Annotated in this window: 57 protein-coding genes and 1 tRNA gene (2 of these 58 running past the window's edge); 29 read left to right on the plus strand and 29 right to left on the minus strand. The window is 64.6% G+C overall.

Features of this window, described 5'->3' with window-relative positions:
• Window positions 1-358: the 5' portion of a glycosyl transferase gene (locus JQ507_06480; GenBank protein QRI71146.1), read on the minus strand. Its footprint begins 212 nt before the window's first position; 358 of the gene's 570 nt are visible here — the first part of the coding sequence; the start codon lies at window positions 356-358; its stop codon lies off the left edge, out of view.
• A 164-nt stretch (window positions 359-522) separates the two neighbouring features.
• Between JQ507_06480 and JQ507_06485 the strand changes: the two genes are divergently transcribed.
• The 4 genes from JQ507_06485 to JQ507_06500 all read left to right on the plus strand — a co-directional run bounded on the left by JQ507_06485 (window position 523) and on the right by JQ507_06500 (window position 4857).
• The gene (locus JQ507_06485) at window positions 523-1689 is read left to right on the plus strand and encodes a PA0069 family radical SAM protein (protein ID QRI71147.1); all 1167 of its coding nucleotides are present in this window, start codon (window positions 523-525) and stop codon (window positions 1687-1689) included.
• A gap of 88 nt (window positions 1690-1777) precedes the next feature.
• Window positions 1778-2224 (plus strand): VOC family protein, encoded by a 447-nt coding sequence (locus JQ507_06490; GenBank protein QRI71148.1) that lies wholly within the window; start codon window positions 1778-1780, stop codon window positions 2222-2224.
• A gap of 82 nt (window positions 2225-2306) precedes the next feature.
• Window positions 2307-3077, plus strand: coding sequence for a ribonuclease HII (locus JQ507_06495; protein QRI71149.1), 771 nt, complete (start codon window positions 2307-2309; stop codon window positions 3075-3077).
• Window positions 3078-3351: 274 nt separating this feature from the next.
• Window positions 3352-4857 (plus strand): glycosyltransferase family 39 protein, encoded by a 1506-nt coding sequence (locus tag JQ507_06500; GenBank protein QRI71150.1) that lies wholly within the window; start codon window positions 3352-3354, stop codon window positions 4855-4857.
• Between the two features lie 93 nt (window positions 4858-4950).
• On the opposite strand, the gene JQ507_06505 is transcribed toward JQ507_06500, so the two are convergent.
• The gene (locus tag JQ507_06505; protein ID QRI73216.1) at window positions 4951-5760 is read right to left on the minus strand and encodes a uracil-DNA glycosylase; all 810 of its coding nucleotides are present in this window, start codon (window positions 5758-5760) and stop codon (window positions 4951-4953) included.
• Between the two features lie 192 nt (window positions 5761-5952).
• Here JQ507_06505 and JQ507_06510 point away from each other — a divergent pair, with 192 nt between their 5' ends.
• From JQ507_06510 to JQ507_06535, 6 genes are all read left to right on the plus strand, one after another.
• A complete protein-coding gene (locus tag JQ507_06510) occupies window positions 5953-7611 on the plus strand; it encodes an electron transfer flavoprotein-ubiquinone oxidoreductase (protein ID QRI71151.1) in 1659 nt (552 codons plus the stop codon).
• A 424-nt stretch (window positions 7612-8035) separates the two neighbouring features.
• The gene (locus JQ507_06515) at window positions 8036-9823 is read left to right on the plus strand and encodes a tetratricopeptide repeat protein (GenBank protein ID QRI73217.1); all 1788 of its coding nucleotides are present in this window, start codon (window positions 8036-8038) and stop codon (window positions 9821-9823) included.
• A gap of 238 nt (window positions 9824-10061) precedes the next feature.
• Entirely contained in the window at window positions 10062-10949 is an 888-nt protein-coding gene (locus JQ507_06520) for a 4-(cytidine 5'-diphospho)-2-C-methyl-D-erythritol kinase (GenBank protein ID QRI71152.1), read from the plus strand.
• Window positions 10950-11468: 519 nt separating this feature from the next.
• Window positions 11469-12395, plus strand: coding sequence for an SMP-30/gluconolactonase/LRE family protein (locus JQ507_06525; GenBank protein ID QRI71153.1), 927 nt, complete (start codon window positions 11469-11471; stop codon window positions 12393-12395).
• A gap of 200 nt (window positions 12396-12595) precedes the next feature.
• Window positions 12596-13189, plus strand: coding sequence for a GNAT family N-acetyltransferase (locus JQ507_06530; protein QRI71154.1), 594 nt, complete (start codon window positions 12596-12598; stop codon window positions 13187-13189).
• A gap of 29 nt (window positions 13190-13218) precedes the next feature.
• The gene (locus JQ507_06535; GenBank protein QRI71155.1) at window positions 13219-14862 is read left to right on the plus strand and encodes a GMC family oxidoreductase N-terminal domain-containing protein; all 1644 of its coding nucleotides are present in this window, start codon (window positions 13219-13221) and stop codon (window positions 14860-14862) included.
• Window positions 14863-15055: 193 nt separating this feature from the next.
• Here JQ507_06535 and JQ507_06540 read toward each other — a convergent pair whose 3' ends face one another.
• The 3 genes from JQ507_06540 to JQ507_06550 all read right to left on the minus strand — a co-directional run bounded on the left by JQ507_06540 (window position 15056) and on the right by JQ507_06550 (window position 17829).
• Window positions 15056-16558 carry an NAD(P)/FAD-dependent oxidoreductase gene (locus JQ507_06540; GenBank protein QRI71156.1) on the minus strand — a complete coding sequence of 501 codons (1503 nt, stop codon included), beginning with the start codon at window positions 16556-16558 and terminating at the stop codon, window positions 15056-15058.
• Between the two features lie 90 nt (window positions 16559-16648).
• Window positions 16649-17491 (minus strand): MoxR family ATPase, encoded by an 843-nt coding sequence (locus JQ507_06545; protein QRI71157.1) that lies wholly within the window; start codon window positions 17489-17491, stop codon window positions 16649-16651.
• Between the two features lie 92 nt (window positions 17492-17583).
• Window positions 17584-17829 carry a GlsB/YeaQ/YmgE family stress response membrane protein gene (locus JQ507_06550; protein QRI71158.1) on the minus strand — a complete coding sequence of 82 codons (246 nt, stop codon included), beginning with the start codon at window positions 17827-17829 and terminating at the stop codon, window positions 17584-17586.
• Window positions 17830-18138: 309 nt separating this feature from the next.
• Here JQ507_06550 and JQ507_06555 point away from each other — a divergent pair, with 309 nt between their 5' ends.
• Genes JQ507_06555 through sseA form a run of 3 tightly spaced genes read left to right on the plus strand, consistent with a single transcriptional unit; the run spans window position 18139 to window position 20670 of the window.
• Window positions 18139-19314 carry a VWA domain-containing protein gene (locus tag JQ507_06555; GenBank protein QRI71159.1) on the plus strand — a complete coding sequence of 392 codons (1176 nt, stop codon included), beginning with the start codon at window positions 18139-18141 and terminating at the stop codon, window positions 19312-19314.
• 55 nt (window positions 19315-19369) lie between these two features.
• Complete coding sequence (locus JQ507_06560; GenBank protein QRI71160.1) at window positions 19370-19783, plus strand: rhodanese-like domain-containing protein; 414 nt, start codon at window positions 19370-19372, stop codon at window positions 19781-19783.
• Window positions 19784-19812: 29 nt separating this feature from the next.
• Window positions 19813-20670: a 3-mercaptopyruvate sulfurtransferase gene (gene sseA, locus JQ507_06565; GenBank protein ID QRI71161.1), complete on the plus strand. Its 858-nt coding sequence runs from the start codon at window positions 19813-19815 to the stop codon at window positions 20668-20670.
• A gap of 111 nt (window positions 20671-20781) precedes the next feature.
• Here the strand turns inward: sseA and JQ507_06570 are convergent, their stop codons facing one another.
• Window positions 20782-21603 (minus strand): hypothetical protein, encoded by an 822-nt coding sequence (locus JQ507_06570; GenBank protein QRI71162.1) that lies wholly within the window; start codon window positions 21601-21603, stop codon window positions 20782-20784.
• A gap of 331 nt (window positions 21604-21934) precedes the next feature.
• Here JQ507_06570 and JQ507_06575 point away from each other — a divergent pair, with 331 nt between their 5' ends.
• The gene (locus tag JQ507_06575; protein QRI71163.1) at window positions 21935-23179 is read left to right on the plus strand and encodes a L,D-transpeptidase family protein; all 1245 of its coding nucleotides are present in this window, start codon (window positions 21935-21937) and stop codon (window positions 23177-23179) included.
• 72 nt (window positions 23180-23251) lie between these two features.
• Here the strand turns inward: JQ507_06575 and JQ507_06580 are convergent, their stop codons facing one another.
• The gene (locus JQ507_06580) at window positions 23252-24214 is read right to left on the minus strand and encodes a D-2-hydroxyacid dehydrogenase family protein (protein QRI71164.1); all 963 of its coding nucleotides are present in this window, start codon (window positions 24212-24214) and stop codon (window positions 23252-23254) included.
• 123 nt (window positions 24215-24337) lie between these two features.
• The gene (locus JQ507_06585) at window positions 24338-24577 is read right to left on the minus strand and encodes a hypothetical protein (GenBank protein ID QRI71165.1); all 240 of its coding nucleotides are present in this window, start codon (window positions 24575-24577) and stop codon (window positions 24338-24340) included.
• Between the two features lie 272 nt (window positions 24578-24849).
• On the opposite strand from JQ507_06585, the gene ettA reads away from it, so the two are divergent.
• Window positions 24850-26499, plus strand: coding sequence for an energy-dependent translational throttle protein EttA (ettA, locus tag JQ507_06590; GenBank protein QRI71166.1), 1650 nt, complete (start codon window positions 24850-24852; stop codon window positions 26497-26499).
• Between the two features lie 169 nt (window positions 26500-26668).
• A complete protein-coding gene (locus JQ507_06595) occupies window positions 26669-27253 on the plus strand; it encodes a TIGR00645 family protein (protein ID QRI71167.1) in 585 nt (194 codons plus the stop codon).
• A 234-nt stretch (window positions 27254-27487) separates the two neighbouring features.
• On the opposite strand, the gene JQ507_06600 is transcribed toward JQ507_06595, so the two are convergent.
• Window positions 27488-28579, minus strand: a complete 1092-nt coding sequence (locus JQ507_06600; GenBank protein QRI71168.1) for a toll/interleukin-1 receptor domain-containing protein — start codon at window positions 28577-28579, stop codon at window positions 27488-27490.
• Window positions 28580-28662: 83 nt separating this feature from the next.
• Here JQ507_06600 and JQ507_06605 point away from each other — a divergent pair, with 83 nt between their 5' ends.
• Entirely contained in the window at window positions 28663-29895 is a 1233-nt protein-coding gene (locus tag JQ507_06605; GenBank protein ID QRI71169.1) for a lytic murein transglycosylase, read from the plus strand.
• A gap of 399 nt (window positions 29896-30294) precedes the next feature.
• Here the strand turns inward: JQ507_06605 and JQ507_06610 are convergent, their stop codons facing one another.
• Window positions 30295-30579 carry a hypothetical protein gene (locus JQ507_06610; GenBank protein ID QRI71170.1) on the minus strand — a complete coding sequence of 95 codons (285 nt, stop codon included), beginning with the start codon at window positions 30577-30579 and terminating at the stop codon, window positions 30295-30297.
• A 237-nt stretch (window positions 30580-30816) separates the two neighbouring features.
• Complete coding sequence (locus JQ507_06615) at window positions 30817-31122, minus strand: hypothetical protein (GenBank protein QRI71171.1); 306 nt, start codon at window positions 31120-31122, stop codon at window positions 30817-30819.
• A gap of 387 nt (window positions 31123-31509) precedes the next feature.
• Between JQ507_06615 and JQ507_06620 the strand changes: the two genes are divergently transcribed.
• Window positions 31510-31782, plus strand: a complete 273-nt coding sequence (locus JQ507_06620) for a (2Fe-2S)-binding protein (protein ID QRI71172.1) — start codon at window positions 31510-31512, stop codon at window positions 31780-31782.
• 213 nt (window positions 31783-31995) lie between these two features.
• Window positions 31996-32484: a bacterioferritin gene (bfr, locus tag JQ507_06625; GenBank protein ID QRI71173.1), complete on the plus strand. Its 489-nt coding sequence runs from the start codon at window positions 31996-31998 to the stop codon at window positions 32482-32484.
• A gap of 81 nt (window positions 32485-32565) precedes the next feature.
• Here the strand turns inward: bfr and JQ507_06630 are convergent, their stop codons facing one another.
• The 6 genes from JQ507_06630 to JQ507_06655 form a co-directional block, all read right to left on the minus strand.
• Window positions 32566-32985, minus strand: coding sequence for a hypothetical protein (locus tag JQ507_06630; GenBank protein QRI71174.1), 420 nt, complete (start codon window positions 32983-32985; stop codon window positions 32566-32568).
• A 170-nt stretch (window positions 32986-33155) separates the two neighbouring features.
• Window positions 33156-33509 (minus strand): hypothetical protein, encoded by a 354-nt coding sequence (locus JQ507_06635; protein QRI71175.1) that lies wholly within the window; start codon window positions 33507-33509, stop codon window positions 33156-33158.
• A gap of 221 nt (window positions 33510-33730) precedes the next feature.
• Window positions 33731-34264 carry a hypothetical protein gene (locus tag JQ507_06640; GenBank protein QRI71176.1) on the minus strand — a complete coding sequence of 178 codons (534 nt, stop codon included), beginning with the start codon at window positions 34262-34264 and terminating at the stop codon, window positions 33731-33733.
• Between the two features lie 24 nt (window positions 34265-34288).
• Complete coding sequence (locus JQ507_06645) at window positions 34289-34801, minus strand: hypothetical protein (GenBank protein ID QRI71177.1); 513 nt, start codon at window positions 34799-34801, stop codon at window positions 34289-34291.
• Between the two features lie 189 nt (window positions 34802-34990).
• The gene (locus JQ507_06650; protein ID QRI71178.1) at window positions 34991-36052 is read right to left on the minus strand and encodes an alpha/beta fold hydrolase; all 1062 of its coding nucleotides are present in this window, start codon (window positions 36050-36052) and stop codon (window positions 34991-34993) included.
• A 324-nt stretch (window positions 36053-36376) separates the two neighbouring features.
• Window positions 36377-36622, minus strand: a complete 246-nt coding sequence (locus tag JQ507_06655; GenBank protein ID QRI71179.1) for a DUF2188 domain-containing protein — start codon at window positions 36620-36622, stop codon at window positions 36377-36379.
• Window positions 36623-36741: 119 nt separating this feature from the next.
• Between JQ507_06655 and JQ507_06660 the strand changes: the two genes are divergently transcribed.
• Window positions 36742-37008, plus strand: coding sequence for a DUF2277 domain-containing protein (locus tag JQ507_06660; GenBank protein QRI71180.1), 267 nt, complete (start codon window positions 36742-36744; stop codon window positions 37006-37008).
• Window positions 37009-37096: 88 nt separating this feature from the next.
• Window positions 37097-37315 carry a hypothetical protein gene (locus JQ507_06665; protein QRI71181.1) on the plus strand — a complete coding sequence of 73 codons (219 nt, stop codon included), beginning with the start codon at window positions 37097-37099 and terminating at the stop codon, window positions 37313-37315.
• Window positions 37316-37371: 56 nt separating this feature from the next.
• Here the strand turns inward: JQ507_06665 and JQ507_06670 are convergent, their stop codons facing one another.
• A complete protein-coding gene (locus JQ507_06670) occupies window positions 37372-37899 on the minus strand; it encodes a collagen-like protein (protein QRI71182.1) in 528 nt (175 codons plus the stop codon).
• Window positions 37900-38011: 112 nt separating this feature from the next.
• Here JQ507_06670 and JQ507_06675 point away from each other — a divergent pair, with 112 nt between their 5' ends.
• Window positions 38012-39004, plus strand: a complete 993-nt coding sequence (locus JQ507_06675; protein ID QRI73218.1) for a hypothetical protein — start codon at window positions 38012-38014, stop codon at window positions 39002-39004.
• Between the two features lie 240 nt (window positions 39005-39244).
• Here JQ507_06675 and JQ507_06680 read toward each other — a convergent pair whose 3' ends face one another.
• Both JQ507_06680 and fabG read right to left on the minus strand, forming a co-directional pair.
• A complete protein-coding gene (locus JQ507_06680) occupies window positions 39245-39505 on the minus strand; it encodes a helix-turn-helix domain-containing protein (protein ID QRI71183.1) in 261 nt (86 codons plus the stop codon).
• A 169-nt stretch (window positions 39506-39674) separates the two neighbouring features.
• Window positions 39675-40442, minus strand: coding sequence for a 3-oxoacyl-ACP reductase FabG (gene fabG / locus JQ507_06685; GenBank protein ID QRI71184.1), 768 nt, complete (start codon window positions 40440-40442; stop codon window positions 39675-39677).
• 124 nt (window positions 40443-40566) lie between these two features.
• Here fabG and JQ507_06690 point away from each other — a divergent pair, with 124 nt between their 5' ends.
• Window positions 40567-41040 (plus strand): hypothetical protein, encoded by a 474-nt coding sequence (locus JQ507_06690; protein ID QRI71185.1) that lies wholly within the window; start codon window positions 40567-40569, stop codon window positions 41038-41040.
• Between the two features lie 120 nt (window positions 41041-41160).
• Here the strand turns inward: JQ507_06690 and JQ507_06695 are convergent, their stop codons facing one another.
• Window positions 41161-41415 (minus strand): hypothetical protein, encoded by a 255-nt coding sequence (locus JQ507_06695; GenBank protein QRI71186.1) that lies wholly within the window; start codon window positions 41413-41415, stop codon window positions 41161-41163.
• Window positions 41416-41642: 227 nt separating this feature from the next.
• On the opposite strand from JQ507_06695, the gene JQ507_06700 reads away from it, so the two are divergent.
• On the plus strand, window positions 41643-42083 hold the full coding sequence (locus JQ507_06700; GenBank protein QRI71187.1) for a hypothetical protein: 441 nt from the start codon (window positions 41643-41645) through the stop codon (window positions 42081-42083).
• 1018 nt (window positions 42084-43101) lie between these two features.
• On the opposite strand, the gene JQ507_06705 is transcribed toward JQ507_06700, so the two are convergent.
• Window positions 43102-43650: a fasciclin domain-containing protein gene (locus JQ507_06705; GenBank protein QRI71188.1), complete on the minus strand. Its 549-nt coding sequence runs from the start codon at window positions 43648-43650 to the stop codon at window positions 43102-43104.
• Window positions 43651-43925: 275 nt separating this feature from the next.
• Here JQ507_06705 and JQ507_06710 point away from each other — a divergent pair, with 275 nt between their 5' ends.
• Complete coding sequence (locus JQ507_06710) at window positions 43926-44372, plus strand: tryptophan-rich sensory protein (protein ID QRI71189.1); 447 nt, start codon at window positions 43926-43928, stop codon at window positions 44370-44372.
• A gap of 6 nt (window positions 44373-44378) precedes the next feature.
• On the opposite strand, the gene JQ507_06715 is transcribed toward JQ507_06710, so the two are convergent.
• The 5 genes from JQ507_06715 to JQ507_06735 all read right to left on the minus strand — a co-directional run bounded on the left by JQ507_06715 (window position 44379) and on the right by JQ507_06735 (window position 48734).
• A complete protein-coding gene (locus JQ507_06715; GenBank protein QRI73219.1) occupies window positions 44379-44714 on the minus strand; it encodes a hypothetical protein in 336 nt (111 codons plus the stop codon).
• A gap of 460 nt (window positions 44715-45174) precedes the next feature.
• Window positions 45175-45756, minus strand: a complete 582-nt coding sequence (locus tag JQ507_06720; protein ID QRI71190.1) for a GDP-mannose pyrophosphatase — start codon at window positions 45754-45756, stop codon at window positions 45175-45177.
• Between the two features lie 19 nt (window positions 45757-45775).
• On the minus strand, window positions 45776-46219 hold the full coding sequence (locus tag JQ507_06725) for a GNAT family acetyltransferase (GenBank protein QRI71191.1): 444 nt from the start codon (window positions 46217-46219) through the stop codon (window positions 45776-45778).
• Window positions 46220-46233: 14 nt separating this feature from the next.
• On the minus strand, window positions 46234-47661 hold the full coding sequence (locus tag JQ507_06730) for an FAD-binding oxidoreductase (protein QRI71192.1): 1428 nt from the start codon (window positions 47659-47661) through the stop codon (window positions 46234-46236).
• Between the two features lie 86 nt (window positions 47662-47747).
• Window positions 47748-48734: a threonylcarbamoyl-AMP synthase gene (locus tag JQ507_06735; protein QRI71193.1), complete on the minus strand. Its 987-nt coding sequence runs from the start codon at window positions 48732-48734 to the stop codon at window positions 47748-47750.
• Between the two features lie 70 nt (window positions 48735-48804).
• Here JQ507_06735 and JQ507_06740 point away from each other — a divergent pair.
• Window positions 48805-48881, plus strand: a tRNA-Pro gene (locus JQ507_06740).
• 290 nt (window positions 48882-49171) lie between these two features.
• Here the strand turns inward: JQ507_06740 and JQ507_06745 are convergent.
• Entirely contained in the window at window positions 49172-51004 is a 1833-nt protein-coding gene (locus JQ507_06745; GenBank protein QRI71194.1) for a PQQ-binding-like beta-propeller repeat protein, read from the minus strand.
• Between the two features lie 294 nt (window positions 51005-51298).
• Here JQ507_06745 and JQ507_06750 point away from each other — a divergent pair, with 294 nt between their 5' ends.
• From JQ507_06750 to JQ507_06760, 3 genes are all read left to right on the plus strand, one after another.
• Complete coding sequence (locus tag JQ507_06750; GenBank protein QRI71195.1) at window positions 51299-52879, plus strand: sugar ABC transporter ATP-binding protein; 1581 nt, start codon at window positions 51299-51301, stop codon at window positions 52877-52879.
• Window positions 52876-53868 carry an ABC transporter permease gene (locus JQ507_06755; protein QRI71196.1) on the plus strand — a complete coding sequence of 331 codons (993 nt, stop codon included), beginning with the start codon at window positions 52876-52878 and terminating at the stop codon, window positions 53866-53868. The genes JQ507_06750 and JQ507_06755 overlap by 4 nt, the downstream gene beginning before the upstream one ends.
• Before the next feature lie 98 nt (window positions 53869-53966).
• Window positions 53967-55118 (plus strand): substrate-binding domain-containing protein, encoded by a 1152-nt coding sequence (locus JQ507_06760; protein QRI71197.1) that lies wholly within the window; start codon window positions 53967-53969, stop codon window positions 55116-55118.
• 80 nt (window positions 55119-55198) lie between these two features.
• Here the strand turns inward: JQ507_06760 and JQ507_06765 are convergent, their stop codons facing one another.
• A protein-coding gene (locus JQ507_06765) for a DeoR/GlpR transcriptional regulator (GenBank protein QRI71198.1) crosses the window boundary here: on the minus strand, window positions 55199-55304 show its 3' portion. It continues 689 nt past the right edge of the window; 106 of the gene's 795 nt are visible here — the last part of the coding sequence; its start codon lies off the right edge, out of view; its stop codon occupies window positions 55199-55201.

Here is a 55304-nt window from a genome sequence, read left to right on the forward strand (position 1 = left end):
GCGCGCGGGCATAGCGGAAGATGCCGGCGCGGTCCTTGCCGCTCGCCGCCACCATCTGGATGAACTGGGTGGTCTCCTCGATCCAGCCCGCATCGAGCACCGCGCCCGGATGCAGGAACATCAACCAGGGCGAACGCGCCTGGCGTGCGCCGGCCGCGAGCGCCGCGGCGCGGGTGCCCTCGAAGCGCAGGAAGCGGCAGCCGGCGACGTCGGCAACGCGCTCCATGATGTCGGTATTGGTGCGGTCGACCAGCAGCACTTCGCGGATCACGCCGGCGGCCGCGCCCGGCACCAGCGCCGCCAAGGTTGCGACCGCGGTGCGCTCGATCCCGTCGGTTGGAATGATCACGCTCAGCATGATTTGAGGCTTCGCTGGCTGAAATGGTTCCGGAAACTCCGGTCGTGTTATCACCTTGTCATATTCAAAGCAGCCTGTGCGGCTGCAGAATTTTGTAGCAAGGTTCTGTGGAATTTCTCCGCTCTCGTTCTTGATTTGTTCTCGCGCTGTGCTAGCTTCAGAACATGAGCCGAGCATCCTCTCATGCCCTCAAGCACCCGCCGGTAACGGCGCCCTCCGATAACCCGGCGGGTGCACCCACCCCTTTTCCCGAGCTTGCGGTCGCGATCGAGCGCGAGCGGCGGCGCGGCCGCGGCGCGCAGTCCAACGCCAGCGGCCGTTATGAGGCCGAGGCGCGGACGGCCTTCGACGATGGCTGGCAGAGCCTCGAAGACCTGCCGCCGTTCACCACCAGCGTCGCGCTCGACACCTCGCGCAAGGTGATCACCCGCAACGATTCCCCCGATATCGGCTTCGATCGCTCGATCAATCCCTACCGCGGCTGCGAGCATGGCTGCGTCTACTGCTTCGCGCGGCCGACCCACGCCTATCTCGGCCTGTCGCCGGGGTTGGATTTCGAGTCGAAACTGTTCGCCAAGCCGGATGCGCCGGCGCTGCTCGAGAAGGAGTTGGCGGCGGCGGATTATGAAGCGCGGATGATCGCGATCGGCACCAATACCGATCCTTATCAGCCGATCGAGCGCGAGCGGAAGATCATGCGCGGCATTCTCGAAGTGCTGGAGCGTGCCGGGCATCCGGTCGGCATCGTCACCAAGTCGGCGCTGGTGACCCGCGACATCGATATCCTTTCGCGGATGGCCAAGCGCAACCTCGCCAAGGTCGCGCTGTCGGTGACGACGCTCGACCCGAAGCTTGCCCGCACCATGGAGCCGCGCGCCTCGACCCCGCCGAAGCGGCTTGAGGCGATCAAGCGGCTCGCCGAGGCCGGCATCCCGACCACGGTGATGGTCGCGCCCGTGATCCCCGCGCTGAACGATTCCGAGATCGAGCGCATCCTCGATGCGGCAGTGCATGCCGGCGCGAAGGAGGCGAGCTACGTGCTGCTGCGGCTGCCGCTGGAGGTTCGCGACCTGTTTCGCGAATGGCTGATGGCGAACTATCCGGACCGCTATCGCCACGTCTTCACGCTGATCCGCGACATGCGCGGCGGCCGCGACTATGATTCGCAATGGGGTACGCGGATGAAGGGCACCGGTCCGATGGCCTGGATGATCGGCCGTCGCTTCGAGATCGCCTGCGAAAAGCTCGGCCTCAACAAGCGGCGCACCAAGCTGACCACGGATCACTTCGCCAAGCCGAAGCGCAACGGGCAACAGCTCAGCCTGTTCTAGGCGAGATCTCGTAGCGCGGATGGAGCGCGGCGAAATCCGGGCTACGAAGATGCAAGATGGTGACAACGTTAAACAAGTGAGTACAGCAATGAGTAACGCCCCGACCGCACGCTTCACCGTCCTCACCCTCGGCGTCAGCGACATGCGCGCCAGCATCGCCTTCTACGAATCCCTCGGCTTCACGAGGAAGATGCGGGCGACCGGCGAGGAGGTGGCGTTCTTCGAGACCGGCGGCAGCGTGCTCGGGCTGTTCCCGTGGCACCTGCTCGCTGACGACGCCGGACTGCCCGATCAGCCGCGGCCGGCTGCATTCCACGGCGTCTCGATCGCCTGGAACTGCAACGACGATGCCGAGGTCGATCGCGTGATGGCGTTCGCACTGTCGAAAGGTGCCAAGCTGCTGAAGCCGGCACAGCCGACCAGCTATGGCGGTTATTGCGGCTATTTCGGCGATCCCGATGGTCACGCCTGGGAAGTGGTGCGCGCGCCGGGTTTTGAGGTGCTCGATAGCGGGCGGGTGTCGATTCCTGACTAGCGCGGGCTGGCTGGACTGAATAACGGGGAAGGGCGCCCGGTTCCCGGTTGCGCCGCGGGCTGCGCTTGATCACGATCCCCGCATGATTCGGGACAAGTCCAGAAACACGTCGAAAAAGCCGCCGGCCAAGCCGACCGCGCCAGCCAAGCCGGAGAAGCGCATCGTCGTGCGGCCGAGCTTCCGGCGCGAGCGCGCGCTGATCAAGCGCGGCGTCTGGCCGGTCGCCGGCTGCGACGAGGCCGGGCGCGGCCCGCTGGCAGGTCCCGTGGTCGCTGCCGCCGTGGTGCTCGACCCGGCGCGGGTCCCCAAGGGCCTCGACGATTCCAAGCGGCTCAGCGCCGAGCGCCGCGAGGAATTGTTCGAGGAGATCTGCGCCACCGCTTCGTTCTCGGTCGCGGTGGCCTCGCCGGCGCGAATCGATCGCGACAACATCCTGCGCGCCTCGCTGTGGGCACTGGCGCGCGCGGTCCATGCGCTGCCGGAGATGCCAAGGCACGTCTTCGTCGACGGCCGCGACAAGCTCGCCACGCTCTGCGACTGCGACGCCGTGATCGGCGGCGACGGCATCGTGGCCTCGATCGCCGCGGCTTCGATCATCGCCAAGGTGACGCGCGACCGCCTGATGTGTCAGCTGGCGCTGGATTGTCCCGGCTACGGCTTCGAACAGCACAAGGGCTATGGCGTGCCCGAGCACCTCGAGGCGCTGGACCGGCTCGGCCCGAGCACCCATCACCGCAGCTTCTTCGCCCCCGTCGTCGCCGCGCGGCTGAAGCATTTTCCGCGTCCCGCCGAGCCCGACCTGTTCACGGTGGACACGGAAAGCGAAGCCGCAGCGGCGTCCGAAGCGGCGTAGCGCGACGGCGCCCGCACAAGCAACGGCGCCAACCCACACAACGGTGTCATCGCCCGGCTCGACCTGGCGATCCAGTATTCCAGAGACAGTGATTTTCAATCGAGAAGCCGCGGCGTACTGGATGCCCCGCCTTCGCGGGGCATGACGGCTGCGTTTGGATATGCAGGGGGCACTCATCGGCCCCGGTTGCCTCCGCCGCCGCCGCCGTCTATCAAAAACCCTCGGGATCAGATGGCGCCGCTGAACGAGGTGGCTGGGGCAATTCAGGCGTTTCATGCGGTTTACCTCCCTGGTTGTCGAACTGATCCGCGCCCGGCCGCGTCTTGTGGTCTGGGTCGTGGTGCTGGTGCAGGCCGCGATCTGGCTGCTGCTGCCGCTGATCTTCTACGGCAGCCCGCCCGGCAATCTCGCCACCGTGCTGGCCTTCGGCCGCGAATATCAGGTCGGCACCGATATGGGGCCGCCGCTGGCATTCTGGCTCGCCGACATCGCGTTCCGCGCCGCCGGCAATCACGTGTTCGGCGTCTATCTGCTGGCGCAGGTCTGCGAGATCGCGACGTTCATCGCGTTCTACCAGCTGGCGCGCGCCATCGTCGGCGGCCCGCAGGGCGTGCTGGCGGTGTTGCTGTCGATGACTGCAGTGGTGTTCTCCTCCCCCAGCGTCGAGTTCGGTCCGCTGATCCTGGCGCGTCCGCTATGGGCGCTGCTGCTGCTCCATTCCTGGCAATTGATCGGGCAGAACCGGCGTAGCGCCTGGTTCGCCTGGTCGATCGATTGCGGCCTGCTGCTGCTGACGGCGCCGGCCGCGATCGGCATGATCCTGCTCGTGGTCGGCTTTGCGCTCGCGACCGAGCGCGGCCGGCGCACGCTGCGGGCGGTCGATCCGCTCTACGCGCTGCTGGTCATCATCGTGCTGGCGCTGCCCTATCTGGTCTGGCTGGTCCGCGCCGACGTGCTGGCGCTGCCGGCACTGCCTGCGCTTGCCGATCTCAAGGCGCGCGCGCTGCGCTGGGGCGTCGTGCTCGGCGGGCTGATCGTGGCGACCGCCGCGATCGTGGTGCTGGCGATCCTCAATTCGCGCTGGTTTGCCCGCGACGGCGAGGACGCGCCGATCATCTACCGTCCGCCGGTCAGTCCGCTGGCGCAGCAGTTCGTCTACTTTTTCGCGTTCGCGCCCGCGATCGTGAGCAGCTTCATCTCCGGGCTGTTCGATCTGGACAGCGCCTTCGGCGGCGCCGGCGTGGCGCTGTTGATGTCGGGGCTGGCGGTCGTGGTTGCCACTGGCGATCTGATCCATCTCCGCCGGCAGCGGCTGCTGCGCTCGGTGTGGGCCTTTGCCGTTGCGGCGCCTGCGGCTGTGGCGCTGGCTGCGGCGCTGTTCCTGCCCTGGACCAGCACCAAGGAGGTGCCGACCTCGCTGCCGGCGGCCGCGATGGGCCGCTTCTTCGACGACAGCTATGAGCGCCGCACCAACCAGCGCCTGCGCGCAGTCGCGGGCGACCCCGAGATCGCCAGCCTGATCGCGATGAACGGCCGCCGCCCGCATCTGTTGCTCGACGCCACGCCGCAGCGGACGCCCTGGCTGTCGGTCGCGAAATTCAACGAGACCGGCGGCGTCGTGGTCTGGCGCGCGCAGGACACCGCCGGCACGCCGCCGCCCGACCTCGCCCAGCGCTTCCCCGGTCTCGTGCCGGAAGTGCCGCGCTCGTTCGACCGCCTGGTCAACGGGCGGCAGCCGGTGCTGCGGATCGGCTGGGCGATCGTGCGGCCGAAGGGATAGGGATCTGCAGATCCGTAAGGTGGGTGGAGCGAAGCGAAACCCATCGAACCGGACTGCGGCACAAAGGATGGGTTTCGCTGCGCTCTACCCGTCCTACGAAGCAAGCACCTTCGCGATGGCGCGCAGATCCTGCCACGACAGCCGCTTGTAGGACGGCGAGCGCAGCAGATAGGCCGGATGGAAGGTGGCGACGGCGCGGATCGTGCGGGTGCCGGTGTCGTAATCGATCCATTTGCCGCGAGTCCGCATGATGCCCTCGCGCGTGCCGAGCAGCGCCTGCGTCGAGGGATTGCCGAGCGTCACCAGCACGTCGGGATTCACCAGCTCGATATGGCGCTGGATGAAGGGCAGGCAGACCTGCGTCTCCTGCGGCGTCGGCGTGCGGTTGCCCGGCGGCCGCCACGGGATCACGTTGGCGATATAGGCTTTGCTGCGGTCGAGCCCGATCGCGGCGATCATGCGGTCGAGCAGCTTGCCGGAGCGGCCGACGAACGGCAGCCCCTCGATGTCCTCGTCGCGGCCCGGCGCCTCGCCGACGAACATCACCTTCGCCTGCGGATTGCCATCGGCGAACACCAGCCGGGTCGCGGTGTGCTTCAGCGCGCAGCCGTCGAATGTCTCCATCAGCGTGCGCAACGCTTCCAGCGTCGGTGCAGTCCGCGCGGCCTCGCGCGCGGAGGCGATCGCGGCCTCCGGCGCGACGGTGATTTCGCTGCGCGGAACGGCGGGCATCGGCGGAGGGCGCAGCGGATTGAGCGCCACCGGCCGCGGCGCGGCGGGGGCCGGAACTGCTTCTGGCTCTTCCAGCCGGTTGATCGGCTCCTCGCCAAGCGCGCAGTCGACCCCGGCCTCGAGGTAAAAGGCCAGCAATTGCTGCAGTGTAGGGGTGGGCTCGGGCGGCAGGGCCATCATGGGGGCAATCTAGAGCATCAAAGGGAAAAGGGGAGGCTCGATTTCGGAAAAGATTGTTCTTTGCGGTATCCGGACCGTGCAAACCGATGGAAGCGCAATTCCATGGTTGTCCTTCCGCAAAAAATCGGAAACAACGACTTTTGAAAAGCTTAGAAGCGTTCTCAATGGGCTGAGACAGAGATCATGAGTGCTGAAGACCTTCCTCCCCGCGAGTCTATGGAATTCGACGTCGTCATCGTCGGCGCCGGCCCGTCGGGCCTGTCGGCCGCGATCCGGCTGAAGCAGCTCAATCCGGAGCTCTCGGTCGTCGTGGTGGAGAAGGGCTCCGAGGTCGGCGCGCACATTCTCTCGGGTGCGGTGATCGATCCAGCCGGCCTCGACAAGCTGGTGCCCGATTGGCGCGAGGATGCCGACTGTCCGCTGAAGACCCAGGTCACAAGCGATCGTTTCTATTGGGCGACGTCGCAGGGCTGGTTCCGCATCCCGAACTTCATCATGCCGCCGCTGATGCACAATCATCACAACTACATCGGCTCGCTCGGCAATGTCTGCCGCTGGCTGGCGCCGAAGGCGGAAGCGCTTGGCGTCGAGATCTATCCGGGCTTTGCCGCCGCCGAGGTGCTCTATGACGACAAGGGTGCGGTGCGCGGCATCGCGACCGGCGACATGGGCATCGCCAAGGACGGCACCCACAAGGATTCCTATACCCGCGGCATGGAGCTCGTCGGCAAGTACACGCTGTTCGCCGAGGGCGCGCGCGGCTCGCTGTCCAAGCAGTTGATCGCGAAGTTCAAGCTCGACGCCAACTCGGAGCCGCCGAAGTTCGGCATCGGCCTGAAGGAAGTTTGGCAGATCGATCCGGCAAAGCACAAGAAGGGCCGCGTGCAGCATACGCTCGGATGGCCGTTGAACGACAAGACCGGCGGCGGCTCGTTCCTCTATCACTACGACGACAACCGCGTCGCGGTCGGCTTCGTCGTGCACCTGAACTACACTGATCCCTATCTGTCGCCGTTTGACGAATTCCAGCGGATGAAGACGCATCCCGACATCCGCGAGCTGTTCGAGGGCGGCAAGCGGCTCGCCTATGGCGCGCGCGCCATCACCGAGGGCGGCTATCAGTCGGTGCCGCGGCTGACCTTCCCGGGCGGCGCGCTGATCGGGTGCGCGGCGGGCTTCGTCAACGTCCCACGCATCAAGGGCGTCCACAATGCGATGGGCTCCGGCATGCTCGCCGCCGAGCACGTTGCGGCCGCGCTCGGCGCCGGACGCGCCAATGACGAAGTCGTCGAATACGAGAACGCCTGGCGTTCGTCGGCGATCGGCAAGGACTTGTTCAAGGTCCGCAACGCCAAGCCGCTGCTGTCGAAGTTCGGCAATTTGCTCGGCATGGCGCTGTCCGGCTTCGACATGTGGTGCAACACGCTCGGCTTCTCGCTGTTCGGCACCCAGTCGCACGCCAAGCCGGACCGCAAGACCCTGGATGCGGCCAAGCAGCATCAGCCGATCGCCTATCCGAAGCCGGACGGCAAGATCTCGTTCGACAAGCTGTCCTCGGTGTTCCTGTCCAACACCAACCATGAGGAGGACCAGCCGGTTCATCTCAAGGTCGCCGACATGAACCTGCAGAAGACGTCGGAGCACGACGTGTTCGCCGGTCCCTCCAACCGCTATTGCCCGGCCGGCGTCTATGAATGGGTTGAGGAATCGGCGGGGCCGCGCTTCCAGATCAACGCCCAGAACTGCGTCCATTGCAAAACCTGCGACGTGAAGGATCCCAACGGCAACATCACTTGGGTTCCTCCGGAGGGCGGCGGCGGTCCGAACTACGAGGCGATGTGAGGCCAATGCGGCCGACCACATTTGCGTGAGGCCATGGCGCAGCTGGCCGCAACCTCCGCTCGGCGTCTGCCGGGCGGAAGCGGCCCGATTGCGCCGTCGGATACGTCGGGACACTTGGAACAGCGGGGAGCGGCGCTGGGATCCGGCGCTTTTTGCTTCCGCATGCGAATATGCCGGGCCCGGTCACGATACCGCCATAGTGGGAGCGTCTTGCGGTGTGCCGGCTGGATCGGCGGGTCTAACGGCCTAATCTGCCAATTGATTCGTCATGGGTTGCCTTGGGGCGATCCTTGCGGATAGACGCCAAAAGCGGCATTGTCGCTCGCCGTGATGCCGCTGCTTGGGTTCGCATTTTGAGACTGATCGCAAGATCTTGGCCGGTAAATCCATCTTGGCTGTACATCCCTGGAGCAAGGCGACCGTGATGCTGTCCACCCGTTTCAACCGCTTGACGATTGCCCTTCTCGCTGCCGCGGCGCTTGCCGTGCCTGCGCAACTGTCGGCGCAAACGCCCGACCATCCGACCGACAACGCCGCGCAATTCCCCTCCAAGAACGACCTGAAATCGCTGACCACGGCCGGCAGCTATCTCGCCGCCCGCCACGCCAGTGTCGAGCGCGATGCGGCCTCCGCCGCGGCATTCTACCGTTCGGCGCTGCGCACCGATCCGAAGAACTCCGAGTTGCTCGACCGCGCCTTCATCTCCTCGCTCGCCGACGGCGACATCGAGGAGGCGGTCAAGCTCGCCGACCGCATCCTGACCCAGGACAAGTCCAACCGCGTCGCCCGCCTCGTCGTCGGTGTGCGCGACCTCAAGCTGAAGAAATACGCCGCCGCGCAATCCAACATCAACCAGTCGGTGCGCGGCCCGATCACCGATCTGGTGGCCACGCTGCTGTCGGCCTGGGCGGCCTATGGCGCCGGCGACAGCAAGGGCGCAGTCGCCTCGATCGACAAGCTGACCGGTCCCGAATGGTATCCGATCTTCAAGGACCTGCATGCCGGCATGATCTATGAGCTCGCCGGCAAGGAGAAGGATGCCGGCGCCCGCTTCGAGAAGGTCTACAAGCTCGACGATTCGATGCTGCGCACGGTCGACGAATATGCGCGCTGGACCTCGCGCAACAAGGATGCTGCCGCCGCGACTGCGATGTACGAGGCGTTCGACAAGAAGCTGCCGCGTCATCCGCTGGTGCTGGAAGGCATCAAGGAGACCAAGGCCGGCAAGAAGCTGCCGCCGCTGGTCGATTCACCGCAGGCCGGCGCTGCCGAAGCGCTGTACGGCATCGGCGCGACGCTGACCCGCCGCGGCGGCGAGGACCTCGCGCTGGTCTATCTGCAGCTCGCGCTCTATCTGCAGCCGAACCATCCGCTGGCGCTGCTGTCGCTCGCCGATCTCTATGAATCGGTGAAGAAGCCGCAGATGGCGATCAAGGTCTATGAGCGGATGCCGGCGTCCTCGCCGCTGAAGCGCAACGCCCAGATCCAGCTCGCCACCAATCTCGACGCCGCAGACCGCAGCGACGAGGCGATCAAGATCCTCAAGGAAGTCACCGCGGATCAGCCCAAGGACATCGAGGCGATCCTGGCGCTCGGCAATATCGAGCGCGGCCGCAAGAAGTTCGCCGACTGCGCCACCACCTATTCGCAGGCGATCGATGCGCTGCCGGCCGGCAGCGGCGACAAGAACGCCTGGGTCACCTACTACTACCGCGGCATCTGCGAGGAGCGCTCCAAGCAGTGGAACAAGGCCGAGGCCGACATGCGCAAGGCGCTCGAGCTGCAGCCCGAGCAGCCGCATGTGCTGAACTATCTCGGCTATTCCTGGATCGACCAGGGCATCAACCTCGACGAAGGCATGAAGATGATCAAGCGTGCCGTCGATCAGCGCCCTGACGACGGCTACATCGTCGACTCCCTCGGCTGGGCCTATTACCGGATCGGCAATTACGACGAGGCGGTGAAGAACCTCGAGCGCGCGATCGACCTCAAGCCGGAAGATCCGACCATCAACGACCATCTCGGCGACGCCTATTGGCGTGTCGGCCGCACGCTGGAAGCCAAGTTCCAGTGGGCGCATGCCCGCGACCTCAAGCCCGAGCCGGAAGAGCTGCCGAAGATCCAGGCCAAGATCGACAACGGCCTGCCGGACGACACCTCGAACGCCGCCGCCGCCGACAAGAAGAAGGACGACGACGGCAAGGGCGGCTGAGCCAAAAAGAGACTTCACCTCTCCCGCTTGCGGGGGAGGTCGCATCGCATTCAAGATGCGATGCGGGTGGGGGCTCGCTCCACTCAAAGATTTCCTCTGCGGTGACACCCCCACCCCGGCCCTCCTCCGCAAGCGGGAGAGGGGGAAGAGGCGGAATTTCCATCCAAACAAAGGGATAGGATCGTGCGGCGATTTACGCTAATCGCTCACAATCGTTGTTTTTTAGGGGTTTATCGCCGTGCCGGCGCTGATTGAAGAAGGGCGTGCCAAGGTCAACCTGACGCTGAAGGTGATCGGACGGCGCGTCGACGGGTTTCACGACCTCGAGAGTGTCGTCGCGTTTGCCGATTGCGCCGATCGTCTCACGCTCGAGCCGGGCCCCGAGCTGTCGCTGACGATGGCCGGACCGCTGGCCGACGCCTGCGGCGATACCTCCGACAATCTGGTGCTCAAGGCCGCGCGGCTGCTCGGCGAGCGTGTCGTCGACCTCGAGGTCGGCCACTTCACTCTGGAGAAGGTGCTGCCGGTCGCGGCCGGCATCGGCGGCGGCTCGGCGGATGCCGCGGCCGCGCTGCGGCTGTTGGCGCGGCTCAACGAGCTCTCGCTCGACGACCGCAGGATCATGGAGGTCGCGCTGCAGACCGGCGCCGACGTGCCGGTGTGCGTCGCCTCGCGCGCCTGCGACATGACCGGCGTCGGCGAAGGACTGCTGCCGCTCGACCTGCCGAAGATGCCGGCCGTGCTGGTCAATCCGCGCGTGCCGGTTGCGACCAAGGATGTCTTCAACGCGCTCGGCCTGCGCCATGGCGAGCTCCTGATCGGCGCCACCGATATCGTGATGCAGGCGCCGTCCTGGCCGGAGGCCGGCCGCGCGGTCGATGACTGGATCGCGGCGCTCGGACGCGGCACCAACGATCTCGAAGCCCCCGCCGCGCGGATCGAGCCCGTCATCAGCGACGTTTTGTCCGCGCTGCGCGCGACCGCGGACGTTCGCTTGGTGCGCATGTCGGGCTCCGGCGCGACCTGCTTTGCGGTGTTCGCCTCCGATGCCGCCGCCGAGGCCGCCGGCGAACAGCTCCGCGCCGCGCATCCCGGCTGGTGGGTGCACGCGGGCTCGCTGAGCTGAACCCTCTCCTCTTCGTCATTCCGGGGCTCGCCGAAGGCGAGAGCCTGGAATCCATTCGTCCACGCGTGATGTGGCCCAATGGATTCCGGGCTCGTGTGGAGCCTGTCATCGTGCGCGCGTTCGCGCGACCCGTTGGCACGCCCCGGAATGACCATGTCGCGACAGACGTGTGGCAGTGAGTGCTCAACATACTCGATGTCGTCCCGGCGAAGCCGGTACCCATAACCATCTATGCTCATTGTTTGTGCGACGCCGTGGCCGCAGCCTTCTTTAACAACTCAACCCTGTGGTTATGGATCCCGGCCTTCGCCGGGATGACACCTGTGGATGTGGCGACATCGCGTCTTCGCCGGGACGACATCCTCTCTGCCGCACCATCCCACCGCAACGCCGGGCAGCGTTGCACCCCCGGTTGCTTGGCAAGCCAAACCCCGTTTGCCATAACAGGATGAAACAACAACGTTGCGCGTGCGGGACCGTTCGAACGACCGCCGGCAGCCAAAGAGCCGGGAGGATGCCATGGCCAATATCCGAGTTCTCGCCACCGATCTCGAGTTTCCCGAAGGTCCCGTCGTGATGCCTGACGGCTCCGTCGTGCTGGTCGAAATCCGCGGCCAGCGGCTGACCCGGGTCTATCCCGACGGGCGCAAGGAGATCGTCGCCAAGGTGCCGGGCGGCCCGAACGGCGCGGCGCTCGGTCCCGACGGCAAGATCTACATCTGCAACAATGGCGGATTCTCCTGGATCCCGACCAAGAACATGATCATGCCCGGACCGCAGCCGGCGGATTATCTCGGCGGCTCGATCCAGCGCGTCGATCTGCAATCCGGCAAGGTCGAAACTGTCGTCACCAAATGCGGCGAGCACGAGCTGCGCGGGCCGAACGACCTGGTGTTCGACAGACAGGGCGGCCTGTGGTTCTCCGATCTCGGCAAGCGCCGCGCCCGCGACATGGATGTCGGCGCGTTCTATTATCTGAAGCCCGGCATGAACGAGATCGTCGAGGCCGTGCACGGCATCCTGCCGGCCAACGGCATCGGCCTGTCACCGGACGAGAAGACCGTCTACATCGCCGAGACGCCGACCGCGCGGCTATGGGCTTATGAGGTCTCCGAGCCCGGCACCATCAAGCCGCGCGACGTGATCTATCGCGGCGAGCGCGGCAAGCCGATCGCAGGCCTCGGCGGCTACCAGATGTTCGACTCGCTCGCGGTCGAAGCATCGGGCAATGTCTGCGTTGCGACGCTGATCTCGGGCTGCATCTCGGTGATCGCGCCCGATGGCACCGTGGTCGAGCAGGTGCCGACCGGCGACCGCGTCACCACCAACATCGCCTTCGGCGGCCCCGATCTGAAGACCGCGTACATCACGCTGTCGGGCAAGGGTGAACTGATCGCGATGGACTGGTCGCGGCCGGGATTGCCGCTGAACTTCTTGAATAAATGATCGCACCTACCGTCATTGCGAAGAGCCAACGGGTCCGCGCGAAAGCGCAACCCGATGACAGGCTCCGCGACGACTTGTCCGCCGAAGCCTTGGCGAAGGCGGAAGCAATCCATCTCTCCGCATATGTGGATCGATGGATTGCTTCGCTTCGCTCGCAATGACGGTTAGAGTGCAGCCCGTTTCAACGTAGAGGATACAAAATGCCCTGGCTTGAACCGACCACCCTTCGCGGCGCACATGCGCGGCTCGAACCGCTGTCCCACGATCATCGCGACGGTCTGGTCGAAGCGGTGAAGGATGGTGGTCTCTCGAACCTCTGGTACACCGCCATTCCGCAACCGGAGAATATGGCCAAGGAGATCGACCGCAGGCTCGGCTTGCAGAAGGCCGGATCGATGCTGCCGTTCACGGTGTTCGACGTCGAAGGCCGGATTTCGGGCATGACGACCTACATGAACGTTGATACGCCGAACCGCCGCGTCGAGATCGGCTCGACCTGGTACGCCAAGCGTGTGCAGCGCAGCGCGGTCAACACGCAGTGCAAACTGTTGCTGCTGCAACATGCCTTCGAGAAGCTCGATTGCATCGCAGTCGAGTTCCGCACGCATTTCTTCAATCACCAGAGCCGGCGCGGCATCGAGCGTCTGGGCGCCAAGCAGGACGGCATTTTGCGCAGCCACCAGATCGCGCCCAACGGCACGTTGCGCGACACCGTGGTTTACAGCATCATCGCCAGCGAATGGCCGACGGTGAAGGCGCATCTCAATTATCAACTCCACGAAAAGGTGCGTTGACCCTGACGTCATCGCCAAGAAACGAGACGATGGAAACGTTCGATTATGTGATCATCGGCGCAGGCTCCGCGGGGAGCGTGCTGACCAATCGGTTGAGTGAAGACGCGGGCACGCGGGTGTGCGTGCTCGAGGCGGGGCCGAGCGACTGGCATCCCTACATCCATCTGCCGGCCGGCTTCATCAAGACCTTCCACATGAAGAGCGTGAACTGGGCCTACCAGCAGGAGCCTGGTCCCTACACCGGAGGGCGCAGCATCTATGCGCCGCGCGGCAAGACGCTGGGCGGCTCGTCCTCGATCAACGGCCACATCTACAACCGCGGCCAGCGGCAGGATTTCGACACCTGGGCGCAGCTCGGCAATCGCGGCTGGGGTTATCCCGACGTGCTGCCGTACTTCCGGCGCATGGAGCGAAGGATCGGCGAGGGCGACGACACCTATCGCGGCCGCGACGGCAATCTCACCGTGACCACGATGGACTGGCAGGATCCGCTCTGCGAGGCCTTCATGGCCGGAGCGGTCTCGCTCGGCATTCCGCGCAATCCTGATTACAACGGCCAGATCCAGGAGGGCGTGTCGTACTGCCAGCGCACCATCCTGAACGGCCGCCGGGTCAGCGCTGCGACCGCGTTCCTGCATCCGGCGCGCCGCCGTCCGAATGTCGATGTGCGCACGCATGCCCATGTCACCGGCATCATCTTCGAGGGCAAGCGCGCGGTCGGCGTGCGCTACAACCGCGGCGGCAAGCACGGCGATCCCCTGGAGATCCGCGCCACCAAGGAGGTCATCCTCTCCGGCGGCGCCTACAACTCGCCGCAGCTGTTGCAGCTGTCGGGCGTCGGCTCGCCCGCTTTGTTGCAGTCGCACGGCATCGAGGTGCGCCATGCGCTGCCGGGTGTCGGCGAGGGCCTGCAGGATCACTACGCGCCGCGCTCGGTGGCGCGGGTCAAGAACATCCGGACCATCAACGAGCTGCGCCGCGGCTTCAGCCTCTGGGGCGAGGCGATCAAATGGGCGACGACGCGGCGCGGGCTGCTGTCGCTGTCGCCGACCATGGTCTACTGCTTCTGGCATTCCGGCGAGACCACCGAGAGCTCCGATCTGCAGCTCACCTTCACGCCGGCGAGCTACAAGGAAGGCGTGCAGGGCCAGCTCGAGGACGAGCCCGGCATGACGGTTGCCTCATGGCAGCAGCGGCCGGAGAGCCGCGGCTATGTCCGGATCCGCTCGGCCGATCCGTTCGCGCCGCCGATCATCCAGACCAACTATCTTGCCGAGGAGATCGACCGCCGCGTCGTCGTCGCCGGCATGAAGCTGGCACGCCGGCTGCTCGCCTCCGAGCCGCTCAAGCCGTATTTCGCCTATGAGGACTTTCCCGGTCCGAAGGTCACGAGCGACGAGGAGCTGCTTGCGGCCGCGACCCAGCGCGGCACCACCACCTTCCACCCCGGCTGCACCTGCCGGATGGGACCGGCCGACGCGCCGTGGGCGGTGGTCGACGACCAGCTTCGGGTCCACGGCATGGAGGGCCTGCGCGTGATCGACGCCTCGATCATGCCGCGGATGATCTCGGCCAACCTCAACGCCTCGACTTTGATGATCGCGGACAAGGCCTCCGACATGATCCGCGGCAAGGCGCCCGAGGCGGCGGCCAAGCTGCCGGAGTATGCGTGAGGCAAGAGCCGGGCGCGGCGATGATCGTTCAGCGTCGTCCCGGCGAAGGCCGGGACCCATAACCACCGATGCGCATTGTTGAGCGCCTGTGAAATGACTAGTCCCGTCGACAATATCCGCCGCGGAGTATGGGTCCCGGCCTTCGCCGGGACGACAGTGTGGGGAGCCGTTAGGTCACGGGAAAGAAGCCAGCTCAGCCGTAGACGAACGCCTTGTCCTCGAGGTCGATCGCCGGGAATTCGTCCTTCTCGGCCCAGTAGTCCTGGTTGTGCTGCCACTCCGGCTTGTCGCCGCGCTTCGGCAACAGGTGCATGCCGCGCATCATGTAGCCGGGGTTGAAGTTCTCCGGATCGATCCACGGCAGCAGCGGCATGTTGTGGTCTTCGGGGCGCAGCGCCGGCGTCACCTTGTTCGCGCCGGTCGCCTTCATGTGCTTGAGCATACGGCAGACGAAGTCGGCGACGAGGTCGACCCGCAGGGTCCAGCTGGCGCGGAAATAGCCGAACACCCAGACGAGGTTCGGCACGCCGGTGAACATCATGCCGCGATAGGTCACGGTGTCCTTGAAGTCGAGCGGCTTGCCGTCGATCTCGAAGTCGATGCCGCCGTTGGCGGAGAGGTGGAAGCCGGTCGCGGTGATGATGATGTCGGCCTCGAGCTCCTTGCCGGACTTGAGCAGGATGCCCTTCTCGGTGAAGCGGTCGATCTCGTCGGTGACGACCGAGGCCTTGCCGCCCTTGATGGCCTGGAACAGGTCGGCATCCGGAACGAAGGCGATGCGCTGCCGCCACGGCCGGTAGCTCGGCGTGAAATGTGTGGCGATATCGTAGTCCTTGCCGAGAACGGCCTCGACCGCGGCCAGCAGATCCTTCTTGGCGCCCTCGGGGTCGGCGAAGGTCCGCTTGGTGAACGCGTCCTGCTCGAACAGGATCTTGCGCCTGACGATCTCGTGGATCCAATGCTCGTCGACCTGCAGCCTGCGCAGCTCCTCGGCGATCTCGATCGCATTGCGGCCGGTGCGGAAATAGGTCGGCGACCGCTGCAGCATGGTGACGTGGCCGGCGTCATTGGCCATCGCCGGGATCAGCGTCGCGGCGGTGGCGCCGGAGCCGATCACGACCACGCGCTTGCCCTTGTAGTCGAGGTTGTCGGGCCAGGTCTGTGGATGCACGACCGTGCCCTTGAACTTGGCCATGTCGGTCCACTCGGGCGTGTAGCCGGCGTCGTGGCGGTAGTAGCCCTGGCACATCCAGAAGAAGTTGGTGGTGAAGCGCAGCCGCTCGCCGGTGTCGATGCGGGTTGCATCGATGGTCCACAGATTGGTCTCGTTCGACCACTTCGCCGCGGTGATGGTGTGGCGATAGCGGATGTGGCGGGCGAGGTCGTTTTCCTCGATCACTTCGCCCATGTATTTCAGGATCTCTTCAGCACTTGCGATCGGCGCGCTGGTCCACGGCTTGAAGCGATAGCCGAAGGTGTGCAGGTCGCTGTCGGAGCGGATGCCGGGATAGCGATGGGTCGACCAGGTGCCGCCGAAGGTCTTCTGGGTCTCCAGCACCACGAAGCTGGTGCCGGGGGATTGTGTGGTGAGGTGATAGGCGGCGCCGACGCCGGAGATGCCGGCGCCTGCGATCAGGACGTCGAAATGCTCTGTGGTGACGGGCTCGGCGGCGCGGATCTGGGTCTGAACGTTCATCTTCCCTGGTCTTCTTGTTGGTTGGTTTGTTCGTTGGGCACTGGAAGCAAAACGCCGGAGCCATCGCCCCGGCGTCTGCCGATTTTGAGACTAGACTTCGCGGCGGCTGAGGAAGGCCAGCCGCTCGAACAGGTGCACGTCCTGCTCGTTCTTCAGCAGCGCGCCGTGCAGCGGCGGGATCAGCTTGCGCGGATCGCGCTCCCTGAGCATCTCGGGCGTGATGTCCTCGTTGAGCAGCAGCTTGAGCCAGTCGAGCAGCTCGGAGGTCGACGGCTTCTTCTTCAGGCCCGGCACCTCGCGGACCTCGAAGAAGATCCGCAGCGCCTCTTCCACCAGGCGCTTCTTGATGCCGGGGAAGTGCACGTCGACGATCTGGCTCATCGTGTCGGCGTCGGGGAACTTGATGTAGTGGAAGAAGCAGCGGCGCAGGAAGGCGTCCGGCAGTTCCTTCTCGTTGTTCGACGTGATCATCACGATCGGGCGCAGCTTCGCCTTGATGGTCTCGCCGGTCTCGTAGACGTGGAACTCCATGCGGTCGAGTTCGAGCAGGAGGTCGTTGGGGAATTCGATGTCCGCCTTGTCGATCTCGTCGATCAAGAGCACCGGGCGCTTCTCGTGGGTGAAGGCCTCCCACAGCTTGCCGCGCTTGATGTAGTTCTTGATGTCGGACACGCGGGCGTCGCCGAGCTGGCTGTCGCGCAGCCGCGACACCGCGTCGTATTCGTAGAGGCCCTGCTGCGCCTTGGTGGTCGACTTGATGTGCCAGGTGAGCAGCGGCGCGTCGATCGCCTTGGCGACTTCCTCGGCCAGCACGGTCTTGCCGGTGCCGGGCTCGCCCTTCACCAGCAGCGGGCGCTCGAGCACGATGGCGGCATTGACGGCCACCTTGAGGTCATCGGTGGCGACGTAGTCCTTGGTACCCGTGAATTTCATCGATCTGTTTGCCTTGCTTCGTTCGTCGGCCGTTCGGGCCTCAACATGAAACGACCGCTGTCACAGCGGCCGTTCGGGTGCAATTTTGTCGGTCACGTGCGTCTGATGAACGACACGATCACCAGCACGATGACCGCGCCGATGGTCGCGTTGATGACGTCGCGGATAGCGCTGCCGCCGAGGCTGATGCCCAAACGCGGCAACAGCCAGCTCGCCACCAGCGCACCGATGATGCCGACGACGATGTTGCCGATCAGCCCAAAACCCGCGCCGCGCACGATCTGTCCGGCGAGCCAGCCGGCGATCGCGCCGATCACGAGTGCTGCAATAATACCCATTCAAACCGCCTCACGCCGTTCTGCGTCAATGCTCCGTCACATACAATTCTAGTTGAAAAACCCGGCCGGTCTAGCGTGGATTCCGCAGCGCAGCGGTCCCGGGAACGCTATCGGTATGGAATGTCGGGCGTCATCTTTCCGCTCCGCGGAATGACCGGCCGCGTTGCGCGGCGCGCCCGGCCGAGTGCGACTGTGCCCGGCGAGCGGACGTCCAACCCGGGAGGCAGGTGAAAGTGGATGGCTGATCCCGGGATGGAGCACGGCGGGGGGCCCTTGACGGCACCGGCAGGGCGGGCGATCTAAGTAGCCATGTTCCTGCAGTTCTTCACATCACTGCGCGACGCCCAGGTCCCCGTGACGCTACGGGAATATCTGACCTTGATGGAAGCGCTCGACGCCGACCTCGCCGAACAGACGGTCGAGAACTTCTATTATTTGTCGCGCGCCGCCCTGGTGAAGGACGAGCGCAACCTCGACAAGTTCGACCGCGTGTTCGGCACCGTGTTCAAGGGATTGGAGAGCCTGCTCGACGCCATGGGCAAGGCAGAGATCCCCGAGGAGTGGCTGAAGAAGCTCGCCGAGAAATATCTCACCGAGGAAGAGAAGAAGCAGATCGAGGCCATGGGCTGGGACAAGCTCATGGAGACCTTGAAGAAGCGGCTCGAGGAACAGAAGGGCCGCCACCAGGGCGGCAGCAAGTGGATCGGCACCGCCGGCACCTCGCCGTTCGGCGCCCATGGCTACAATCCCGAGGGCGTACGCATCGGGCAGGAGAAGAACCGCAACAACCGCGCCGTGAAGGTGTGGGACAAGCGCGAGTTCAAGGATCTCGACGGCAATGTCGAGCTCGGCATCCGCAACATCAAGGTCGCGCTGCGGCGGCTGCGCAAGTTCGCGCGCACCGGCGCGCCCGACGAGCTCGACCTCGACACTACGATCAAGGAGACCGCCAACCACGGCTATCTCGACGTGCACATGCGCCCGGAGCGGCGCAACGCGGTCAAGGTGCTGGTGTTCTTCGATATCGGCGGCTCGATGGATTCGCATATCGAGCAGGTCGAGGAATTGTTCTCGGCCGCCAAGAGCGAATTCAAGCACATGGAATATTTCTACTTCCACAACTGCCTCTATGAAGGCGTCTGGAAGCAGAACAAGCGGCGCTTCACCGATCGCACGCCGACCTGGGACGTGCTGCACAAGTACCCGCACGACTACAAGGTGGTGTTCGTCGGCGACGCCTCGATGTCGCCCTACGAGATCATGGTGCCCGGCGGCTCGGTCGAGCATGTCAATGAAGAGGCCGGCTCGGTCTGGCTCGATCGCATCATCCGCACCTATCCGCACGCGGTGTGGCTCAATCCGGTGGCGCAGAAGCACTGGGACTATTCGGAATCGACCACCATCATCCGCCGCCTGTTCTCCGAGCGCATGTATCCGATCACGATCGAGGGGCTGGAGAACGCGATGCGGGAGCTGGTGCGGTAAACGCTAGAGGCGTCGCGCGCCGCCAGGCACGCCAACAACACCCAGGGAGAGTCCCATGCCCCAGAACATCCACCGCGGCATCAAGGTGATGATCGACGACGCCAATGCCGAGATCGAGACCATCAGCGCGGCCGACGCGATCACCTTGATCGGCAAGAACGACGTCGTGATGGTCGATATCCGCGACCCCCGCGAGATCGAGCGCGACGGCAAGATCCCCGGCGCGTTCTCCTGCACCCGCGGCATGCTGGAATTCTGGATCGATCCGAACAGCCCCTACGCCAAGCCGATCTTCCAGGAAGACAAGAAGTTCATCTTCCACTGCGCCGGCGGCATGCGCTCGGCGCTCGCTGCCAAGACCGCCAAGGATATGGGCCTGAAGCCGGTCGCCCATATGGGCGGCGGCTTCGCCGCCTGGCGCGAGGCCGGCGGTCCGATCGAGGCGTGGGAGCCGAAGAAGAAGGGCTGAACAGCCTCAGGCCGCAAGGACATCAGATCATGACCGTTGCCGACGATCCGCTCGTTTCGACCGAATGGCTGGCCGCGCATCTCGGCGATGCCAACGTCAAGCTCCTTGATGCGACCTTCAAGCTGCCCGGCGTGCTGCCGCTGCCGAAGGATGATTATCTTACAGCCCATCTGCCCGGCGCCGTGTTCTTCGACGTCGACGCGGTGTCGGATCATTCCAATCCGCTGCCGCACATGTTCCCGAGCGCCGAGCAGTTCGGCCGCGATGTCGGCGGGCTCGGCGTCAGCAATGCCGACACCGTCGTGATCTACGACGCCGGCGGCTGGGTCGCAGCACCCCGCGCCTGGTGGATGTTCCTGTCCTACGGTCATCGCAACGTGCGCATCCTCAACGGCGGCCTCAAGAAGTGGCGCGCCGAGGGCAGGGCGGTCGAGAGCGGCGAGGTGAAGCCGAAGCCTGCGACGTTCCACGCAAGCTACGATCCGAAGCGGGTGCGCAGCATCGAGCAGATGATCGCCAATGTCGAAAGCCGCAAGGAGCAGGTGATCGATGCCCGCGCCGCCGAGCGCTTCGAGGGCCGCGCGGCAGAGCCGCGGCCGGGTATCCGCGCCGGCCACATCCCGGGCGCCCGCAACGTGCCCTATAGCCAATTGTTCGATGCCGCGACCGGCGAGATGAGGCCGCTCGACGACCTGCGCAGATCGTTCACGGGTGCCGGCGTGAAGCTCGATGCGCCGATCGTGACCAGCTGCGGCTCAGGCGTTTCGGCCGGCGTGCTGACGCTCGCGCTTTACCGGATCGGCGTCACCGACACTGCGCTCTATGACGGCTCGTGGTCGGAATGGGGCCAAGCAAGCGGCCCGCCGATCGCGACCGGGCCGGCCTGATAAATGACTCCTAAAGCATGATCCGGAAAAGTGCGAAGCGGTTTTCCGAAAAGATCATGCTTAAACAAGAATCTGAAGCGCGATGACGATTCAACCTGATCTCATCGCGCTTTAGCGCCGGGTGAGCGGCACCAGGGTCGGATTGCCGAACGGGTCGAGTTGCTGCTGAACAACCTGTTGAACCGGCCGCACGCGGACGATCCGCCGCCTTTCCTTGCGACGAGCCGGCTTGCTGGTCGCATTGCGCTCCGGCTTCTTCGCCTCAGTGGCTTTCGGCGCTGCCGGTTGTTCGACGACAACTTCGGGTCCACCCAACGTTGCGATCCTGGTGGCGGCTGCGATGGCCCCGGGTGACGGCAGCGGTGCCGGCTCCGGCGCAGCCATCGCGGGTGCTGCGGCCGCGGGCTCGCCGGTTGCGGCGGGCGGATCGGCAATCGCGGTGACCTTGGGTTCGACAGCGACCGGTGCCAGTTCGGCTGCGGCAGGCGCCGGCTGCGATGCCGGCGACGGATCCGGGGTCGGAGGCTGCGGAACGATCTCGGTCGATTGCGCCGGCGCGAGCGTCTCCACGGCCTGAGGTTCGGCCTTGGAGGAGGCAGGCGGCGGCGCATCATCTACCTTCACCGCGGCGAGCTTCTCCGGCTCGGCCGCAGGCTGGGCCTCGGCAGGCGCCGGTGCGGATGCGGCCGGTTCGGCCGGAGCGGGAACATCCGTCGTCTTGTCCGTGGCCGGCGGATCGACCCGCACCATGGCAAGCACCGGCGGGGTCTCGGGCTGCTGCGCGAATTGCGGTTCGGGCGGGGCCCTGCGGGCCGGAATGCTGGCGAATTCCTCATGCGCCGCGCGAAACAGCGCGGCGGCCCCGAGCCCGAACACCAGGAGCGATGTCGCCAGCACGATGGCGGCGAACAGGAAACGAAGGCCAGGGAGCATGGGCGCGGGTTCCCCCTTGTCCGGGAGGGTCTTTGATGTCGAGGGAACGCGGTGACCACACAGAAAGCCGGCGTCGCGGACGCGAATCAGGCCGATTCGAAGATATCGCAACCCCCGGAGACTGTTTGTTACAAAATGCGCGTGATTGATGACTTTGGGCACGTGGACAAACAATCCCGACCCATGAGACATCTTTGCCGCAGCGTTGACGGCAAAATCACAAATGCCCGAAATGGCCTGGATTTCGCGGATTTGTCTTGAATGCGCCGCTATCTTCCTGCATTGGGCCGTTAACAGTCCGGTGTGGCTTGGGGACTATTATAGAGCAATGATGATCAACCGCATTCTGACGATTTGCGCTGCCACGGCTCTCGGCCTGGCGGGAACCTCGCTCGCGCGTGCGCAGCAGGGGTACCCGGCTCCCCAAGGCCCGTCCTATTCGGTCGCGCCGCAGCCCTACTCGCAGGGCAACATGCCGGATTTCGACGCCATCAACGACGATGACGATGCGCCGCGCAATTCGGCCGCGCTGCCGCCGCCCGGCCCGGTGATGTCCCCGGACGACCCGCGCTACGGCCGTCCGATGAATGCGCCCGTCTATTCCGATCGCGGTGCGCCGACCGGTCCCGTGATGTCGCCGGACGATCCGCGCTACGGCCGTCCGATGAACGCTCCGGTCTATTCCGACCGTGGTGCGCCGACTGGCCCGGTGATGTCGCCCGATGATCCGCGTTACGGCCGTCCGATGGGGCCGCCGCCGGTGATCTATGGCGATCGTGGGGGCCCGCAACAGGCTAACCGCGACAATGGTGTTCCCGCCGCCGGCGTGTCCTATGGCGACGACCGCGGCGGCATGCGTCCGCCCGAGGGCGTGACCGGAGCCGTGCCGCAGCAGCAAGCGCCGGTCGATGCCAACGGCAAGCCGTTGCAGATCGCAGCGCTGCCGGTAGACGAGCAGCCGGAAGACGGACCGGCGCAACTGCCGCCGAACCTGCGTCGCCAGGAAGTGGCGTTCGCGACCAAGGAGCCGGCAGGCACGATCGTCGTCGATACGCCGAACACCTATCTCTATTACGTCCTCGGCAATGGCCGGGCGATCCGCTACGGCGTCCGCGTCGGCCGCGATGGCTTCACCTGGACCGGCGTGCAGAAGATCACCCGCAAGGCCGAGTGGCCGGATTGGCATCCGCCGACGGAAATGATCGAGCGTCAGCCCTATCTGCCGCGCTTCATGGCCGGCGGACCCGGCAACCCGCTCGGCGCCCGCGCGATGTATCTCGGCTCGACCGTGTACCGCATTCACGGCACCAACCAGCCGTCGACCATCGGCAAGTTCGTCTCGTCCGGCTGCATCGGCATGCTGAACGAGGACGTCTCAGACCTGTTTGAACGCGCCAAGGTCGGCACCCGCGTGGTTGTGCTGCCCGGCGGCGCAGCCCCGGGAACGACGACGGCTTCCGCCGCGCCGCCGCCCAACCCGATCGCCCCCGCGCCGACCCAGGCCCAGGCCGCGCCGCTGCCCGGCACGCAGCCGACCTCGGTGCAGCCACTGCCCGCACCGGTCACGGTCCGCTAGGCCGACAGGCAAAACTCATCATGAAAGAGGCGCGCGAACAGCGCGCCTTTTTTGTTGCCGGCAGGTCCGGTCTCAGGCCAGCCGCCGCGGCGGCTCGCCGCCTTTGGTGAAGGTGTCGATGCAGGCGACCATCTGCTGATAATGCGCCTGCAGGCTCTCGCGCGTCGCGTAGCCGAGATGCGGCGTGATCACCACGTTGTCGAGCTTGCGGAGCGGGTGGTCTGTCGGCAGCGGCTCGGTCGAGAACACGTCGATGCCGGCGCCGGCGATCTTCTTTTCGCGCAGCGCCGCGAGCAGCGCGTCCTCGTCGACGATCGGCCCGCGCGCGGTGTTGACGAGATAGGCCGACGGTTTCATCCGGGCGAGATCAGCGGCGCCGACCAGTCCGCGCGAGCGCGGGCTGAGCACGACATGGATGGTGATGATGTCCGATGTCGCGAACAATTCGTCCTTGCCGGCGTAGCCGACGCCGGCTTCCTTGCACGTCTCCGGCGTGAGGTTGGGGCTCCAGGCAATCACGTTCATGCCGAACACCTTGGCCATGCCGGCGACCTTGCTGCCGAGCTTGCCGAGGCCGATGACGCCGAGCGTCTTGCCCTCGATCTCGGTGCCGGCAAAGGTCTGCCAGGCCTCGCCGGCATGCATGCGCGCGTTCTCGCGGCCGATACCGCGCGTCAATTCCAGGATCAGGCCCATGGTCAAAGGCGCGGTGGGATCGCGGCTGTATTGAGTGCCGCACAGCACAACCTTGCGTTCCTTGGCGGCGTCCATGTCGATTGCGGCGTTGCGCATGCCCGACGTGATGAGGAGCTTCAGCTTGGGCAGCGCGTCGAGCAGGCTCTTCGGGAACGCCGTGCGCTCGCGCATCGCGCAGATGATGTCGAATTCCCCGAGCTTGGCCGCTGCTTCCGCCTCGCTCGCGAACGGCTTGTCGAACACGGTGACCTCGACGCGATCGCTGATTGCGGGCCAGTCCGCCACCGAACGCGCGATGTCGAAATAGTCGTCGAGGATTGCACAGCGGAGCCGCGTCATCGGGAGGTCCATTCAGGGTGAGGGCGACGGCAAAAAATCACCGTCGGGATCTCCTGATGGTCGCGCGCAATCGGGGGGCGCGCAAGCGGCTGCGGTTTCAAAAAGCGGCGATAGTCACGCGGCTCACGGCTTGCGCGTTTTCGCGGTCCGGATATCGGCGAGCATCGATCGGACCGCCGGCGACAGCGCCATCTGCTTGGCGCGGCAGGCCGGGCCGGGGCCGCGCATATAGTGCAGTTCCGGGCGGTAGGGATTGAAAGCCTTGGCGACGAAGGCCCGCCAGAAGGCGCGGAATTCGGCGAACGGCGTCGCCTCGGCCTTGATCGCCGGGCGCGAAAGAGGTGCGGATATGATGGTAGCCATGACGCGGCCTCAACTGTCTGGTCGCGGTTCTGCCGCGAAAAGTCGCCGTTTTCGGCGTTGCAGACGAGTTTTGGCCTGATTTATTAAAAGATGGTTTCAATTGTCGTGATTCCGCGCGCACATGGCCGCGAACCCGTAGTCACCCGTGCCGAGCGGACGAAACGTGGTGAACGGATGGAAAACGCACGCCCCGCGGTTGCGCTTTCGGGGGCCGGCCGTTACATCGGCGGCAGCAAAATTTCCACAAATCGGATCAATTCCAGGGACAGCGGATGGCTCGCCAGTTCATCTATTTCATGCAGGGTCTGACCAAGGCGTATCCGACCCGCAAGGTGCTCGATAACATCCATCTGAGCTTCTACCCCGACGCCAAGATCGGCGTGCTCGGCGTCAACGGCTCGGGCAAGTCGACCCTGCTCAAGATCATGGCGGGTCTCGACAAGGAATATAACGGCGAGGCCTGGGTCGCCGAGGGCGCCCGCGTCGGCTATCTTGAGCAGGAGCCGCAGCTCGATGCCTCGCTCTCGGTTCGTGAAAACGTCATGCAGGGCGTCGCCAAGCAGAAGGCGATCCTCGACCGCTACAATGAGTTGGCCGTCAACTACTCGGACGAGACCGCCGACGAGATGACCAAGTTGCAGGACGAGATCGAGGCGCAGGGCCTGTGGGATCTCGACAGCAAGGTCGACCAGGCGATGGACGCGCTGCGCTGCCCGCCCGACGATGCCGATGTCACCAAGCTCTCGGGCGGTGAACGCCGTCGCGTCGCGCTGTGCCGCCTGCTGCTCGACCAGCCGGAACTGCTGCTGCTGGACGAACCGACCAACCATCTCGACGCCGAGTCGGTGTCATGGCTGGAAGGCCATCTGCGCAACTATCCCGGCGCGATCCTGATCGTGACCCACGACCGCTACTTCCTCGACAACGTCACGAGCTGGATCCTCGAGCTCGACCGCGGCCGCGGTATTCCCTACGAGGGCAACTACTCGTCCTGGCTGGTGCAGAAGCAGAAGCGGCTCGAGCAGGAAGGCCGCGAGGACGCCGCGCACCAGAAGACGCTGGCCCGTGAGCAGGAATGGGTGGCGTCGTCGCCGAAAGCCCGTCAGGCCAAGTCGAAGGCGCGCTACCAGCGCTATGAGGAGCTGCTCAAGCAGGCGAGCGAGAAGCAGACCCAGACCGCGCAGATCATCATCCCGGTCGCCGAGCGGCTCGGCGCCAACGTCGTCGACTTCGAAGGCCTCAGCAAAGGCTTTGGCGATCGGCTGCTGATCGACGACCTCAGCTTCAAGCTGCCGCCTGGCGGCATCGTCGGCGTGATCGGCGCCAACGGCGCCGGCAAGACCACGCTGTTCAAGATGATCACCAAGCAGGAGACGCCCGACAAGGGCACCATCACGGTCGGCGAGACCGTGCATCTCGGCTATGTCGACCAGTCGCGCGACGCGCTCGACGGCAAGAAGACGGTGTGGGAGGAGATCTCCGGCGGCAACGAGCTGATCCTGCTCGGCAAGAAGGAAGTCAACTCGCGCGGCTACTGCTCGTCGTTCAACTTCAAGGGCGCCGACCAGCAGAAGAAGGTCGGCGCGCTGTCGGGCGGTGAGCGCAACCGCGTGCATCTTGCCAAGATGCTGAAGTCCGGCGCCAACGTGCTGCTGCTCGACGAACCGACCAACGACCTCGACGTCGACACGCTGCGCGCGCTCGAAGAGGCGCTGGAGGATTTCGCCGGCTGCGCCGTCATCATCAGCCACGATCGCTGGTTCCTCGACCGCATCGCGACCCACATCCTGGCCTTCGAAGGCGACAGCCACGTCGAATGGTTCGAGGGCAACTTCCAGGACTACGAAAAGGACAAGATGCGCCGGCTCGGCCAGGACAGCATCATTCCGCACCGCGTGAAGTACAAGAAGCTGACGCGGTGATCTGAACGAGGGGGGCGGACGCGGCCAACCTTGGTGCGTCCGACCGCTGCTTCATTTGCAGGATCGTGACGGCATCGCGGCGCAATCTGCGGCCAGTTGTCGCTTTTCAAGCGCGCGGGATTGCGTAGATAGAGCGCTCCCGCAAATCGAATCCTGCGAGCACTCCAACATGTCCGCTATTTCCGAGGCGCGCGCCCCCGCCAAGGGCCGGTCGCTGCGTCCCGTTCCCATGCTGATCTTCGGATCGCGCTGGCTGCAATTGCCGCTCTATGTCGGCCTGATCATCGCCCAGGGCGTCTATGTCGTGCTGTTCCTGAAGGAGCTGTGGCACCTGTTCGCCCACGCCTTCGATTTCAGCGAGCAGCAGATCATGCTCGCCGTCCTCGGCCTGATCGACGTCGTGATGATCTCGAACCTCTTGGTGATGGTGATCGTCGGCGGCTACGAGACCTTCGTCTCGCGCCTCAATCTGCAAGGGCATCCCGACGAGCCGGAATGGCTCAGCCACGTCAATGCCAGCGTGCTGAAGATCAAGCTGGCGATGGCGATCATCGGCATCTCCTCGATCCATCTGCTGCGCACCTTCATCGAGGCCGGCGCGCTGTCGTCGGGCAAGGGCACCTACACCGAGACCGGCGTGATGTGGCAGACCATCATCCACTGCGTCTTCATCTTGTCGGCCATCGGCATCGCTCTCGTCGACAAGTTGTCGAACGATTCGATCGAGGGCGCCAAGCAGCAGGCGGGGCATTAGCGCGTGGTGAAATGAGATGAGGTTGAACTGGATTGGCAGCGGAGGTTCGCCTCTCCCATTGGGAGAGGTCGGCGCGTAGCGCCGGGTGAGGGTTTACGGTCTCTCGTTAGAGTTGCGGCCCCTCACCCGATTTGCTTCGCAAATCGACCTCTCCCCACTGGGAGAGGTGAAGCGAGTGCGCAGCCAACGCGATTCAATCCAAATACATCATCTACACGGGATGTTAGCGTTGCGTCATCGCGCCGCGCGCGAGCCGAACAATGCCGGGGCGGATCTGCCGAGCCATTCGGGGATCTGCGCCGCGCCGCGCGGAAATCCGCGGGCCATGGCCAGGATGAACGCGGTCTGCCAGACGCCGAACAGCACCAGCCAGCCCGCCAGGGGCGGCAGCCTGACGATTGCACCGTAGATGGTTCCAGCCGCGACAGCGGCGATCCAGGTCACCACGACGCTGTCGATCCGCCTGAACGCAGGGTTGGCCAGCAGCACGCCGAGAATGGTGATTGCTCCACCGACAGCGCCGCCGATGCCGCCGATCAGGTAACCCATCAACGGATTGTTATCGAGCGTCTCGGTGATCCGCGCCGGGCTCGCGGCGTCGCCGTCCACCGGCACGGTCTTGGTGTATTGGCCGAGCGCCTGAAGCGTGATGGCGCTGGCATCGTAGGCCGCGATCCATGCCACGGTCGTGATTGCGACCACCAGCGCCAGCTGAAATCGGTCCTTCGCGCCAAACACGACATTGCAGGTCGCGATCGCCGCGCCGAAGATCACACCGGGCAGGATCGTGATTCCGCCGGCGTCGGAGGCGACGAACGAATATTGCAGGACGTTGAGCGCATAGGTCGTGACCAGGCTGCACGCGATGGCGGACGCCAACGCCAGCACGAGGAAGGCGAGGTTCGGCCGGTCGCGCGACTGCGCGTTCTTGGCTTCCAGCATGCGATCCACCGCGGCCCGCGTCTCGGCGGCGGCGCTGCCCTGGGGTTCGAGGATCGTGACCGCCTTGAGATAGGTCGGGACCTGGTCGAGCGGGGTCGGCGCCATCATCACCGGCAGCACGCGATTGCTCGGGTTCGGCCATTTGGTCTTGGCGAAGGCGAGCTCGCTCAAGGTGTAGCGCCCCCTGGTCACCGATTCCGGGCTGATCAGGAACACCATAAAATCGCTGCTTTCGATGGCTTTTTCGACCCGCGCATCGAAGCTGTCGCCCGGTGGGAGATCGTCATGCGAAAAGAAAACGTCGTGGTCGCAATTGCGCAGGGACTGAGCGATGTTGCCAGCCTGCAATTCCAATTCGGAGGGAAATGACAAAAATATGCGCATTGCAAAACTTACCACCCAGAATTGAATTCTGACAATTGCCGAATCCACGTCGCAATGCCGGTTTTTGCAGGGTGAGATCGATCATGAGATGGCCAGCCACCATTGTCGCATGCGCGGTGCTGCTTTGCGCGCCGCTGCAACGGCCGGCATACGCCGCCGACGCCGCGTTCACCCAGTTCATCGCCTCGCTGTGGCCGGAGGCCAAGGCGGCCGGCGTGTCGCGTGAAACCTTCGATCGCGAGACGCGCTCGCTCGAGCCCGACTACAAGCTGCCCGATCTGATCCTGCCCGGACGTCCCAAGACCGGCGCGCCGGCGCAGGCCGAGTTCGTGCAGGTGCCGGCCGACTACATCAAGGAGGCCTCGATCGCGCGGCTGGCCGCCGAGGGGCAGCGGCTGTTGCAGAAGTATCGCTCGTCGCTCGACGCGATCGAAAAGCGGTTCGGCGTGCCGGCGCCGATCGTGCTGGCGATCTGGGGCCGCGAGACCGACTACGGCCGCTACGCGCTGCCCTACGACACGCTGCGCGTGGTGGCGACGCAGGCCTATGTCGGCCGCCGCAAGGATCAGTACCGCACCGAGTTCATCCTCGCGCTGAAGATCCTCGGTGAGGGCGTGGTGACGCGCAAGGAGCTGCGCTCGTCCTGGGCGGGAGCGACCGGCTATACCCAGTTCCTGCCGTCGGAGTACTACAAGCACGGCGTCGATCTCGACGGCGACGGCAAGGTCGACATCTGGCATTCGGTGCCGGACGCGCTCGCCTCCGCCGCGCAGCAGCTCGTCAACAAGGGCTGGCAGCCCGGCGTGCGCTGGGCCTACGAGGTCACGGCGCCGGCCAATGCCGACTGCACGATGGGCGTGCCCGAAGTGACAAAACCGATCAGCCAGTGGCTGCGGGCGGGCTTCGTGCCGGTGCGGGGGCTGAGGCTCAGCGCCACCGAGCAGGCGCAATCGGCCTCGCTGCTGCAGCCGGAAGGCATCTACGGCCCGGCCTTCCTGACCACGCCGAACTACTTCGTGATCAAGGAATACAATTTCTCCGACCTCTACGTGCTGTTCGTCGGCCATCTCGCCGACCGGATGACGAGCCCGCAGCCGTTCGCGACGCCGTGGTCGGCGTCCAGGCAGCTCCGTTCCGCCGATGTCGAGGCGATGCAGCAGCAGCTGACCAAGATCGGGCTCTACAAGGACAAGCTCGACGGCAAGGCCGGGATGCAGACCCGCGCGGCGCTCGGCGCTTATCAGAAGCAGGCCGGGCTGAAGGTCGACTGCTGGCCGAGCGAAGCGGTGCTGCGCGCGATGAACGGGCAGCGCTAAAGCGGGATGAATTTTGGTTGAATAGGCCTGGCGCGGTCTTGCTTCACCTCTCCCCGGTGGGGAGAGGTCGGATTGCGCAGCAATCCGGGTGAGGGCTCTTGCTCTCTCGATAGACCGCAACCCCTCACCCGATTTGCTGCGCAAATCGACCTCTCCCAAGGGAGAGGTGAACTTTCGATGCCGTTCCAGCTCAACCCAATCTCATCAGGATTTAGGGCATGATCCGGAAGGGTGCGAAGCGGTTTTCCCTCGCGACAAACGCGGAACCGCGCGCGCGCGGAGATCATGCGCAAACAACGGGCCTCAAGGACGACCGCCGGGATTGTTTCGCGGCCCAGAAACAAAAACCCGGCCGTGAGGCCGGGTTTTCGAGTGTGATGCTGAAACCGTGTCGGTCGATCAGTCGCAAACCTGGACGCGACGGAAGCGCCAGCCGTAGCCGTCCCAGAAGCGCTCACGAACCCAGCGGCAGGGAGCTTCTTCGACGTAAACCGGTGCCGGTGCGACATAGACCGGAGCAGGACGGGCGCCAGCAATCGCGCCGCCGAGCAGGGCGCCGCCGATCAGGCCGCCGGCAACGCCGGCCGCGATGGCGCCGCCATCACCAGCCTTGGCAGCCGGAGCAACCGCCAGCGAACCGGCAAGCGTGGTAACGGCAACGAGGGCAGCTAAAGTCTTCTTCATGTCTTTGGCTCTCCTGGAAGGTGGTGGCGTCGTGGTCCGACGCCGGGTTTTAGGTGACTCGCACGCTGATCTCGAACTGCTGTCTTGCTAAACAGCGCAGAACAGTCAACCGAAAGTAAACGTCGGCAGGCTCATCGCGCAGAAAAGCGGTTTTTTCTGGCCTTCTACGGCAGATGTCCCGGACAAACAGTCGGTTTTCCGGGACATCTGGTTTGAATTAATCGAGATGAACGGCGATCAATCGCAAACGCGGACGCGGCGAATGCGCCAGGTGTAGCCGTCCCAGAACCGCTGGCGCTGCCAGAAGCAATCGGGACCGTAACCGGGCTCGGCGACGTAGGCCGGACCGGGCGCGTAGTAGCCATAGCCGGGACCGTAATAGCCGTTCTGCGAAGCGATCGCGCCACCGACGATGGCGCCACCGATCAATCCCGCAGCGACGCCGGCGGCGACACCGCGTTGTGCCTGGGCGGGGGCGGGCACCGCCACAGCCGAAACCGCCAGAGTGGCGGCGGCGCAAAGCGCCAGCAATGTCTTCTTCATGACCTCACCTTTCTCACGGGGGCAGGGACAGCGTGCGTTGGCGATCTGTCTCGCCTGAAGGGTTCCATATTCCGCTTGAATGATCAATGAACGACGCTGCCGTATTCGCGACCAAATGCTTGCAGCTTTTGGCATATCTTGCAACGCACAAGCCTGTAGTGAAGCAGTGAACCGGGGGGCTGTGGCGTGCGAAGCCGGATTTGGCCGCTAGACCCGCCAGGCGCGCTTCCTATTCCCGAAAGCCCGGCTCGGCCGATTTAGATTCATTCCAATATGAATCCCGCATCAGTTTGGAATTGCTACAAGAACGGCTTTTTCCTTTTGCATCCGGCCGGGCCCGACAATATCCATATTGCCAAGCATCACCCGTTGGACCTGCCTCCTCTGATGATTGTCTGTTCCTGTAACGTCCTCAGCGACCACGATGTCCGCAATGCCGTCAATGGTGGCGGGTCCGTGACACGAAATGCCAAGCAGGTGTATGGCTGCCTCGGCTGTAGCGCCGAATGCGGCCGCTGCGCGCGCACCATCAAGGCGATCATCGACGAGGCGCTCGGTCCCTGCGCCAAGGCCTGCTGCTCCGGCTGCCCTCACAGCGGCCACCCGCACGCCGCCAACGAAGACGCCGAGCCGGCCGAGTTCGCGCTCGCGGCCTGCTGAACTGGCTTTAGGTTCCGATCCAGCCTCTTCCGCTTTGTTGTCGTTTCTTCCTGCGAGCCGGCCTGTCCGGTCGGCGGCAACGTTTCGCCCCGCCAACCAAATCCGGTTATCCACGCGCCGCTTCCGCGACGGGTTGCTCTCCCCGGCAATCTGATTTAGAAGCGTTCTAAATTTACGCTGGCCAACGGTAGCCGCGACAGGTGGAGTGGATCAATGCAAGGCGACCCGAAGGTCATCGACTATCTGAACAAGGGGCTGCGCAGCGAACTGACCGCCATCAATCAGTATTGGCTGCATTACCGGATGCTCAACAATTGGGGCCTCCTGGAGATGGGCAAGGTCTGGCGCAAGGAGTCCATCGAGGAGATGGAGCACGCCGACAAATTCGTCGATCGCATCCTCTTTCTGGACGGCTTCCCGAACCTGCAGGTGCTCGATCCGCTGAAGATCGGCCAGGACGTCAAGGAGATCATCGAGTGTGACCTCGCCGCCGAGATCGGCGCCCGCACGCTCTACCAGGAGGCCGCGACTTATTGCCACGGCGTCAAGGACTATGTCAGCCGCGACCTGTTCGAGCAGCTGATGAAGGACGAGGAAGACCACATCGACTTCCTTGAGACCCAGCTCGACCTCATCAAGCGCATTGGCCTTGAGCTCTACACCCAAAAGCACGTCGGTCATCTGAAGGGCGAGGATCACTGACCGCTTGGTCGCTGCAAAATTCGAGAGGCCGTCCTTGCGGGCGGCCTCTTTGCTTTTGCGATCCCGATTGGCGCGGCGACGTCAGTAGCACCGCGTGATGTTGATGGTGCGGTCGCCGCCGCGTCCGGGCACCGTCACGGTCTCGGTGGGACAGCTCGACACATAGGGGCGATCCGACGGCACCACGGCCGGCGGATAGCGGTGCGCCCAATCCCATGGCACGTCCTGGGTGTAGGTGTAGCGGACGTCGTTCGAGGCCGGCGCCGGGACTTCGGCGATCGGAGCGGCGGCCAGCGCGTCGTCGTAATATCCGCTCGTTCCCGGCAACACGATGCCGGGCACCCGCACATGGTGGCGGAAGGCCGGGTGGTGCGCGGAAAACGTGCCGCGCGGCGCCGTTCCGGATCTCGCATCAGTCTCGGTCGAGGATGCAAGCAGCAGTGCTGCAACGCCGAGGGACGCCAGCAGCGCCCCGCCTGTTCGATATCTTCGATACGCCATGGGCACGCACCAACTCGTGGTTACGGAGCATTGTGCGGACGCTAGGCCGCGTCGCGCAGCGCCCGCAAACTCATCCTTAATTATTGGTTAAAAAGTAAGGTTAACAGGGAGTAATTGTCTCAAATTGACGCGATCTCGTGCGGGGCTGCGCGCAATGGCTGCGAGTCGCTTCAGACGGCGTCTGCCGGAACGAAGCAGCTGATGATGATGCCGCCGCGGTGGTGCACGTACCACACCACGGCCTCGCCGACCGGATTGCCGCGATCGCGGATCACGGCGCGCTCCGGCACCATCATCCATTCGCCCTCGATCGGCACCCAATAGGCGCCGCCCCGAACATCATAGTTCGTGCGATGGCCGTCGGAGATGTCGCAGCAGGGCACGCCGTTCGGTGCGATCACGCTCTTGAACCAGGCGCGGATATCGGGCGGCACATTGTCGTATTGGCCGTTGTCGAACGCCAGCGCAGCGCCCGCCATGACGGCGAGCCACGCGAGCACCGCGCCATGCGTCAGCCTTCGCATCGCATTCCTCCGCGAAAACCTTGTGCGTGATCCGCGCAACGCCCGCGCGCGAATCCGGTGTTTGCGCGATTAGGCACGAACCGCGCGCGGGATGCATGCTCAAAGAATGAGCGAAGCAGCGCAGTTGTCCGTGATGCAGTGCGAGAGGCGTTCAGGCCGGCTTCTTCGTGCGGGCGCCAACATCGATCTCGCCGGCGCAGCCTATCACGTGCCGCAGACGGTCACACGCCGGTCAGATCGTAGAATGCCGCGATCAGACGGGTGATCTCGGTGGAGTTCGCAATCACCAGCGCAAGGTCGTCCTTCTCCGGCTTACCGGACTGAATCCGCTCCAGGGCTTCGCTCGATTGCTTGACGATCGCAGCAATCCTGCGCAGCAGGTCCTCGCGGGTCACGATCTTGCTCAGGTCGGTGCTGGTGTATTTCTGCAGGTTCCGCAATCTGGTCTGGTCGAAAGGCTGCTTGAATGCACGCGATCCAGCCTGATCGACCAAAATCTTGTAGGCGGAATCATATCCCTCTTTTGCCGAATTGAGCGCGCGCCGGACCGCTTCCGGGTTTTGTTCGGCGATGCCGCCGAGTACGCCGTTGCCGGCGGCACAGTTCGCTCGCGCCAGGTTTGAGATCGGCTGGGCGACCTGCCTGTCCTGATCGGCCTGCCTCGCCTTCGTGATCAAATCGTCGACGGTGTCGGCGAGCGCGATGCGGCTGGCGCCCGCGCAGCAGGCAACCACGATGATTGCGAGAGCCGTCATCCTTCGCACCAGCATTGTCGCCTCCTACGGTGTCTTGGTCTGATCGCAGATCTTTTCGACTGCCGGCAGCTTGACGCCACCGAGCGCAAAGCCTTCCTTGCGAAACTTCGGGCAAGCCTGAGTTGCGATTGCGCGCCAGGATTCCAGGGAGATGCCGCCGTGCCGGTAGAGATCGTAGATGTTGGAGAATTTCGCATCATATAGCGCGGCATAGGATTGCATCTTGTCGGGCGGCGCGTCGATGACGGCGCGGAAGAAGTCCGTATAGTCCGACTGCATCTTGTAATCATTGTTGGTTCGATAGAAGTCGATCGCATTCATGATCTGAACGATCGCGATCCCCGCTCCGGCGACTGCAACGACAAGCGCCAGCCACGGAACGATCCGGTCCTGCGGACGCGCCAATGCCAGCCTGAGGGCGGCGATCTCGCGCGTCAAACCGTCGTTCTGCCGCTCTGCTTCCTTGAGATCAGCCAACCGCGCCACGGCGACCGGATCGACCAGCACCGTGCCGTCAGCGGCGGTTTCGGTGGACAAGCGCCCACCGGCAATCATGGCGTCCAGATCAGCAATCGAAAATGGACTGAGCTGAGCAGCCTGGTCTTTGGAAATGCCGGGCATCGTCGCTCCGAAATACGGCTGCGAGGCAATGATCGTACAATGCTCATGATATAAATCGATTTAGAGACAACCACAAGACGAATAAGTGTCGACCGTGCTTCTCGGCTACATTGCTCGCTGCGGCGTGACTCGCAGCAGCTCCTGCAATTGACCGGAGTAGAATTTGGCGTCGCCGGTGGTGAGGTGGCCGCGCGTCTCGCTGCTCGCCGGGATCAGATAGATCTTGCCGTTCTTGATCCGCTTGACCGCAGCCTCGGTGACGCCGGTCTCCGGCGGATTGCGCTCGTCGTCGGCCGCGTTGATCGCGAGCAGTGTCGCCTCGATCTTCTCCATGCCGGCGGAGGGATCGTAATCATGCGAGGCTTCCCATTGATAGATGTAGTCGTTGGCATCGGCGGTGACCGGCAGCGCCAGCTGGTCGTCGACCATCTTGTCGGCTTGCGGGGCCGATGGCGCCTGCGTCTGGTAGGCGAGCGTGCCGCCGGCGCTGGCGAAGCGATAGGCGGCGATGGCGTATTTCATCATCCGCGGCTGGCTGGTGTAATTGCCGCCGTTGTAGTCGGGGTCGTTGCGGATCGTGTCCAGCATCGTCCGCCGCAGGATCCAGTTGCGCGCGGCCATCGCAGTCGGCTGCGAGGCCATCGGCACCAGCACGTCCATCATCTGCGGATAGCGCACGCCCCAGATCCAGCTGTGCATGCCGCCCATCGAATTGCCGATCACAAGCCGCAGATGCTTGATGCCGAGCCCCTCGGTGACGAGCCGGTATTGCGCGTCGACCATGTCGTTGTAGTCGTATTTCGGAAAGCTCGTGCGCATCGCATCCGACGGCTTCGACGATTTGCCGTGCCCGATGCCGTCGGGAATGATGATGTAGTATTTCGCCGCGTCGAGCGGCTGCCCCGGGCCGAACAGCTCGCCGGCAAAGGTCGGCGTCAGCATGCTGGCGGCCGAGCCGCCGGAGCCGTGCAGCACCAGCACCGGCTGTCCGGTCGGTGCGCCGACCGTGGTGTAGTGCAGCCGCAGTTCCGGCATCACCTCGCCGCTGTGGAACTTGAAGTCCTTTGCGATCCACTCGCCATCCTGAGGCGCGGGATAGTCTGCAGCCATGACCGGTACCGCTATCGAGACGAGAGCGGCCACAAGCGCCGCGCACAAACGGATCATGGGCTTCTCCCTGCACATGGCGGGTTTGTCCAGCCGCCTCGGTGCAAGCCTAAAGCATGATCCGGAAAAGTGCGAAGCGGTTTTCCGAAAAGATCATGCTCAAACAAGGAGCTAAAGCCCGATGACGATTCAACCCAATCTCGTCGCGCTTTAGCATGATGCAAGCCACTATCCGAGAGTTGCGCCGCGCGCTGCGTGGTGCCGTGCCGAGGAGATCGCGTTCGATCCGGCGCGGCAGCCGCGTCTCGCGTGTCCCTTTGCCGACGCCGTTCTGGCGCGGCTGGTGCAGATGCGCGGCGTTGCACCGCACCGGTCTGAACTAGACTAGCGCCCGTCCTCGACCTCGGTTTCCGGGCGGTCGCTGCCGGAGGCAGTCTCGGTCAGCCATTTGCCGTCCGCGGTCTCGTACTGGATTGCCTCGGTGCGCCCGGGAACACGTTGCTCGTTGGCCGCGCGCCGGGCGGCGGCAAGCGCCGCGGCATGGGTTGGAAACGGTTCGGAGAACACCCCGTCGACAGTATAGGCCCAGCCGCCATCGTGCTGGACCACCTTGTAGATCACGTGGCTCATCCGGAACCTCGTTTCCATCGTGGACCATGGGGCTGCCAGAATAGACCACGATGTCGTATTTTGCAGCAGCCGATCGTCCTTGAGGCGCAAGCCCCGAAATGCGGGCGAGGGAGACCGACATGTGCCGCAATATCAAGACGCTGTTCAACTTCGAGCCGCCCGCCACCGAAGACGAGATCCACGCCTCGGCGTTGCAATTCGTGCGCAAATTGAGTGGCTTCAACAAGCCGTCGCAGTCCAATGAAGCCGCCTTCAACCTTGCGGTGGCCGAAGTCTCCGCTGCTGCGCGAAAACTCCTGATCTCGTTGCAGACCACGGCGCCGGCGCGCGATCGCGAGGTCGAGGCGGAGAAGGCGAGGGAGCGCTCGCGCCTGCGGTTCGGATGAGGCCAGCGCATTCCGTGACGCAGGTCACGGTAAGCCGTCAGGCCACCGGGCATCATTGCCGTTCACCCTGGCCCCCCGGAGCAACGCCATGAAGCCTGCCGCCCTGCTCACACTCTGCTCGATTGCGTTCGCCGTGCTCTGGACCTGCGGCATGCTGTGGTCGAGCGGCACGATCGACCTCGCCAACGTCGTCATCCTGTCGGCGTGCGGGGCGTTCGCGGGTGTTGCCTGGTACTACGCGATGCGCTGGGTGTTTCAGCTGATGCAGCTCGCCCGGCCCTCCGATCCTCCGGGCGCCCAGCGGTGAGCATCGCGCGCGACACCGACATGGCTGGCCGTGCCGTCGCGCGATGATCAGGAGGATTACTTCTTGTCCTTCTTGCGGTGCTTCTTCTTTTTCTTGTGATCGCCGTCTTCGTCGTCATCTTCCTCGAGATCGATGTCATCGACTTCAAGGGCAATCGCTTCCGCTGCCGCGCGCTCGGCGGCATCGCGTTCGGCCTGCTCGGCGGCTTCACGCTCCTTGGTGCGCTTGTAGTCTTCCCAGGCGTCGAAGATCATGTGCAGCCACGGCATCACCTGCTCGATCGACGGCAATTGGCCGGGCGGGCCGGCTTCACCGCGCGGACCGGCGGGACCCTGCGGGCCCTGAGGACCGGCTTCGCCGCGCGGACCCTGCACGCCTGCCTTGCCTTGCGCCCCCGGCTTGCCCTGAGGGCCTGCCTTGCCTTGCACGCCCGCCTTGCCCTGCGGACCCGGCTTGCCGCGCGGACCTTCCGGTCCCGGGCGCCCTGGATGTCCCTGCGGTCCGGGCTTTCCCGGCTCGCCCTGACGGCCCTGTGGCCCCGGCGCTCCTCGTGCCCCCTGGCGGGAAGTTGTCTCGTCAGCCACTGATATGCTCCGTCGCGATGTGAAGCCGCTTGTAACAGAGGTTGGACGACGGCTTCAATTCTGCCCGGCGGCACCGATGCAAGCGATCAACAGTCATAATTCCATGGGCATTATGACAACGGAGGACGCATTGCGGGTTTTGGACGGCAGCTACGGCGACGAACCGCAATCGCTCGACATCGTCGTGACGCGGCAGGATGTGCTTGACGAAGCAGGCTTTCGCAGCACGGGCGTGCTCGAGCTGTACGAGCACTTGTTTCCCGCGAACGAGCGCGACAGTCCTGACGACATCGTGCGATGGCTGTTGTCGGATGACGTCGGCGAGACCAGGTGTTTCAGCGTCGCCGGCCAGGAGATGTCCTATCGGCTCGACTCGCGCTGCTTCATCCTGCGCGCCGCCGGGCGCGCGATCGGGCTCGGCTTCTTTACCTACGATCACGCAAGCGAGCTGATCTTCTGCAACCATGTCGGCATTGGGAAGGCGTGGCGCGGCCGTGGCCTGGCGCGCGCGTTCTATCGCGAGATGGTCGCCATGCTCGACGCGTTGTTCCCGCGCAATGTCGGGGTGGTGCTCGAAGCCGAGCCGTTCGACCGCGATCGCCTGGCAGCGATCATCGCCGATCTCGAGCAAACGGGCAGGCGGCCGCTCGCGGCGCATGAGCAGGATCAGATCGGCCGCTTGCTGCGCGTGAGCTGGTACGACAGGCTCGACTATTCCGTGTTCTGCGACGCGCGCACGATGCTGCCGCTCGCGTGCCGCTCGCCGTGTCTCGATCCGTCGCTGCCGGCATCGGAATGGGCAGGAGGCGAAGAAAACTACTGGTTGATGCGGCAGGCGCGGAGCGGTGCGTCCTCCGCCGAGAGGCGCGCAAGTGACCTTTGGCAAAATGCCGTCGCCGCGATCTACGTCGAGATCCTCGCGAAGTCCCTCGTCGATGACGATCCGAATGGACGGCGCGATTATTGGGACTATGCGACCGCGCTGGTGGCCCGGACGATGCAACAGACCGCGACGATCGACGTGCGTCTCGCGCGCTGCCTCGGTGACGAGGACAGCGCTCTACTGTCGCGCTGGCGGCGTCTTGCGATCGATCTCTCGATCTAAGGCCTAATGAGACTAGGTGGAGCTAAATCGACGGCGGAACTTCACCTCTCCCTTGGGAGAGGTCGGCGCGTAGCGCCGGGTGAGGGGGTACGGTCTATCGAGAGCGCAAGAGCCCTCACCCGGATTGCACTGGACGATGCTTCGCATCGCCAGGCGCAATCCGACCTCTCCCCGACGGGGAGAGGTGAACCAAGGCCGCGCCGAGCCGACTCAGTCAAAACTCATCCCGCTTTGGAGCCGCTAGGCCGCGGCGTGCTCGCTATGCGGCACGTCGATGCCGTCGGCGGAATATTCGCGAATCTTGTTCCGCAAGGTTCGGACCGAGAGTCCCAGCACGCGCGCGGCGCGGGTGCGATTGCCGTCGCAGCGCGCGAGCGTTTGCAGCACCAGTTCGCGCTCGACTTCGTCGACGGTCGCGCCGATCAGCAACGGGACGATTTCATTTGGAGCCAGCGACGGCAGCAGCGCTTCCGGCGACGGTACGGTGGACGCGTATGACATGAACTCCTCCCGATCAACGCCCGCCTCGTCGATGAGGCGGAGACATCGAGAACCAACTACCCCGTAGATCCACGGTGTGCCGGTTTGGTTAACAAGTCCTTAATGCCTCGCTAACTCCATGCTTTGTAAGCAAAATACCTAGAAATCGCCACGATTGCGGTTCCATCCGTCACAGTGTCCGGTAGCCGCCATCGACCATCACGATCGATCCGGAGACATAGGCCGACAGGTCCGAGGCGAGGAAGATCGCAGGACCCACGATGTCCTCCGGCTTGCCGGCGCGGCCCAGCGGGGTGTGGTCCATGAACACTTTCACGAGGTCGGGATTGGTGGCGCGCACCTTCTCGTTCAGCGGCGTTTCGATGAAGCCGGGGCCGATCGCATTGACGCGCACGCCGTCCTTGCCGAGCTCGGCGGCCAGCGCCTTGGTGAAGCCAAGCACGCCGTGCTTGGAGGCGGTGTAGGCCGGCGAACTCGGCGTGCGCAGATGCACGAACGACTGGATCGAACCGATATTGACGATGCGCCCCTTGTTCTTGCGCAGCGGCGCGAGGAAGGAATGCGTCACGTTGAAGACGCCGGTGAGATTGATCGAGATGATGTCCTCCCAATCCTTGATCACGGCCTCCTCAGTCCCGAGCATGCCGTTGCGGCGTGCGATGCCGGCATTGTTGACCAGGATCGAGACCGGCCCGACCTTGTCGGCGACCTGCTGTGCCATCGCGACGCAGGCGTTGCGATCGGTCACGTCGAGCGCGAAGCTGTCCGCCTTGCCGCCGGCACTCCTGATCTCCTTGGCCGCTTCTGCTGCCGCATCGCCGTTCATGTCGAGCAGTACCACGCGCGCACCCTCGCGGCCGTAGCCCAACGCGATGGCGCGCCCGATGCCCGAGCCTGCACCGGTGATGACGGCGATGTGATTGTCGAGAAGGGCCATGGCGTTTCCTTGTTCTGATTTGAGAGCGTTGCCGACAACACTATTCAAAACTGCCCCAACCGAAACGCCAAGCCGTGTTTGTGCGTTGCTGTCATCCATATTCGGATGACGGTACGGACCGATCATGGACCCGCATATCAGACACTGGAAAGTTGCGATCGAGCGCTTCTGCGCGGCGTCTGATCCGGACTATCGCGAGATCGCCAAATTGATCGCCGAGATCGCCATGACCGATATCGACGAGACGCTGCGGCATGCGGCCGCACAGGTGCTGCCGATCCTGCGCCAGGCGGCGCTGAAAACGGCCGATCGCCGCACGAGGTCGATGGCGCTGCGCCGTCTCGGCATCGTCAGCGATGCGCTGCACATGCTGTCGGCGCCGCGGTTCGGCCGGCGCGGCTTGACGCCGAAGGCGTTGACGCAGGAGGAGCGCTACCGGCAATTGCTCGGCCTGCCGTTCGGCCGCCATCTCGCGGTGACCGAAATCCAGCAGGCGTTCAAGCGCGCCGCCAAGACGATGCATCCCGACGGCGGTGGCAATGGCGCCGCGTTCCTCGAGCTTGCCGCCGCGCGCGACGCTTTGATCAAGCATCACTGATGCGTCAAGCATCACTGATACGTAAAGCATCACTGACGCGCGATCGCATGACGTCCGACAGCACAAGGGCGGACGACGCGGTGTTGCCGCGTGTCCGCCCCGCGCGCGATCGGCGAATGCTCAGTACGAGCAGGTGCCGTTGTTCAGGAGTCCGGTTTTGTAGCTGAACGCGGCGTCGAAGGTCGGCAGCTCTTCGCTGACGACGGCGAAGTTCGCAGGCCACGGCGTGGTCGGGATGCTCTGGTCCCAGATCTGGCAGAAGCCGGTGTCTTGCCAGCGGATCAGATGATACGGATTGGCGCTGGCGGGGCTGGCCGCTGCAAGCACGGATACGGTGGCGGCCATGGCGGCACAGGCGATCGCAAGACGACGCATGGGAAATCTCCGGTTTGAAAAAGTGAATGCTCCGCGGGGCAATCCGGGAACTCGGGGGCCGTTCGCCCCGGACATGCAGTGAGTGTTGCAACCTCGGGAACAGGTTCAACGCCGTCATTGCGCCAAATTGTGCCTGACTACGTGCTGGCTACAGTCGGCGTACGGCGATTCGGGCCGGCTGCGCGACGCGCGTAAATCGACGTGAGCAAATCCTGAGGAGACTGCACATGAAGTTTTCATTGATCCTTCGCGCCGCGCTGGTCGCACTGCTGGCGTTCACCGGCGTCGCCTTCTCGTCCGCGGCCCGTGCCGACAGCGGCTTCGTGACGCTCACGATCTACAAGGCCGGCTGGTTCATCGGCGGCTCCGGCGGCAGCGGCGTGCTGACCTTCCGCGGCCGCTCCTATCGGCTGTCCACCGGCGGCCTCGATTACGGCCTGGTGTTCGGCGGCTCCAAGACCGTGCTGCGCGGCCGCGTCAGCAACATCAACCGTCCGTCCGACGTCGCCGGCGTCTATGGCGCAGCGGGTGCGGGGCTTGCCGTCGGCCGCGGCGCGCGCGCGATCGTGCTGACCAACCAGAAGGGCGCGGTGCTGGAGCTGACCGGCCACCAGGTCGGCCTGATGGCGAACGCCGATCTGAGCGGCCTTGCGATCACGATGCAGTAGGGTTGACGGTGTGGAGCGGGGCCAGCGACAGCTGATCGTCGAGCCCAGCCCACATCTGCAGCTTAGGTGGACGCGATCCATTTCCGTCATCCCCCCGCAATGGCATCGCCATTGCGGGGGGACTTGTGAACTGGCACCGTAACAGCGGCGAATGCCCGGGCAGGCCGAGCCTCGGCAGTCGCCGATCATTTCCAAACCGTTCCATGCATTTTCCGGCGTCTGTCTCGCGTCCCGGGAACAAGTGTTCACTTTGTAACTTAAGACTCGTGCCTCACGGGACGGGTCTGATGAGTGCAATAAGTTCGCAAAACGAAGAGATCGAAAAGCTGCCGGCCAAGCTGTGCCGCTGCCGCAGGCAGCCGGAGCTGGTCCGGACCATGCTCAGCGTGCAGACGGGCCGGCACGTCCGCATGTTCGAATGCAGATGCGGTGAACGCATTTGGGACGATGAGAGCCGCTTCGATTGGGCGGCCTCTCCACGAGGCGAACGACAGATCGGCTGATCGCCAGACGGCCGCCCGGCGGACGCCGGGTACCGGCCGAAAAGCCACGGGCCGAAACAAAGCGGCCAATCCATAGGAACGATTGCGGGTCGGGAAAATTAGGCGAGGGTGGATGCGTTCCCGGCCCCCAAGTTGGCGCATTCACTTTCAGTCCCGGCGCTCCTCCCCGGAGTGCCGGGACTTATTATCTGTTATTTGGCAACGGCTTCGCCGACGAGCAACTCGCCGACCGCGCAAAAGCGTGGCGCCGCTGAGCCACGCGGTCGGCGTATTCCCTTCATGCCGCGGCGTGCAATGCGCCTGGATCACCGTCCGCTGATAAAATCCAAAGCACGTGGTCCAGCCTCCCCGACGCATCGTTCCAATACAAGAAGGCCGCCGGGCAGGGCGGCCATGGTGTCCGCATTGTTGCTGTCCGTCGGCCGCTCCGTTGCTGAGTTACGGTGACGGTGCACTGAACGTTTCGTTCGCGATCTGGTGCGCCGTCACCGCAATAGCGATCACTCCGACAGACCTCAGCTTGCCGGCATCAGCACCGAATTGACAACGTGAATGACGCCGTTCGACTGATTGACGTCCGGGATTGTCACGGTCGCTGCGCCGCCTTTGGCGTCGACGATCATCACCTTGCCGCCGGTCTTCCTGACCGTCAGCGGCTCGCCCTCGACCGTGATCAGGGTCTGTCCGTCCATCAGCTGATCGGCGTTCAGCTTGCCGGGAACGACATGGTACGTCAGAATCCTGGTAAGCGTCGCCTTGTTCTCGGGCTTCACGAGTGTCTCGACCGTCCCCTTGGGAAGTTTGCGGAACGCTGCATTGGTCGGTGCGAACACGGTAAAAGGTCCCGGTCCCGACAGCGTGTCGACAAGCCCTGCAGCCTTGACCGCCGCGACCAGCGTCGTGTGATCCTTCGAATTCACGGCGTTGGCGACGATCGTCTTCGACGGATACATCGCAGCGCCTCCGACCATCACGGTCTTTTCCTTGGCCGAGGCTTCAGGCAATGGACCTGCAAATGCGATCAGCACGGCAGTCGCGGCAGAGCCAAGCACGGAAAGTTTCATGTGAGCGTCTCCATTCGTGAGGTCGGGCATTGCCCTTTTGCAATCGATGCGATGTGTACGAGGCGCGCCACAGTCGAATGGCGGTGTACCATCGCGCGAAAATCAGGACGCAGATCGCGCCTTGACTTCACGTGGAACGCTGCCTGCATGCTTCCGGATCACCGTTCGCAGACAAATTCCGAAACGGGTGATCCAGCCTCCTCGAGCCATCGTTTAACCAGCACGGAACCGTCGGGAAGGGCAGTCATGATGTCTGGCATCGTGATAGGTCGATCATGAGGCTTGGAAGGCTGGTCTTGTTCGTCGTGGCGGTGCTCGGGGCCGGTTTTGCCATCGGGTACCTGAACAGGCCCGATGCCTGGTACGCAGCCCTGAACAAGGCTGCGTTCAATCCGCCCAACTGGGTGTTTGCTCCGGCTTGGTCGATCATCTACCTGTTGATCGCCATCGCGGGCTGGCGTGTTTGGGAGCGGGGTTTGCGCATCAGCCGGCGAATCTGGCTGACGCAACTGGCTCTTAACTTTGCCTGGTCGCCGATATTCTTCAGCTTCCACCGGCCCGGCACGGCGCTTGCCGTCATCCTTGCCTTGTTGTCCGCAATCGTCATCTTCCAGGTCACGACGTGGAAGGCAGACAAGGTCAGTGCCATCCTCTTCGCCCCTTACGCGTGCTGGGTGGCGTTCGCCTCGCTGCTGAATGTCGAGATGGTCCGCCTGAATTAGCGGATTTCACACTTCCCTGGCGCACCGAAGCCACTCCGTGTAGGCCTCGCCCCAGCTGGGCGGGCGGCCATGATAGAAATGATGGACACGGCCGGTGCCGAGCGACCTGTGGTTCAACATCGCCCTTCGATGCGCGCCGTCCCTGATGTAAGCCCGCATGCTGTTCTCGTCCGTCCACACCGTGACGGTGTGGTAATAGTCGTTCGCGATCCTTGCCGACACGGAAACGTTGCCCGGCGCCCGGCGTGCCTGCGCCAGGCATCTGAGCGTATGCCACCAGAACGGCACCAGCTTAATCCGGCTGGCCGGCTTGAACCCTGTAACGGAAACGAAAACCCCGATCATCGATCATCCGTGAACACGATCGCGATGCGGCCGACATGCGGGCATCGGCGAATACAGCATGGGAGACGATGCAGATACGCCATGGATCGGCGTTTGGATCACCAGGTCCTGCAAAGCCGCCGGGATATCACGGCATCGATGCAGGCCAGTGCCGTATTAAGGTGGCATCTCATTGGCGATCTGGAGCTTTGTCGAGCGAAGTGACTACCGGCTTGCGTGAAGAAAGCCCGTCAAAACAAGAATCTAGAGCCCCGCTCCGATTGCATCGGAACGGACGGCTCCAGGGGCCAGCATTGCGACCGGGTGATTTCGGAATATTGGAAATGTATCCGTGAGTTGCCCGACGTGTCAAGTCGAGCGCCGGCCCACCGCCGGCTACTGTGCATGGGGTTGTTTTCGATATTTTGTCTAGCTGACGGCGTGAGCCGGCTCGGTCCACGCAGGGACGGCGCAGCGTTCACCTGAACAAATGCAGCGCCGCGTACTGCAGCAGCATGATGGTCTTGGCGTCGACGATCCGGCCATCGCTGATCATGGCGAGCGCGCCGTCGATCGCAAGCTCCAGCACCTCGATGTCCTCGCCCTCGTCGGCGAGCCCGCCGCCGTCGCTGATCCGCATCGCCGCGTCGTATTCGGCGACGAAGAAATGCAGCTTCTCGGTGACCGCACCGGGCGTCATGAAGGCTTCGAACACCTTGCGCACGTGATCGAGGCGGTAGCCGATCTCTTCCTCCGCCTCGGCGCGAATCCGCGCTTCCGGCGCGGCATCGTCGAGCATGCCGGCGGCGGCCTCGATCAACAGATCATCATAGCCGTTGGCGAAAGCGGGATAGCGGAACTGGCGCACCAGCACCACCGTGCGGGTGCCGAGATTGTACGGCAACAGCACCGCGCCGTTGCCGCGGTCGTAGACCTCGCGTACCTGGGTCTGCCATTCGCCGTTGCTGCGGCGGTAGTCGAATGTCGCGCTCTTCAGCTCGTAGCGGCGCTTCGACAGCAGCTCGACGTCCTTGACGCGGACGCGGTCGGCGATGCTCATGCGTCGAACCCCAATTCGCTCACGGCGTCGCTTCGCGGCCGTCGAGCCATTTGGCCAGCATTACCGAGGTCGATTCCTCATAGCCGAGCGTCTGGTAGAACGCGCTCGCCTTGGCGTTCTCCCGCCGCACCAGCAATTGCAGCTTCGGCACGCCGGCGGCACGCAGCCAGTCCTCGGCTGCGGCCATCATGACGCGGCCCAGGCCCTTGCCCTGGCGGGTGGGGTCGACCGCGACGTAGTAGACCCAGCCGCGATGGCCGTCATGACCGACCATCGCGGTCGCGACGATCGCGCCGGCGTCGCGGCCAACCAGCACGGCAGAACTCGGTCCGCGCCGTGCCAGCGCGATGTCGGCAGCGGGATCGTTCCACGGCCGCGTCAGGCCGCAGGCCTGCCACAGCGCGACGACGCCAGCGATGTCTGCATCGGTGATTGGTGCAATTGCGAGGGAGGCGGAGGGCATTTTCGTCTGCACGTTCACAGCACCTTGCCCGGGTTCATGATGCCGAGCGGATCGAGCAACGCCTTGACCTGCCGCATCAGCTCGATCGCGACCTTGTCCTTGACGTCGGGCAGTTCGTCGCGCTTGAGCACGCCGATGCCGTGCTCGGCCGAGATCGAGCCGCCCATCCGCAGCACGATCTCGAACACGACGGCGTTGACGTCGTGCCAGCGCGCCAGGAAGTCGGCCGCGTTGGCGCCGACCGGCTGGCTGACATTGTAATGGATGTTGCCGTCGCCGAGATGGCCGAACGGCACCGGCCTTGCGCCCGGGATCAGCTTCACCACTGCCGCATTGGCCTCTTCGATGAACGCGGGCACAGCGGCGACCGGCACCGAGATATCGTGCTTGATCGAGCCACCCTCCGGCTTCTGCGCCGCCGACATCTCGTCGCGCAGCTTCCAGAACGCCTGGCGCTGGCTCAGATTGGCAGCGATCACGGCGTCGTCGACGATGCCGTCCTCCATGCCCTGGGCGAGGATCGCCTCCAGCGTGTCGCGCGCGTCGTCGCGCGACGACGACAATTCCATCAGCACGTACCAGGGGTGCTTGCTTTCAAGCGGATCGCGGATGTCGATGCCGTGGCGGATCGAGAAGTCGACCGCGATGTCGGCGAGCAGCTCGAAGCTCGTCAGGCTGCCGGCCGCCTGATCGCGCGAGATCGACAGCAGCTTGAGCGCCGCCGCGGGCGACTTCAGGCCGACATAAGCGGTCTCGACCGCGCGCGGCCGCGGAAACAGCTTCAAGGTCGCGGCGGTGATGATGCCGAGCGTGCCTTCGGCGCCGATGAACAGGTTGCGCAGGTCGTAGCCGGTGTTGTCCTTCTTCAGCTTCGACAGCGCGTTCAGCACGCGGCCATCGGCCAGCACCACCTCGAGCCCGAGCGCCATCTCGCGCGCCACGCCATAGGCGAGCGCGCCGGTGCCGCCGGCATTGGTCGAAAGGTTGCCGCCGATGGTGCAGCTGCCCTCGGCGCCGAGCGACAGCGGGAACAGGCGGTCGACGTCGGCTGCCTTCTGCTGCGCGATCTGCAACACCACGCCGGCCTCGCAGGTCATGGTGTTGGATTCGACGTCGATGTCGCGGATCTTGTCGAGGCGCCGCAGCGACACCACGACCTCGCCATTGTGCGGCGTCTGGCCGCCGACCAGGCCGGTGTTGCCGCCTTGCGGCACCAGCGCGATCCTGTGCTCGCTCGCAAGCTTGCAGATCGCGGCGACCTCAGTGGTCGAGCCCGGGCGCAGCACCAGCGGCGAGCGGCCGTGAAACAGGTTGCGCTCCTCCGTGGTGTAAGGCTGGATGTCGGCGGCGTCGGTCACCGCATATTTCTCGCCGACGATGGCGCGGAATTTTTCCAGCAATTCGGGCGGGAGCGGCGGCACCGCTGATTGGACGACGTTCATTCTTCTTGGTCTTTCACTTTGATCGGGAATCTTTGTTTCAGCATGACCTCAATCGGAAAACCGGTTCCCACTTTTCCGGGTCATGCTTACCGTCCAACCGCTGCGCGGCGCAGCCGGTCATTGATGGCCTCACCCAGCCCGTCCTCGGGAATGGGCATCACGGCGATAGCATCCGCATTTCTCTTGTCGAGCGTGCGAAGGTAGCCGAACAGGTTGGCTGCAGCCTCGGCGAGATCGCCGCGCTCGGACAGGTTCATTTCCACCGAGGCGCATTCGCGCCGCGCCACCTTGGCCGGCCCGAACGACAGCAAGGCTTCGCCGACATGGACGTCGCTGGCGTTGAGCCGGACCGGGGTTCGTGGCGCGTAATGCGAGGCGAGCATGCCGGGGGCGACCGGCTGGCCGTCGCTCTCGGCGTCCTGCGGCGGCGACTGCAGCGGATGGCCGAGCACGCGTTCGATCTCGGCGCGGGTCAGCCCGCCCGGCCGCAGCAGCACCGGATCGGAGAAGCAGCCGACGATGGTGGATTCGACGCCGACCGCGACCGGGCCGCCGTCGACGATCATGTCGATACGGCCAGCCAGGTCGCCGTTCACATGCTCGGCGGTGGTGGGCGAGACATGGCCGGAAAGATTGGCCGAGGGGGCTACCACAGCACCGCCGAAGGCCTTGATGATGTCGCGCGCCACCTTGTGGGCCGGAATGCGAATCGCGACGGTATCCAAGCCGGCGGTCGCGAGTTCCGCGACCGGGCAGGACAGCGCCTTCGGCAGCACCAGGGTCAGGGGACCGGGCCAGAACGCTTCCGCGAGGCGCAGGGCCTGTCCGTCGAACAGGGCGATCCGGCGGGCGGCGCCGAGATCGGCGACATGTGCGATCAGCGGATTGAAGGCCGGCCGGCCCTTGGCCTGGTAGAGCCGGGCGATTGCAGCGGCGTTGCCGGCGTCGGCGCCGAGGCCGTAAACCGTTTCGGTCGGAAACGCCACGAGGCCACCCTCGGCCAGAACCCCGGCGGCGGTGGCCGTGGCGGCGGCACCGGCTGGCAGAACGTGCGTTTTCAGGCTTGTATCCACTGTGATTAGAATCCTCAATTCGGTGCCTTGCGGTCCCCGAAACCCGACGCTATAAGCCGGACCTCTTAGTCGGAGTGTGGCTCAGCCCGGTAGAGCACTGCGTTCGGGACGCAGGGGTCGCAGGTTCGAATCCTGCCACTCCGACCATCCTTCCAAGCACTTATAGTTTCTGTGTTTTTTGTGCGCAACGAGATGCGCATCGATTTGGAGCGCGGCAGCCATGCCGGGCTGTTTCGGGACGCTGTCCCTGATATCGGGGGGTCCTGACAATCGGAGAGCGTGAGGGGAACGGCCCTTGACGTGGTGTTGCGTAGCACGTCATCAAGCACCACACGGCCTCCCTTTGGACCTATCAGCTGATCCTGACCGGCATCAAAGCACGAATAGCCCTTGGCGAGTAGTGCTCAGCTTGCGGCGCAAGGCCGAATTTGTCTTCTTCAGGGGTTGCCGACCTCAAAGGCCAACAGGACGTTGCCCGGCAACCCACTCCACTGGGCGTAGCCGGAATTAACGTACAGCATGCCGTCCACGACGACCGGTCCGGGGCCGTCCATGGCGCCGCCATGGCCCGGAACGCCGTTGACCGTGGTGTACTCGCGCGCGGTGTCGAACTCCCAAAGCAGCTTTGCGTCGTCGGTTGCGTAGGCACGCAGGAAGCCGCTCACGCCGCCCGAGAACACGACGCCGGGAATCGCGGTGACCGCCGCGGAGAGGGCCGGACTGCATTGGGGGCGGTCGCCGTAGGCGACCGGCGCCACCTGCATCGCGATCTTCCCGGTTGCCAGATCGAGTCCGAACAGGCCGCCGCCTTCGCTTGAATTGAGCCGTCGCGAACCGTCCATCAGAAACCGCACGTCGGAGTTGGCGACATAGATCCGGTCCTGGTCGGCGGCGGAGCCCCATTCGGTCCCGCCCAGCGGGCCACCCTTGCCGATCCGCGTCTGCCACAGGATCTTGCCTTCATGGTCGGGATCCAGCGCGTGGACCACGCCGGATTTCTGGCCGATGACGAGCTCGCGATGTCCGTCACGCAAATTCACCAGGATCGGCGATTGCCCGAAGTCATGATCGGGACCGCGATCTTGCGGACAGTTGCTCTGGTCGGTGCCGAAGCACGCGACGACGAAGCTGTCCTTCGGCGTGGCCTGCTGATGCCAGAGCATTTTGCCGGTCGAAAGATCGAATGCGAGGATGGCGTCGCTGGTGTCGGTTGCCGGGTCGGCATAGCTGTTCGACGTCGCGACATAGAGTGCCTTGCGCTGAACGTCGATCGTGGGGGCGGACCAGACCGACGCGCCGGCCGGGCCGAACAGCTGGGTCCCGATCGCATTCGTCCTGGTCGGATGCGGGGCGTCAGCAATGGTATAGGTCTTCCAGATCTGCGCGCCGGTCTCGGCCTTCAGCGCCACGACGCTGCCGCGAAACGTGCAGCATTGGTAGGTCGGGCGAGACCCCGTCGCTTCCTCGATCGATGACACGCCGACATAAACGACGCCGGAATAGACAGTCGGCGCACCGGTGATCCGGGCGGCCAGATGATCGTCGACCTTGCTCTTCCAGATCAGCGCGCCGGTCGTTGCGTTGACGGCGTAGACGTTGGCGCGCACATCGCCAAAGACGATCGCGGACTGACCGTTGTCCAGCGGCGCGAGGCTGATGGCTGTACGGACCGGCGCCTCGGTCGGGAACACCCAGCGGGTGCATCTGCTTCTGGCGTCGAGCGCGTGGACCTTGCGGTCGCCGCCGCCGACGAACAGCAAGCCGCCGACCACGGTCGGCTGCGCGTTGGCGTTGGACGTCTCAGAAAATCCAAAGGCCCATTTCAGACGCAGTCGGGGGATCTGGTCTTGCGTCAAGCCGGCCATGGCTGCCGGCTGAAACCGGCTGTTGTTGAGATCGGCGCCCCAGCCGTTCCATCGTGGCCCGTCGACCGCCCGGGGAAAGCCGGCCTCGCTCTGCGCGCATTGGCCTGCGTTCCCGGCCGCGGCCTGCGAAGCGGCCTTTCCGGTGACGAGCGAGGCGATGGCCGTCCGCTCGTCACTGGTCAGTCCCTGCGCGAAGGATGCCATCGCGCCCGTGGTGATCGCACTGAGGACCTCGTCGAACGACCTTGATTGCAGCGCGGCGCGGCTCGGCGCCCGAATATTGGTGTCGGTGCCGTCGTGACACTGCGCGCAGCGCTGTGCGTAGAGGGCAGCACCGCCTTGCTGCGCGGTCGCAGGGAGGCATGACCAGATCAGGACGACGGCGATCGCAGCACTCAGTTTCATCGTGTTTCACCGGCGCCAGTGCTTGATGAGGTGAGAGCGATCGAAGCGTAGCACAGGCCTGGCGGTTGTCGTCGCGCCCGGCGGAGGCGGCGGCGTCGAAACTTGTGGCGCAGGGCCTGGTCGCAGTCCGCGGGCGAAGCCAGGAATCGCGACCGGGCCGCCCGCAATTCAAGGCCCGCCGGCGCGATCTCCCATTGACAGGTCGTGCGATGTGATAGAATTATAACACAATAAGTTGCAAAAATAACAAGATGTCATCATCGCATCAGCGTTTTGCGCGGGCGACGGGAGGAAATGGAATTGTCCGGTTCGATCGCGGCAGAGCCTCGGCCGTCGACGTCGCTTTTGATGGTCGGTGGCATCAACAAGCGCTTTGGCGGCGTGCGGGCGCTGCGCGACGTCAACTTCGAGGTCCGGGCCGGCGAGGTGCATGCGCTGCTGGGCGAGAACGGTGCCGGAAAGTCCACGCTGATCAAGATCCTCAGCGGTGTCCATGCGGCCGACAGCGGCGCCATCGAGATCGCCGGCAATCCTGTGACGTTCGACAGCCCGGCAAGATCGCGCGAGGCGGGGATCGCCGTCGTCTATCAGGACCTCAGCCTCGTCGAATCGCTGAGCGTCGCCGACAACCTGCTGCTCGGCCGCGAGCCGCGCGCGCGGTTCGGCTTTGTCCGCAAGCGCGAACTGATGGCCAGGGCCGAAGCGTTCCTGGGCGAGCTCGGCATTCCCCTGGACACGCGCGCGACGGTCGGTTCGCTGCCGTTCGCGTACCGCCAGATGACGGAGATCGCCAAGGCGTTGATGGGCGAGGTGCGGCTCTTGATCCTCGATGAGCCGACATCCTCGCTGACCTCGGATGAGGTCCGCATCTTGTTCGATGCGATCGGGAAGGCGACGCGACGCGGCGTCGGCGTGATTTATGTGACGCATCGGCTCAACGAGGTCTTCGAGATCTCGCAGCGTGTCACCGTGCTCCGCGATGGCGCCAACGCCGGGACCTTCGTCACCGCCGATACCGACATGAAGCGGCTGGTGAATGCCATCATCGGCACCGATCGATTGGCGCCCGCGGCGTCGCGCGCCGCGCCCGCGGCAGCGCGCGCGCTCGATCCGTCGCCGGTGCTGTCGCTGTCTGATGTCTCCAACGACCGGCTGTCGGCCGTCGACCTGTCGGTGATGCAGGGGGAGATCCACGGCCTTGCCGGATTGATCGGCAGCGGGCGCACGGAGATTCTGGAGACGATCTTCGGACTTCGTCCGGTCGAGCGCGGCGCATTCGAGATCGAGGGCCGGCCATGGCTGCCGAACGGCCCGGCCGATGCGATCGAGCGCGGCGTCGCGCTGGTGCCGGAGGATCGGCACGTGCAGGGCCTTGTGCTGGATCATTCGATCGAGCGCAACATCACGTTGCCGCGGATTCCGCATTTCTCGCGCTGGGGTTTCTTGCAGCAGCGCGCCGCCATCAGGCGCGCTGAGGCTGCGGTCGCGCGGCTTTCGGTGAAGGCGCAGGGCGCCTCCAGCCTGGTCAGGACATTGTCCGGCGGCAATCAGCAGAAGGTCGTGTTCGGGAAATGGAATGATCCGCGGCCGCGTGTGCTGCTGCTCGACGAACCGACCGTAGGCGTCGACGTCGGCGCCCGCGAGGAAATCTATGGCGTGATCCGCAACGCTGCCCGCGACGGGAGCGGCGTCCTGGTCGTCTCATCGGACCTCGTCGAACTGATCGAGCTCTGCGACCGCATCTCGGTGATCGTCGATGGACGCGTGGCGCGAACGCTGAAGCGCGGAGAGATCGTCGATGCCGAAGAGCTCCATCATCTCCTGCAGATCTACCAGGCTACCGGACAAGGCGAATTGCAAGAGCTGCCCGCATGACCGAACTGACCGCGCCCAATGTCGTCGCCGAGCCGAGCCGATCCGATCGACGCCGCAAGCTGCTGCAGAGCCTGCTGCGCGGCGAGCGTCCTTACATGCTGTACATCGCCTTCGTGGTGCTGCTGGTGGTGTTCAGCCTTTCATCGCCCTGGTTCCTCTCGGTCGACAATTTCCTGAACATCGGACGCCAGACAACGCTGGTCTCGATCATCGCGGTCGGCATGACCTTCGTGATCATCGCGCGTCAGATCGATCTCTCCGTGGCATCGACTTTGGCGCTGTCAGGCATGGCCGCGGCGCTCGCCATGAGCCAGATCAGCAACAGCTGGATCGTCGGCGCCGCCGCAGGTCTCGGCACCGGCGCGCTGGTCGGATTGCTCAACGGCATCCTGACCACGCAGCTCTCAATCCCGTCCTTCCTCGTCACGCTCGGCTCGTTGAGCATGGCGCGGGGCCTCGCGATGATGGTCACCAACACCAAGCCTGTCATCATCACCAACGAGGCCTATTTCGCGATCTTCGGCGAAGGGACGTTCTTAGGCATCCCCGTTCCGATCGCCTGGACGCTGGCGGCGATGATCGTCGGCATCCTGCTGCTGCACTACAATGTGTTCGGCCGCCGCATCTATGCGGTCGGTGGCAATCCGACTGCGGCGCTCTATTCCGGCATCAACACCAAATGGGTGACGACCGCGGCCTTCGTGCTGACCGGCGCGCTGGCCGGGCTTGCCGCGCTGGTGCTGTCGGCGCGCTCGCATGCCGCGCGGCCCGACGTCGTGCAGGGCATGGAGCTCGATGTCATCGCCGCCGTGATCCTCGGCGGTTGCAGCCTGTTCGGCGGCCGCGGCTACATCCTGGGAACGCTGTTCGGCAGTCTCATCATCGGCACGCTCAACAACGGCCTCGTGCTGCTCGGCGTCAGCTCGCCGATGCAGCTCGTCATCAAGGGGGCGATCATCGTGGCGGCGGTCGCTTTTACGAAACGCTAGTCAGGATGCGGCGTCGGGGCCGTAAGGCCCCCGCGTTGCGGCAGTAGGGGCAAGGTCGCCGGCCTCCGGTCAATCGGCGACCAAAAAGGGAGGAAACAATGAAGCCAATCTTGCGACAAACCCTGCCGCTGACCGCGCTGATCGCGGCGACGGCCATCTCGATCGCGCCCTCGGCTCGCGCCGAAGTGCCGGCAAGCTGCGTCAAGGGCGTCGACCTTGCGACGCTTGGACCGAAATCGATCGTCGGGCAGGGGCCCCACGGCGAGAAGGCCGCGTCGCCCGAGGTGCTCGCGCTGTCGGATGCCGACGCCGCCAAGGTCAAGGAGAAGCATTTCAAGGTCGGCATCTCGATGCAGACGGTCAACCTCGACTGGGCGCAACTGCAGATCCAGGGCATCACCGATACGCTGAAGAAGTACGGCGTGACGGTGACGGGTGTCGCGTCCGCCGAGTATCAGGTCGACAAGCAGATCGCCGACATCGAGAACACCATCCAGCAGCATCCTGACGGCATCATCTCGATCCCGGTCGATTTCACCGCGACCGCGCCGACTTACAAGAAGGTCGCCAAGGCCGGCATCAAACTGGTGTTGATGGACAGCATTCCGACCGGCCTCAAGCATCCCGAGGAATATGCCTCGATGATTTCGGCGGACAATCTGGGTAACGGGCAGATCGCGGCGCAGATCCTGGCCTCCTGCATGGCGCAGGGCGCCACCATCGGCCTCGTCAATTTCGGCGTCGACTATTTCAGCACCAACGAGCGCACCAAGGGCGTTCGCGAGTGGATGCAGAAGAACCGGCCCGACATCAAGATGAAGCAGGTCGACTTCACCGATCCGCCGAAGGTGTCGCAGATCGCGGGCGACTTCCTCACCGGCAATCCCGACGTCAAGGGCGTGTTTGCGGTCTGGGACCAGCCGGCGCTCGATACGCTGAGCTCGATGCGGGCGCAGGGCATCGACATTCCGGTCACGACCGTCGATCTCGGCCTGCAATCGGCGATCGAGATCGCGAAAGGCGGACCACTGAAGGCGACCGGATCGCAGCGTCCCTATGACCAGGGCGTCGCGGAGGCGCTGGCGATGATGAACGCGCTGCTTGGCAAGGAGACGCCGGCCTGGGTCGGTGTGCAGTCGCTGCCGGTGACGCAGTCGAACGTGCTGGAATCCTACAAGACGGTGTTCAAGAAGGAGCCGCCGTCGGAACTGACCGACGCGTGCAACAAGGCGAAGCCTGCCTGCAACTGATCTTTGGCCAGCGATGCGCGGTGTCGCAACGGCGCGCATCGTGGACAAAGCTGACCCGGGCGAGCCAGCCCCCGCCCGGGTCAGATTGCGCTGGTCACATATTCGACCGGAAGGCTGCGGAAGTGTTTGCGCATGTCCGATGACGCCGCGCCGCCGACGATGATCCGCGAGAACGCGCCGATATCG

It is taken from the genome of Bradyrhizobium sp. PSBB068 (assembly GCA_016839165.1).
GTDB lineage: Bacteria > Pseudomonadota > Alphaproteobacteria > Rhizobiales > Xanthobacteraceae > Bradyrhizobium.

Bases quoted from the DNA above. Each gene is read 5' to 3' on its own strand.
- JQ507_06700 (QRI71187.1), top strand. From the start codon at position 41,643: ATGAAGTTTTCATTGATCCTTCGCGCCGCGCTGGTCGCACTGCTGGCG.
- JQ507_06620 (QRI71172.1), top strand. From the start codon at position 31,510: ATGATTGTCTGTTCCTGTAACGTCCTCAGCGACCACGATGTCCGCAAT.
- JQ507_06635 (QRI71175.1), bottom strand. From the start codon at position 33,509: ATGCGAAGGCTGACGCATGGCGCGGTGCTCGCGTGGCTCGCCGTCATG.
- JQ507_06530 (QRI71154.1), top strand. From the start codon at position 12,596: ATGCCCTGGCTTGAACCGACCACCCTTCGCGGCGCACATGCGCGGCTC.
- JQ507_06665 (QRI71181.1), top strand. From the start codon at position 37,097: ATGAAGCCTGCCGCCCTGCTCACACTCTGCTCGATTGCGTTCGCCGTG.
- JQ507_06570 (QRI71162.1), bottom strand. From the start codon at position 21,603: ATGCTCCCTGGCCTTCGTTTCCTGTTCGCCGCCATCGTGCTGGCGACA.
- JQ507_06660 (QRI71180.1), top strand. From the start codon at position 36,742: ATGTGCCGCAATATCAAGACGCTGTTCAACTTCGAGCCGCCCGCCACC.
- JQ507_06680 (QRI71183.1), bottom strand. From the start codon at position 39,505: ATGTCATACGCGTCCACCGTACCGTCGCCGGAAGCGCTGCTGCCGTCG.
- JQ507_06540 (QRI71156.1), bottom strand. From the start codon at position 16,558: ATGAACGTTCAGACCCAGATCCGCGCCGCCGAGCCCGTCACCACAGAG.
- JQ507_06560 (QRI71160.1), top strand. From the start codon at position 19,370: ATGCCCCAGAACATCCACCGCGGCATCAAGGTGATGATCGACGACGCC.
- JQ507_06695 (QRI71186.1), bottom strand. From the start codon at position 41,415: ATGCGTCGTCTTGCGATCGCCTGTGCCGCCATGGCCGCCACCGTATCC.
- JQ507_06605 (QRI71169.1), top strand. From the start codon at position 28,663: ATGAGATGGCCAGCCACCATTGTCGCATGCGCGGTGCTGCTTTGCGCG.
- JQ507_06515 (QRI73217.1), top strand. From the start codon at position 8,036: ATGCTGTCCACCCGTTTCAACCGCTTGACGATTGCCCTTCTCGCTGCC.
- JQ507_06755 (QRI71196.1), top strand. From the start codon at position 52,876: ATGACCGAACTGACCGCGCCCAATGTCGTCGCCGAGCCGAGCCGATCC.
- fabG (QRI71184.1), bottom strand. From the start codon at position 40,442: ATGGCCCTTCTCGACAATCACATCGCCGTCATCACCGGTGCAGGCTCG.
- JQ507_06585 (QRI71165.1), bottom strand. From the start codon at position 24,577: ATGGCTACCATCATATCCGCACCTCTTTCGCGCCCGGCGATCAAGGCC.
- JQ507_06720 (QRI71190.1), bottom strand. From the start codon at position 45,756: ATGAGCATCGCCGACCGCGTCCGCGTCAAGGACGTCGAGCTGCTGTCG.
- JQ507_06495 (QRI71149.1), top strand. From the start codon at position 2,307: ATGATTCGGGACAAGTCCAGAAACACGTCGAAAAAGCCGCCGGCCAAG.
- JQ507_06640 (QRI71176.1), bottom strand. From the start codon at position 34,264: ATGACGGCTCTCGCAATCATCGTGGTTGCCTGCTGCGCGGGCGCCAGC.
- bfr (QRI71173.1), top strand. From the start codon at position 31,996: ATGCAAGGCGACCCGAAGGTCATCGACTATCTGAACAAGGGGCTGCGC.
- JQ507_06675 (QRI73218.1), top strand. From the start codon at position 38,012: ATGACAACGGAGGACGCATTGCGGGTTTTGGACGGCAGCTACGGCGAC.
- JQ507_06550 (QRI71158.1), bottom strand. From the start codon at position 17,829: ATGGGTATTATTGCAGCACTCGTGATCGGCGCGATCGCCGGCTGGCTC.
- JQ507_06535 (QRI71155.1), top strand. From the start codon at position 13,219: ATGGAAACGTTCGATTATGTGATCATCGGCGCAGGCTCCGCGGGGAGC.
- JQ507_06655 (QRI71179.1), bottom strand. From the start codon at position 36,622: ATGAGCCACGTGATCTACAAGGTGGTCCAGCACGATGGCGGCTGGGCC.
- JQ507_06615 (QRI71171.1), bottom strand. From the start codon at position 31,122: ATGAAGAAGACATTGCTGGCGCTTTGCGCCGCCGCCACTCTGGCGGTT.
- JQ507_06745 (QRI71194.1), bottom strand. From the start codon at position 51,004: ATGAAACTGAGTGCTGCGATCGCCGTCGTCCTGATCTGGTCATGCCTC.
- ettA (QRI71166.1), top strand. From the start codon at position 24,850: ATGGCTCGCCAGTTCATCTATTTCATGCAGGGTCTGACCAAGGCGTAT.
- JQ507_06705 (QRI71188.1), bottom strand. From the start codon at position 43,650: ATGAAACTTTCCGTGCTTGGCTCTGCCGCGACTGCCGTGCTGATCGCA.
- JQ507_06650 (QRI71178.1), bottom strand. From the start codon at position 36,052: ATGATCCGTTTGTGCGCGGCGCTTGTGGCCGCTCTCGTCTCGATAGCG.
- JQ507_06690 (QRI71185.1), top strand. From the start codon at position 40,567: ATGGACCCGCATATCAGACACTGGAAAGTTGCGATCGAGCGCTTCTGC.
- JQ507_06575 (QRI71163.1), top strand. From the start codon at position 21,935: ATGATCAACCGCATTCTGACGATTTGCGCTGCCACGGCTCTCGGCCTG.
- JQ507_06490 (QRI71148.1), top strand. From the start codon at position 1,778: ATGAGTAACGCCCCGACCGCACGCTTCACCGTCCTCACCCTCGGCGTC.
- JQ507_06510 (QRI71151.1), top strand. From the start codon at position 5,953: ATGAGTGCTGAAGACCTTCCTCCCCGCGAGTCTATGGAATTCGACGTC.
- JQ507_06760 (QRI71197.1), top strand. From the start codon at position 53,967: ATGAAGCCAATCTTGCGACAAACCCTGCCGCTGACCGCGCTGATCGCG.
- JQ507_06500 (QRI71150.1), top strand. From the start codon at position 3,352: ATGCGGTTTACCTCCCTGGTTGTCGAACTGATCCGCGCCCGGCCGCGT.
- JQ507_06555 (QRI71159.1), top strand. From the start codon at position 18,139: ATGTTCCTGCAGTTCTTCACATCACTGCGCGACGCCCAGGTCCCCGTG.
- JQ507_06545 (QRI71157.1), bottom strand. From the start codon at position 17,491: ATGAAATTCACGGGTACCAAGGACTACGTCGCCACCGATGACCTCAAG.
- JQ507_06725 (QRI71191.1), bottom strand. From the start codon at position 46,219: ATGCCCTCCGCCTCCCTCGCAATTGCACCAATCACCGATGCAGACATC.
- JQ507_06750 (QRI71195.1), top strand. From the start codon at position 51,299: ATGGAATTGTCCGGTTCGATCGCGGCAGAGCCTCGGCCGTCGACGTCG.
- JQ507_06630 (QRI71174.1), bottom strand. From the start codon at position 32,985: ATGGCGTATCGAAGATATCGAACAGGCGGGGCGCTGCTGGCGTCCCTC.
- JQ507_06730 (QRI71192.1), bottom strand. From the start codon at position 47,661: ATGAACGTCGTCCAATCAGCGGTGCCGCCGCTCCCGCCCGAATTGCTG.
- JQ507_06600 (QRI71168.1), bottom strand. From the start codon at position 28,579: ATGCGCATATTTTTGTCATTTCCCTCCGAATTGGAATTGCAGGCTGGC.
- JQ507_06710 (QRI71189.1), top strand. From the start codon at position 43,926: ATGAGGCTTGGAAGGCTGGTCTTGTTCGTCGTGGCGGTGCTCGGGGCC.
- JQ507_06525 (QRI71153.1), top strand. From the start codon at position 11,469: ATGGCCAATATCCGAGTTCTCGCCACCGATCTCGAGTTTCCCGAAGGT.
- JQ507_06610 (QRI71170.1), bottom strand. From the start codon at position 30,579: ATGAAGAAGACTTTAGCTGCCCTCGTTGCCGTTACCACGCTTGCCGGT.
- sseA (QRI71161.1), top strand. From the start codon at position 19,813: ATGACCGTTGCCGACGATCCGCTCGTTTCGACCGAATGGCTGGCCGCG.
- JQ507_06595 (QRI71167.1), top strand. From the start codon at position 26,669: ATGTCCGCTATTTCCGAGGCGCGCGCCCCCGCCAAGGGCCGGTCGCTG.
- JQ507_06580 (QRI71164.1), bottom strand. From the start codon at position 24,214: ATGACGCGGCTCCGCTGTGCAATCCTCGACGACTATTTCGACATCGCG.
- JQ507_06485 (QRI71147.1), top strand. From the start codon at position 523: ATGAGCCGAGCATCCTCTCATGCCCTCAAGCACCCGCCGGTAACGGCG.